At 66.5% G+C, this 57671-nt stretch carries 48 protein-coding genes, 1 other RNA gene, 1 pseudogene and 1 riboswitch (2 of these 51 running past the window's edge); of the genes and pseudogenes, 34 read left to right on the forward strand and 16 right to left on the reverse strand.

Features of this window, described 5'->3' with window-relative positions; translation table 11 throughout:
• Together CLM74_RS21425 and CLM74_RS03165 are read right to left on the reverse strand one after the other, a co-directional pair.
• A protein-coding gene (locus CLM74_RS21425) for a TonB family protein (protein WP_158684098.1) crosses the window boundary here: on the reverse strand, positions 1-37 show its 5' portion. It extends 503 nt beyond the left edge of the window; the window shows 37 of its 540 coding nt (coding positions 1-37); its start codon is at positions 35-37; its stop codon lies beyond the left edge, outside the window.
• Positions 34-906 carry a hypothetical protein gene (locus CLM74_RS03165; protein WP_105163438.1) on the reverse strand — a complete coding sequence of 291 codons (873 nt, stop codon included), beginning with the start codon at positions 904-906 and terminating at the stop codon, positions 34-36. The genes CLM74_RS21425 and CLM74_RS03165 overlap by 4 nt, the downstream gene beginning before the upstream one ends.
• Positions 907-1165: 259 nt before the next feature.
• Between CLM74_RS03165 and CLM74_RS03170 the strand changes: the two genes are divergently transcribed.
• Positions 1166-2194: a hypothetical protein gene (locus CLM74_RS03170; protein WP_234003413.1), complete on the forward strand. Its 1029-nt coding sequence runs from the start codon at positions 1166-1168 to the stop codon at positions 2192-2194.
• Positions 2195-2209: 15 nt separating this feature from the next.
• Here CLM74_RS03170 and CLM74_RS03175 read toward each other — a convergent pair whose 3' ends face one another.
• The 4 genes from CLM74_RS03175 to CLM74_RS03190 all read right to left on the reverse strand — a co-directional run bounded on the left by CLM74_RS03175 (position 2210) and on the right by CLM74_RS03190 (position 5123).
• The gene (locus CLM74_RS03175; RefSeq protein ID WP_059065999.1) at positions 2210-2833 is read right to left on the reverse strand and encodes a hypothetical protein; all 624 of its coding nucleotides are present in this window, start codon (positions 2831-2833) and stop codon (positions 2210-2212) included.
• 1 nt (position 2834) lies between these two features.
• A complete protein-coding gene (locus CLM74_RS03180; RefSeq protein ID WP_105163440.1) occupies positions 2835-3461 on the reverse strand; it encodes a hypothetical protein in 627 nt (208 codons plus the stop codon).
• A gap of 7 nt (positions 3462-3468) precedes the next feature.
• On the reverse strand, positions 3469-4350 hold the full coding sequence (locus CLM74_RS03185; RefSeq protein ID WP_105163441.1) for a hypothetical protein: 882 nt from the start codon (positions 4348-4350) through the stop codon (positions 3469-3471).
• 149 nt (positions 4351-4499) lie between these two features.
• Positions 4500-5123, reverse strand: coding sequence for an outer membrane beta-barrel protein (locus CLM74_RS03190; RefSeq protein ID WP_105163442.1), 624 nt, complete (start codon positions 5121-5123; stop codon positions 4500-4502).
• 241 nt (positions 5124-5364) lie between these two features.
• Positions 5365-5511, forward strand: a riboswitch (FMN riboswitch).
• A gap of 77 nt (positions 5512-5588) precedes the next feature.
• Here CLM74_RS03190 and CLM74_RS03195 point away from each other — a divergent pair.
• From CLM74_RS03195 to thiL, 5 genes are all read left to right on the forward strand, one after another.
• A complete protein-coding gene (locus tag CLM74_RS03195) occupies positions 5589-6215 on the forward strand; it encodes a riboflavin synthase (protein ID WP_105163443.1) in 627 nt (208 codons plus the stop codon).
• Entirely contained in the window at positions 6212-7312 is a 1101-nt protein-coding gene (gene ribB / locus CLM74_RS03200) for a 3,4-dihydroxy-2-butanone-4-phosphate synthase (RefSeq protein ID WP_032978962.1), read from the forward strand. The genes CLM74_RS03195 and ribB overlap by 4 nt, the downstream gene beginning before the upstream one ends.
• Positions 7313-7470: 158 nt before the next feature.
• Complete coding sequence (ribH, locus tag CLM74_RS03205) at positions 7471-7938, forward strand: 6,7-dimethyl-8-ribityllumazine synthase (protein WP_025876639.1); 468 nt, start codon at positions 7471-7473, stop codon at positions 7936-7938.
• Positions 7935-8414, forward strand: a complete 480-nt coding sequence (nusB, locus tag CLM74_RS03210) for a transcription antitermination factor NusB (protein ID WP_025876637.1) — start codon at positions 7935-7937, stop codon at positions 8412-8414. Before ribH ends, nusB begins: the two co-directional genes overlap by 4 nt.
• A 120-nt stretch (positions 8415-8534) precedes the next feature.
• Entirely contained in the window at positions 8535-9497 is a 963-nt protein-coding gene (gene thiL / locus CLM74_RS03215; RefSeq protein WP_051562411.1) for a thiamine-phosphate kinase, read from the forward strand.
• Positions 9498-9654: 157 nt separating this feature from the next.
• On the opposite strand, the gene CLM74_RS03220 is transcribed toward thiL, so the two are convergent.
• Positions 9655-10026, reverse strand: a complete 372-nt coding sequence (locus CLM74_RS03220) for a DUF805 domain-containing protein (protein ID WP_025876633.1) — start codon at positions 10024-10026, stop codon at positions 9655-9657.
• 169 nt (positions 10027-10195) lie between these two features.
• Here CLM74_RS03220 and CLM74_RS03225 point away from each other — a divergent pair, with 169 nt between their 5' ends.
• From CLM74_RS03225 to CLM74_RS03245, 5 genes are all read left to right on the forward strand, one after another.
• Positions 10196-10336 (forward strand): hypothetical protein, encoded by a 141-nt coding sequence (locus tag CLM74_RS03225; protein WP_234003414.1) that lies wholly within the window; start codon positions 10196-10198, stop codon positions 10334-10336.
• A gap of 196 nt (positions 10337-10532) precedes the next feature.
• A complete protein-coding gene (locus tag CLM74_RS03230) occupies positions 10533-11267 on the forward strand; it encodes a CS1 fimbrial subunit B flags: Precursor (RefSeq protein WP_105163444.1) in 735 nt (244 codons plus the stop codon).
• 109 nt (positions 11268-11376) lie between these two features.
• Complete coding sequence (locus CLM74_RS03235; protein WP_234003415.1) at positions 11377-11871, forward strand: CS1 type fimbrial major subunit; 495 nt, start codon at positions 11377-11379, stop codon at positions 11869-11871.
• A 99-nt stretch (positions 11872-11970) separates the two neighbouring features.
• Positions 11971-14439 carry a TcfC E-set like domain-containing protein gene (locus CLM74_RS03240; RefSeq protein ID WP_234003416.1) on the forward strand — a complete coding sequence of 823 codons (2469 nt, stop codon included), beginning with the start codon at positions 11971-11973 and terminating at the stop codon, positions 14437-14439.
• A 34-nt stretch (positions 14440-14473) separates the two neighbouring features.
• Positions 14474-15661 (forward strand): hypothetical protein, encoded by a 1188-nt coding sequence (locus CLM74_RS03245; protein ID WP_059066007.1) that lies wholly within the window; start codon positions 14474-14476, stop codon positions 15659-15661.
• A gap of 44 nt (positions 15662-15705) precedes the next feature.
• On the opposite strand, the gene CLM74_RS03250 is transcribed toward CLM74_RS03245, so the two are convergent.
• A complete protein-coding gene (locus CLM74_RS03250; protein WP_105163446.1) occupies positions 15706-16116 on the reverse strand; it encodes a hypothetical protein in 411 nt (136 codons plus the stop codon).
• 459 nt (positions 16117-16575) lie between these two features.
• Complete coding sequence (locus CLM74_RS03255; RefSeq protein WP_105163447.1) at positions 16576-18978, reverse strand: autotransporter outer membrane beta-barrel domain-containing protein; 2403 nt, start codon at positions 18976-18978, stop codon at positions 16576-16578.
• 327 nt (positions 18979-19305) lie between these two features.
• Here CLM74_RS03255 and CLM74_RS21630 point away from each other — a divergent pair, with 327 nt between their 5' ends.
• Positions 19306-19797 carry a hypothetical protein gene (locus CLM74_RS21630; RefSeq protein ID WP_199776072.1) on the forward strand — a complete coding sequence of 164 codons (492 nt, stop codon included), beginning with the start codon at positions 19306-19308 and terminating at the stop codon, positions 19795-19797.
• Between the two features lie 284 nt (positions 19798-20081).
• Here CLM74_RS21630 and CLM74_RS03260 read toward each other — a convergent pair whose 3' ends face one another.
• Positions 20082-22493, reverse strand: a complete 2412-nt coding sequence (locus CLM74_RS03260) for an autotransporter outer membrane beta-barrel domain-containing protein (RefSeq protein WP_105163448.1) — start codon at positions 22491-22493, stop codon at positions 20082-20084.
• A 330-nt stretch (positions 22494-22823) separates the two neighbouring features.
• Here CLM74_RS03260 and CLM74_RS03265 point away from each other — a divergent pair, with 330 nt between their 5' ends.
• Complete coding sequence (locus CLM74_RS03265; protein ID WP_105163449.1) at positions 22824-26063, forward strand: autotransporter outer membrane beta-barrel domain-containing protein; 3240 nt, start codon at positions 22824-22826, stop codon at positions 26061-26063.
• A 195-nt stretch (positions 26064-26258) separates the two neighbouring features.
• Positions 26259-28280 carry an acyltransferase family protein gene (locus tag CLM74_RS03270; RefSeq protein WP_105163450.1) on the forward strand — a complete coding sequence of 674 codons (2022 nt, stop codon included), beginning with the start codon at positions 26259-26261 and terminating at the stop codon, positions 28278-28280.
• Between the two features lie 96 nt (positions 28281-28376).
• Here CLM74_RS03270 and CLM74_RS03275 read toward each other — a convergent pair whose 3' ends face one another.
• From CLM74_RS03275 to CLM74_RS03290, 4 genes are all read right to left on the reverse strand, one after another.
• Positions 28377-29762 carry an FAD-linked oxidase C-terminal domain-containing protein gene (locus CLM74_RS03275; RefSeq protein ID WP_105163451.1) on the reverse strand — a complete coding sequence of 462 codons (1386 nt, stop codon included), beginning with the start codon at positions 29760-29762 and terminating at the stop codon, positions 28377-28379.
• A complete protein-coding gene (locus tag CLM74_RS03280; RefSeq protein WP_025876613.1) occupies positions 29759-30403 on the reverse strand; it encodes a metal-dependent hydrolase in 645 nt (214 codons plus the stop codon). Before CLM74_RS03280 ends, CLM74_RS03275 begins: the two co-directional genes overlap by 4 nt.
• Positions 30404-30488: 85 nt before the next feature.
• On the reverse strand, positions 30489-30857 hold the full coding sequence (locus tag CLM74_RS03285; RefSeq protein ID WP_025876611.1) for a YraN family protein: 369 nt from the start codon (positions 30855-30857) through the stop codon (positions 30489-30491).
• Positions 30847-32568 (reverse strand): penicillin-binding protein activator, encoded by a 1722-nt coding sequence (locus CLM74_RS03290; RefSeq protein WP_032974902.1) that lies wholly within the window; start codon positions 32566-32568, stop codon positions 30847-30849. Before CLM74_RS03290 ends, CLM74_RS03285 begins: the two co-directional genes overlap by 11 nt.
• A gap of 81 nt (positions 32569-32649) precedes the next feature.
• On the opposite strand from CLM74_RS03290, the gene rsmI reads away from it, so the two are divergent.
• The 3 genes from rsmI to rnpB all read left to right on the forward strand — a co-directional run bounded on the left by rsmI (position 32650) and on the right by rnpB (position 34868).
• Complete coding sequence (rsmI, locus tag CLM74_RS03295) at positions 32650-33468, forward strand: 16S rRNA (cytidine(1402)-2'-O)-methyltransferase (protein ID WP_025876607.1); 819 nt, start codon at positions 32650-32652, stop codon at positions 33466-33468.
• A 168-nt stretch (positions 33469-33636) separates the two neighbouring features.
• On the forward strand, positions 33637-34401 hold the full coding sequence (locus CLM74_RS03300; protein ID WP_158684099.1) for a PDZ domain-containing protein: 765 nt from the start codon (positions 33637-33639) through the stop codon (positions 34399-34401).
• Between the two features lie 115 nt (positions 34402-34516).
• Positions 34517-34868: RNase P RNA component class A (gene rnpB / locus CLM74_RS03305), an RNA gene on the forward strand.
• A gap of 184 nt (positions 34869-35052) precedes the next feature.
• Here rnpB and CLM74_RS03310 read toward each other — a convergent pair.
• Positions 35053-35853: an NRDE family protein gene (locus CLM74_RS03310; RefSeq protein WP_105163453.1), complete on the reverse strand. Its 801-nt coding sequence runs from the start codon at positions 35851-35853 to the stop codon at positions 35053-35055.
• A gap of 369 nt (positions 35854-36222) precedes the next feature.
• Between CLM74_RS03310 and CLM74_RS03315 the strand changes: the two genes are divergently transcribed.
• The 15 genes and pseudogenes from CLM74_RS03315 (at position 36223) to lpxC (ending at position 53022) form a co-directional block, all read left to right on the forward strand.
• Positions 36223-36624 carry a division/cell wall cluster transcriptional repressor MraZ gene (locus CLM74_RS03315; RefSeq protein WP_189914854.1) on the forward strand — a complete coding sequence of 134 codons (402 nt, stop codon included), beginning with the start codon at positions 36223-36225 and terminating at the stop codon, positions 36622-36624.
• A gap of 14 nt (positions 36625-36638) precedes the next feature.
• Positions 36639-37607, forward strand: coding sequence for a 16S rRNA (cytosine(1402)-N(4))-methyltransferase RsmH (rsmH, locus tag CLM74_RS03320; RefSeq protein WP_025876600.1), 969 nt, complete (start codon positions 36639-36641; stop codon positions 37605-37607).
• Entirely contained in the window at positions 37604-37867 is a 264-nt protein-coding gene (gene ftsL / locus CLM74_RS03325) for a cell division protein FtsL (protein ID WP_025876599.1), read from the forward strand. The genes rsmH and ftsL overlap by 4 nt, the downstream gene beginning before the upstream one ends.
• Positions 37864-39708, forward strand: coding sequence for a penicillin-binding protein 2 (locus tag CLM74_RS03330; RefSeq protein ID WP_025876598.1), 1845 nt, complete (start codon positions 37864-37866; stop codon positions 39706-39708). Before ftsL ends, CLM74_RS03330 begins: the two co-directional genes overlap by 4 nt.
• Positions 39705-41213, forward strand: a complete 1509-nt coding sequence (locus tag CLM74_RS03335) for a UDP-N-acetylmuramoyl-L-alanyl-D-glutamate--2,6-diaminopimelate ligase (RefSeq protein ID WP_105163454.1) — start codon at positions 39705-39707, stop codon at positions 41211-41213. The genes CLM74_RS03330 and CLM74_RS03335 overlap by 4 nt, the downstream gene beginning before the upstream one ends.
• Positions 41210-42604: a UDP-N-acetylmuramoyl-tripeptide--D-alanyl-D-alanine ligase gene (gene murF, locus CLM74_RS03340; RefSeq protein WP_032974908.1), complete on the forward strand. Its 1395-nt coding sequence runs from the start codon at positions 41210-41212 to the stop codon at positions 42602-42604. Before CLM74_RS03335 ends, murF begins: the two co-directional genes overlap by 4 nt.
• Positions 42594-43679, forward strand: coding sequence for a phospho-N-acetylmuramoyl-pentapeptide-transferase (gene mraY / locus CLM74_RS03345; RefSeq protein ID WP_025876592.1), 1086 nt, complete (start codon positions 42594-42596; stop codon positions 43677-43679). Before murF ends, mraY begins: the two co-directional genes overlap by 11 nt.
• A complete protein-coding gene (gene ftsW, locus CLM74_RS03350; RefSeq protein ID WP_025876590.1) occupies positions 43679-44998 on the forward strand; it encodes a putative lipid II flippase FtsW in 1320 nt (439 codons plus the stop codon). The genes mraY and ftsW overlap by 1 nt, the downstream gene beginning before the upstream one ends.
• Positions 44995-46083, forward strand: a complete 1089-nt coding sequence (murG, locus tag CLM74_RS03355; RefSeq protein WP_032974909.1) for an undecaprenyldiphospho-muramoylpentapeptide beta-N-acetylglucosaminyltransferase — start codon at positions 44995-44997, stop codon at positions 46081-46083. Before ftsW ends, murG begins: the two co-directional genes overlap by 4 nt.
• A 40-nt stretch (positions 46084-46123) precedes the next feature.
• Positions 46124-47560, forward strand: coding sequence for a UDP-N-acetylmuramate--L-alanine ligase (gene murC / locus CLM74_RS03360; RefSeq protein ID WP_025876586.1), 1437 nt, complete (start codon positions 46124-46126; stop codon positions 47558-47560).
• Positions 47557-48561, forward strand: a complete 1005-nt coding sequence (locus tag CLM74_RS03365) for a D-alanine--D-alanine ligase (protein WP_105163455.1) — start codon at positions 47557-47559, stop codon at positions 48559-48561. Before murC ends, CLM74_RS03365 begins: the two co-directional genes overlap by 4 nt.
• A pseudogene (locus CLM74_RS03370) lies at positions 48558-49235 on the forward strand (cell division protein FtsQ/DivIB); the annotation flags it as partial. The gene CLM74_RS03365 and the pseudogene CLM74_RS03370, both read left to right, overlap by 4 nt.
• A 68-nt stretch (positions 49236-49303) precedes the next feature.
• The gene (ftsA, locus tag CLM74_RS03375) at positions 49304-50539 is read left to right on the forward strand and encodes a cell division protein FtsA (protein ID WP_025876580.1); all 1236 of its coding nucleotides are present in this window, start codon (positions 49304-49306) and stop codon (positions 50537-50539) included.
• Positions 50540-50703: 164 nt separating this feature from the next.
• Positions 50704-51939: a cell division protein FtsZ gene (gene ftsZ, locus CLM74_RS03380; RefSeq protein WP_025876577.1), complete on the forward strand. Its 1236-nt coding sequence runs from the start codon at positions 50704-50706 to the stop codon at positions 51937-51939.
• Between the two features lie 171 nt (positions 51940-52110).
• Positions 52111-53022, forward strand: a complete 912-nt coding sequence (lpxC, locus tag CLM74_RS03385) for a UDP-3-O-acyl-N-acetylglucosamine deacetylase (RefSeq protein WP_025876575.1) — start codon at positions 52111-52113, stop codon at positions 53020-53022.
• Between the two features lie 280 nt (positions 53023-53302).
• On the opposite strand, the gene CLM74_RS03390 is transcribed toward lpxC, so the two are convergent.
• Positions 53303-53752 carry a DUF721 domain-containing protein gene (locus CLM74_RS03390; RefSeq protein ID WP_025876573.1) on the reverse strand — a complete coding sequence of 150 codons (450 nt, stop codon included), beginning with the start codon at positions 53750-53752 and terminating at the stop codon, positions 53303-53305.
• A gap of 12 nt (positions 53753-53764) precedes the next feature.
• On the opposite strand from CLM74_RS03390, the gene CLM74_RS03395 reads away from it, so the two are divergent.
• Both CLM74_RS03395 and secA read left to right on the forward strand, forming a co-directional pair.
• Complete coding sequence (locus CLM74_RS03395; protein WP_025876571.1) at positions 53765-54718, forward strand: M23 family metallopeptidase; 954 nt, start codon at positions 53765-53767, stop codon at positions 54716-54718.
• Positions 54719-54983: 265 nt separating this feature from the next.
• Positions 54984-57671, forward strand: the 5' portion of a protein-coding gene (gene secA, locus CLM74_RS03400; protein WP_025876568.1) for a preprotein translocase subunit SecA. 45 nt of this gene lie beyond the right edge of the window; 2688 of the gene's 2733 nt are visible here — the first part of the coding sequence; it begins with the start codon at positions 54984-54986; its stop codon lies off the right edge, out of view.

Here is a 57671-nt window from a genome sequence, read left to right on the forward strand (position 1 = left end):
CCAGCGCAGACAGAAGAACCGTGCTGCGCAGATTCACTCGGTCACCGACCCCGCAGGCGGCTCACTGCGATAGCCTTCCCACAGCGCACGGTTCCGTTCATGGGTTCCGCGGCAATAGGCAGCGGCCAGCTCCGGCCCCAGCGTTCTCACCTTTTCTTCCACGGCATCCTGCAGGGTGGTGCCACGCTGCAGTGGGCTATCCGGATCATAGCGTTCGGCGAACTTAAGTTGAGCATCCAACATCAGGTCGCATACGGGAATGCCCGAGTACGCGGTGACCGCTTCCGCCTCGATCCGCTCGTCCCATGCCTGGAAGGGCATCAGCTGTTTCAAGAGCTTCAGCCCAAGAAGGTCCATGTCGATACTGGCCCATGGTCCGTTGTCGCCAACGCGCGAGAATTCCGCTCGCGTCTCGTATCTGGTGTCAGGCGCATCGCGCAGAATGGCTGCATACGTTTGCAGGAATGCCTTGGCCCCCTCCAAGCTCTGCTCTCCTGAGCGATGTCGTGCCTTGGCGTCACGGTAGGCCCCAAACGCAGCGGAGACATCGGGAAGCACGCAGTGGTAGTCCACAATGCCGGCGCGGGAAGAAGTGCTCTCTTCAACTTTGTCGGCATGGCACTGAATGGTGTTTCGTCGCTCACCAATCTCGCTCGCGGCAGGCTCCTCGAATCCCGCTGCGAGGTTCTCGAACGCGTACAGCACATCTACGATACTGCTGACATCGGGATAGTCATTCGGATCTGCGGTACGCAGGCTGTTACGCAGAGCTGCTTTGGCGTTCTCATCATTCTGGGTAATGATGCGTGTGTAGGCATCGAAGGAGTCCTGCAGGGAAAGGGCAGCAGGCGCGGCGGTAGCGCAGAGGGGTGCGCAGAGCAGCAGGACAAGCGTCGGCTTGAACATGGTAGGACGTAGGCAGTCGGGACAATGGCGGATGATCTCGGCGATTGACGGCCACGTCCATGCAACTTGTCCGAAATTACTGGCGCGCTGGCATGTCCGTTGCGTCGGAGCAATTTGAAACTATTCGCATATACCAGTAGACGCCGATCAAGCACGGTAGTTGGTCGCATCTTTTCAGGTGACTACTTTGTTGCACTCAAGTCGAACCCTCGCGCTTCTGGGGCTGGCGTCCCTGAGTCTGGCCATCTCACCGGTCTGCATGGCTGATGAAGAAGGTGAAGCCCTCCGGTACGAGTTCACCGCCGAACAGGCCCAGCAAGTGTTGACGGCGGCTATCGAGTGCCGCGCATCCACGCACGCCCAGCTGGCTCTTTCCACGAACGTTTGGCCTGTGGTGCTGGGCGATAGCAGTCGTGCCGGTTCACCGTTTGAAGCGTGGACCGAAGTAAAACAGCCCAATAGCTCGCTGCACGAGATCGAGCTGCCGGTGCCGATTACTGTGTTCGGCCACGAAACGCAACGAATCGCGGTGCTGTCCGAGGCGACGATGGCTATTCTTGAGCGTATTTCTCTCGAAGACATTTCAAGCCAGCTGGACATGAAGCCCTTGAGCGCCACGGATGCCCCGCATATCCACTTGCGCGAGCTGTCGCTACGCAACAGTGGCGATGATGGATTCTACGTGCGCTCGCTTACCGCATCTCGCATTGCCAGCCACCCTGGCGCGGTGCTGGTGGGATGTGAAGAGCGCTACGGCACTCGCACGGAGCAACTGCGCCGGCGGGGCAAGGAACCCGATACCGCATTCGCACCCGGCGTCGACATAAACACGGAGCTGGACGCGGTGCTCACCTGCAAGGCCGACGCGCTGCGAAACTATACTGCGGGCTGGGCAGTGCTCATGGGGCCGCTATCCACTGACCCGCGCTTCAAGGGCTGGAAGAGCGGAGAGGATGATGAAGGCAATCGCTGGTGGACACCCCCAGCGCCGATTGCCATTGCCGGAATGCCGGTGTCGCGCTTTGTAAAGCTTGGCCAGACCCTGTATGCCGAGCTTGATGGTGACATCGCTCCAGCACTGGCAGAACGGTGGGATCTACCGCCCTACGATGGCTGGGACGATGTTGCATTCGTCGGCTTCTACGATACCGATGCCGCCGCCGATGGCTGGCTTGAAGATCGCGCACGCATCGCGCGCGCCTTTCGTCCCGGCAAGACTCTGCATGGCTGCGAGTACCAGCAGAATCGCCAGGAGTTCGGAAAAACCCCGGACGATGACGATGCGTAGCCAGCGAGGATATAGCTAGCTAGCGGCGCCGTCAGGCAGCGTCAGCAGCATCTGTATCCACTCGTGCATGGGCGGCAGGTCCTGCGGGACCCATGCACGCTCATCATTTTCGCGTGCCATGGTCACGCGGGTGTTGTAGGTTCGCTTCGGCGCCCGCTGCAGCAGATCCATCCACACCCGGATCCCGACGAGGTCATCGTGCGCCATCTGCTCGCGAAGTTCGGGCGCGGGTGTGCCGTCCGAAAGTGCTGCGTAATCGGGCATCTGACAGCTGTAATCGACGATCGAAATCTGGACGCCATCGCGATCGCTGCGCTTGCTGTCGGTGCTGCGGCAGCGCGTCTGCCGCAGTGCTTCGGCCATGATCGGCGACAGTTCGCGGCCCAGGTGCGTCTGCGCGTCATCTTCCGGTGCTTCGCCGATCATCATCCGCTCCACCGTCGCCTCCCAGCGCTCGCTGAGCGGTGGCATGTCGATCATGGCCGAGACCTGTGCTGCCGCCTCTTCATCGCCTTCCAGCAGGTAGCGCGCGAACAGATCGAAGCTCTCCTCGGGCGAGGGCATGGGCGTCTGCGCCCCCGCCGAGGTGGCGACGAACATCAAGGCAAGCATTGATGGCAGATGCAGGCGGTTGCGCACGTCAGCGATCCCCGCCGGGCGGGTGCTCGTTCCATTCGAAGAACGGCAGGAAGGCATCGGCCAGTGTCCCCATCAGCGGCGAGGGGTCTGCCCGCCAGCGACCGCCGTGATCGCGTTCGAAGGCCAGCGTGACATTCCGCTCCCGATCCGGCGCATCGGCGAGCAGTTGCGTGTACGCCGCCGCCAGTGTCGGCGCCATCTGTGGCGGGTGCGGGCCATTGAACGGCACCGGGTGTTGCCGGTACACGGGCAGCAGCGCCGCCAGATCCGGCAGGGCGCAACGGTAGTCCACCAGGGCACTGTCACCGTCAGGCCCGTGCGGGTACTGCACGCTGTCGGTCGTGCATCGCACCGAGGCCTGCCGCGCACGCAGCGCGGCCGCCGCCTGCGGCCAATCGGCCATTTCCGGTGCGTCGTCCAGGTGGCTCACACCGGCCAGGGCCGCAGCGATGGCCACACCCTTGTCGCCTTGCATGTACTGCGCCAACGCACGCTGTGCAGGCGCATCGCCGTGCACGATCACCTGTGCAAACAGATCGAATACCTGCGCGTCCGGAAATGCCGCAGAACCTGCCCGCGCACTACTGAAGGCCAGCAGCAGCGCTGCCAGCCCCCATGTCTTCAACACGGCCCTCTCAGGCGCATTCGTCGGTCCACATCATCTCGGCCATCGGACGCAGTGCCTTGCACTCCTGCGTCATTTCCTCGGCCGACATCACCTGCGTCTTGGCCTTCAACTCTTCGGTCATCGCATCCACACCGCTGATCTGGTCCGGTGCGATCTTCGCCACGCAGCTGCGGTGCTGCTGCAGCAGCAGATCGCAGGCCGGCACGCCGGTCACCTTCGGTGCCTTGGCTGCTTCAACGTCCTGCATCCAGCCATCGAACGGCGCCAGCGCATCCAGCACCGGGCCCACCAGATCATCGAAGTTGCTGCTGTACCAGTAGCCCTTGTCCTTGGCGGTGTACAGGGTGAGGGTGCCGGTCACGGCCTTGCGCGGGCCACTCTGCAGGGCCTGGGTATAGGCCTCGGTGAAGCGCGCGCGCGGAGCCTTGTCCTCACCCGTCAGGCTGGCCAGGAACAACGGCTGCACGCTGCCCAGGTCGGCCAGCTGGCAGCTGAAATCAACCTTGGCGATCTTCTGGTCGTCCACGAATTCGTTGTCTTCCACCGTGCTGCGCGTGGCACGGCACTGCGAGGCCTTCAGCGCCTTGGCGTACATCGCTTCCGCCGCTGCCGGATCGCCCTTCACTCCGGCCACGGCCAGCACCGTCTGCCACGGCTCGGCCAGGGCCTGGGCCATCATGCCCGGCACCGGCGTTACCGAATCCTGGCCGTCGAAGGCCGGCTTCAATGCATCGTTGAGCGTACGCGTGGCGGCGGCATCGTCTTCCAGCAATGCGCGTGCGTACAGATCGAAGGTCTGTTCGGGGCTCAGCTGCGCCGGGGCGGCCGCGGCGAACAACGGGGCGCACAGCAGTGCGGTGGCCAGCAGGCCGCGGATCGGGGTCTTCATGACGGTGTTCCTGTTCCAGAGGGCGGCAAGCCTAGCGCAATTGTCATTGCATTCGATGGCGTGCCGCAGCCAAGCGTATTGCGCGCGACGGCCAACAAAAAACGGGCCCCTTGCGGAGCCCGTTCGATCGCACGACGAGGATCGGGCAATCAGAAGCTGGCGCGCACGCCGGCCGAGTACTGGGTGACGTCGCGGTAGCCGGAGATCTCGCCCACCAGGCCCCAGGTCCGGGTGAAGTTGATCTGGCCGCCAACGGTGCCGACCCAGGTGCCCTTGAATTCGTTGCCGCCGTCCATGTAACCGGCCTTGATCCAGGCTTCGGTCATGCGCGAAGGCTTGCCACGCAGGCCCATGGTGGCGCGCACCAGGTTGGTGTGGTCCTTCACGCTGAAGCGGCCGTAATCCACGTCCTTGACGGTGATTTCAGCCTGCTGGCGGACCCAGGCGATGTCGGCCGTGTAGTCGACGCGGTCGCTGAAGGGCATGTGGTAACCGATGCCCAGCTCCGGCTGGTTCAGCTTGAGCTTCATCGAGCCGTAGTCGTAGTCGTACGACTTGCTGGCGTAGTTCCAGCCGCCGAACACGTGCACCTGCTCGGCCAGCGCGATCGAACCGCGCACGTAGCCACCATCAACCTTCGGGTCGTTGAACACGTCGTCGTCGGTCTTGACCTGGGTCCAGCCGCCTTCGACGTAGGTGTAGCTCAGGGCGTCGGCGGAGGCCGAGAACGGGGCAGCGGCCAGCAGGGCGGCCACGATCAGGATCTTGCGCATGGGAATTCCTGTGAATTTCAGTCCATTGGCGGCCCACCTGTGCGGCAGTCCGTGGCGACCTCATGTCGTCCGACCGCCGATTTTAATGAAAGTTTTACGAAATGCGAGCGACGGCCGTCACAGGCTCGGACGCGCCCGGGTGGGTTCAGAGCCCCTTCCTGCGGAAAGGGATCCGACCCCGGGGCATCCGGCCCCGTTCAGCCCTTGCTGTTACACTTGGCGGGCCGGTTCGCCGGTACACAAACGTCTTCAGGGCGGGGTGCAATTCCCCACCGGCGGTAGGTGCGCAAGCACGAGCCCGCGAGCGCCCCGGCCTTACCGTCGGGGGTCAGCAGATCCGGTCCAATGCCGGAGCCGACGGTCATAGTCCGGATGAAAGAAGACGGTGCCACAGGGCCTTTGCGGCCCTGCGCCCGCCTGTTTGCCTTGCGGCGTTTTTCGCTCACTTTTCGCGGAGAACGTTACTTGTTTACTGGAATCATCGAAGGCGTCGGCCGTCTGGCCGCACGCGAATCCATCGGCGGCGATGTCCGCTTCACCTTCAACGTCGGCAACCTGCCGTTCGACAACGTGCAGATGGGCGAGAGCATCGCCATCAACGGCGTCTGTCTCACCGTCATCGCGTTCGACGCCGGCAGCTTCCAGGCCGATGCGTCCACCGAGACCCTGGGCCTGACCACGCTCGGCCAACTGGCCGAAGGTGCGGTCATCAACCTCGAACGTGCCATGCGCCCGACCGACCGCCTTGGCGGCCATCTGGTCAGCGGCCACGTCGACGGCCTCGGCCAGGTCCTGTCCATCCATGAAGATGCGCGTGCCCAGCGCTGGCGTTTCGCCGCGCCGGCCGCCCTGCGCCGCTACATCGCCAAGAAGGGCTCGATCTGCGTGGACGGCGTCAGCCTCACCGTCAACGAAGTGGATGACGAAGGCTTTGAAGTGGCGCTGATCCCGCACACCGTGGCCAATACCGCGTTCTCCGCCACCGGCGTGGGCAGCGCGGTGAACCTGGAAATTGACCTGGTCGCTCGTTATGTCGAGCGGTTGATCGGAGTGCCGACCAACGGTCAGCACCCACAGGGAGATACCCCATGAACTTCGCCCCCATTCCCGACATCCTGGAAGACATCCGCCTCGGTCGCATGGTCGTCATCGTCGATGACGAAGACCGCGAGAACGAAGGCGACCTGATCATGGCCGCCGAGCTGGTCAAGGCCAGCGACATCAACTTCATGGTCACCCATGGCCGCGGCCTGGTGTGCCTGCCGCTCACCCGCACCCGCGCCGCCGACCTCGGCCTGGCGCCGATGGTGCAGGCTAATACCGCGCAGTTCCAGACCAACTTCACCGTCAGCATCGAAGCGGCCGAGGGCGTGACCACCGGCATCTCGGCACACGACCGCGCGCACACCATCCGCACCGCGGTGAAGCCCAATGCCAAGCCGTCGGACCTGCACCAGCCGGGCCACATCTTCCCGCTGATTGCCCAGCCCGGTGGCGTGCTGACCCGCGCCGGCCACACCGAAGCCGGCGTCGACCTGGCCATGCTGGCCGGGCTGGAACCGGCCGGCGTGCTGGTGGAGATCCTCAACCCGGACGGCAGCATGGCGCGCCGCCCGGAGCTGGAAGTGTTCGCCCGCGAGCACGGCCTGAAGATGGGCTCCATCGCCGACCTGATCGCCTATCGCCTGGCCACCGAAAAGACCGTCGAGCGCGTGGACGAGCGTGATATCGACACCGAGTTCGGCCCGTTCAAGCTGGTCACCTACCGCGACCGCATCGCCCACGACCTGCATTTCGCCCTGGTCCGCGGCACCCCGGATGCGGACACGCCCACCCTGGTGCGCGTGCAGGTGGAAAACCCGCTGGCCGACCTGCTGCACTGGCGCCGCGATGACTTCGGCGTGGCGGCCACCGATGCCCTGCGCGCGATCGCCGCCGAAGGCAGTGGCGTGATGGTGGTGCTGTCGGCCCCGCGCGACGGCGAAGCGCTGTTGGCCCGCCTGCGCCAGCAGCCGGCGCCGGTGGTGCCGGGCAAGGACAAGGATGTGGGCCAGTGGCGCCGCAACGGTGCCGGCGCGCAGATCCTGTCCGACCTGGGCCTGGGCAAGCTGCGCGTGCTGGGCACGCCCCGCCGCCAGATCGGACTGGCCGGGTACGGCCTGGAAGTGGTGGAGACGGTCACCCCGTAACCCGCTCGGTGTGCCGACCAACGGTCGGCACCCACAAAGGGGCGGCCCACTGCAGCTGGTGGGTGCCGACCGTTGGTCGGCACGCCCCGGGCCCCCGCCAGCCACGGTCGGGGCCCATCCACGGTAGAATTACCCCTTAATCGAATCCCAAGCCGCATATGAGCCACTACGAAGGCGATCTTCGCACTCCCGAATCGGCGCGCTTCGCCATCCTGGCCAGCCGCTGGAACGCCCGCATCACCGATGTGCTGGTTGCTGGCGCCCGCCAGAGCCTGGCCGGCAACGGCATTGCCGAAGCCAACATCGACGTGATCCGCGTGCCGGGTGCCTGGGAGCTGCCGCTGGTCGCCGCGCGCCTGGCCGCCGCCCACGAACACGCCGCCATCCTCACCCTGGGCTGCGTGATCCGTGGCGACACCCGCCACTACGAACACGTGGCCGACCGCTGTGCCGAAGGCCTGATGCGCGTGCAGCTGGACTTCGGCGTGCCGGTGCTGAACGGCGTGCTGGCCGTGGAACGCGTGGAAGATGCCGAGGCCCGCGCAGGCGGCAGCCACGGCAACAAGGGCGAGGAAGTCGCGCTCGCCGCATTGGAAATGGTCAACCTTCTGGAGCAGCTGCCATGAACAAGAACACCCAGGGCAAGCCCTCCGGTAAACCCGTCCGCCGCGATGGCATCGATCCGGTGCTGCGCTCGCGCGCGCGCCGTCGTGCCGTGCAGGCCATCTATGCCTGGCAGATCTCCGGCGGCAACGGCCAGTCGCTGATCGCCCAGTTCGCCCACGAACAGGCCCGCGAAATCGCCGACCTGGCGTACTTCGAAGCGCTGGTGCATGGCGTGCTCGACAACCGTCGCGACATCGACGAAGCCTTCGGCCCGTACCTGGACCGTGGCATCGACGAAGTGGACGCGATCGAACGCGCCGTGCTGCGCCTGGCCGGTTACGAACTGCGTTACCGCCTGGACGTGCCGTACCGCGTGGTGATCAACGAAGCCATCGAATCGGCCAAGCGCTTCGGTTCCGAACATGGCCACACCTACGTCAACGGCGTGCTGGATCGTGCCGCCGTGGAATGGCGCAAGGTCGAATCGGGTCACTGACCCACCTGTGGTAATGCCGGCCGCTGGCCGGCAACTGCAGGGATTCTGAGGTTGCCGGCCTGCGGCCGGCACTACCGCCCACCGCGCACGGCGCGGCACGTACAAACGCGGGAGCGCCCCATGTCCCTGGCCGAATTCGCCCTCATCGACCGCATCCGCGCCCGCACCGTCGAGCGCGACGACATCGTGCTCGGCATCGGCGATGACGCCGCGCTGCTGCAGCCGCGCCCGAACGAGCAACTGGTGGTCACCGCCGACACGCTCAACAGCGGCGTGCATTTCCCGGCCGAGACCCCGGCGTTCGACATCGGCTGGAAGACGCTGGCCGTCAACCTGTCCGACCTCGCCGCGATGGGCGCGCGCCCGGCCTGGTGCACGCTGGCGCTGTCGCTGCCCGAAGCCAGCGAAGACTGGATCGATGCCTTCGCCGATGGCTTCTTCGCCCTGGCCGACCAGCACGACATCGCCCTGATCGGCGGTGACACCACGCGTGGCCCGCTGTCGCTGTCGGTTACCGCGATGGGCCAGGTGTCACGCGGCCAGGCGCTGCGTCGTGATCGCGCACAGATTGGCGATGACATCTGGGTCAGCGGCACCCTCGGCGATGCTGCCGGTGCGCTGCGCCTGTGGCAGCAGGGCGCATTGAACGTCACCGCCGCCACCCTGCTGGCGGACTACGAAACCCTGCGCCTGCGCCTGCTGCGTCCCACCCCACGCGTCACCCTGGGCCTGCGCCTGCGTGCATTCGCGCATGCCGCCGTGGACATCTCCGATGGCCTGCTGGCCGACCTGGGCCACATCGCCGCACGCAGCGGCGTACGCGCCGAAGTCGACGCCGATGCATTGCCGATGTCGTCGGCACTGCGCGAACTGCTCGGCCGCGATGGCGCCCGTGACTGCGCGCTGCACGGCGGCGACGACTACGAACTGTGCTTCACCGCCGCCGCCGACCAGCGCGACGCGCTGCACTACGTCGCCGAATCGCTGGACGTGCCGATCACCCGCATCGGCCGCATCATGGAAGGGCAGGGCGTGCACACCGAAGGCCACGACGGCCCGAGCGGATACGAGCATTTCGCCTGACACATGAGAACGCCGGGCATGGCCCGGCGCTACCGTGCTGCTCTGGTAGGTGCCAACCTTGGTTGGCACGGATGTGTCAGGCCTTCGTGCCCACACTGCGTCGACCAAGGTCGACGCCCACCAACGCGGGGCACATCGGCGTTGCCCGGCGTAACCTTTAAACGTGCGGAACGGGTGCGCCAAAACGGTTGCCGCCCGGCGTGCTGGGCAGCAGCAGGAACACCAGCAGCACCAAGCCTGCAAACGGGACCATTGCCAACAGCAGCCACCAGCCCGAGCGATCGGTATCGTGCAGGCGACGAACGGTGGCAGCAATGCCGGGCAATGCGAAGGCCAGCCACATCACCAAGCTCAGCCCGCTCGATGCCAGGATGAGGCCCTGAGAACCGCTGTAGCCGGCATAGAAACTCACAATGTATAGCGGGATCGAAACGATCACGATGAACAGCTGGAACCACCAGAACTCGCTGCGGCTGGCACGGCCACTGAACTGTGCATAGCGCTTCAGTGGAGCCATCATCTTGTGCATCGGTACACTCCTTGGAAAGAAGCGCGCACTATCGGCTCCAGGGTGGATATGAGCCATAGAAATCATTGCGAATGAGAGCGGCATTCAATTCAAGCAGGCGCTCCCCCATAGACCTCAACGTGAGGCGCTCACGCCACCCGCAACTGCGTACGCGCCGAAGTCGATGCCGATGCATTGCCGATGTCGTCGGTACTGCGCGCTGCACTACGTCGCCGAATCGCTGGACGTGCCGATCACCCGCACCATGGAAGGGCAGGGCGTGCATACGGGAGTGCACGACGGCCCGAGCGGAGACGAGCACTTCGCCTGAGTGCGGCAGGGATTTGTGTCCTGTCGGTACGCGGCTGCGGGCAGGGGGCCTTGGTGGCCGGCCATGCTGGCAGCACGGGCGATGAGCATTTAGGAATCCTCCGAATTCGCCGCTGCGCGCTTCGGCTTACAACTATTTTCATAGCCGGGCGTTTGACGCGACGACACACTTCACGCTCCTGAAAACGAGCGGTCCCATGTCACGTGTCGTCCATGTCCTGCTGCTGTGTGCGCTGGCTTTTCCCAGCCACGCCAGCGCACCGCAGATCAATGTCGGCGTCCTCTTCGACTACCTGCAGCCCGGCAGCAGCAACCTGCTCAAACGCATCCGCAATACCGGCGCCGGCACCGCCTACGTCCGGGTGGAAGTGGCAGAGATCGTTTTCGATGCCGATGACAAGCCCGTCGAAGTTCCGGTGGATGCGCCATCGCTGGTGCGCAACGCGCCTGGGGCGCATGGGGTCATCGCCAGTCCCAGTCGCCTGATCATCGCAGGCAACGGCCAGCAGGCCACACGTCTGGTGTATCGGGGCCTGCGCGACGAGGAACGCTACTACCGCCTGCGCTTCGTGCCGGTGGCGCCCAGTGCCGAGGAATTCTCGCTCAGCGAGGAACAGGCACAGCAGGCCGCAGAGCTTTCCTCGGCCATCCGCGTGTTCACCGGCTTCGGCACCGTGCTGTTCATCGCGCCACAACACCCGCGCTATGACACCCGCATCGAGTCCGGCCAGATCCACAACCACGGCAACGCCACCATTGTTCTGGAAAACCTGCGCCAGTGCGAGCGGGCCAAGGTCGACGTCTGTACGCCCGGAATCATCGTGCACGTACGCCCCGGCCGCTCTCACGTGCTGGCGTCTGACGATACGCATTTCATCCGTTACGACCTGAAGGAGGGCGAACGCCAGCGCAGCATCGACAGCCGCCGCTGACCGTCCGTCCCCCACCAACGCCATTGTCCCGCCCGGGCCCGCCAGGAGTCCGATGGGACAGCTTTGCCCTTGTCCTGGCTTTTGTACCCACTCACCCAGGAGTATCTGAATGTCCTTCTTGAAACACGCGATGGTGGCTGCGGCAGTCCTGCTCATCACCCCGGCCGTCAGCTTTGCGGCTACCGAAACCAAATCGATCACCGTCAATGTGTCGGCTGACGTGCCCAACGTTGCCGGCCTGCAGGTGTCCACGCCGGACGGCTGGGAAGGCCTGCCGCAGAATCTGCCGTGGGATACCGCACGCCAGGTGCTCGGCGAACTGACCGGTCGCGTGATCAACGTGAAGTCGCCGGCTGCCATCACCGCCTATCTGTCTGCCCCGGCGCAGATGGCATCGGCCGCGGACGTCGTGGATCTGGCGGTGAAACTGGACAACGTGGTCGTGCCGGCAACGGCCGCCGCCAAGATCACCGTTGCCAACGCAGCCCAGGCCGCATCCGGCAAGTCTCTGGCCTTCGCCATCGCGCCTACCGAACCGGGCGGCGGTTACAAGCAGGGTACTTACGGCGGTCAGTTCCACATGATCTTCGAAAGCGACATCTGACGCCTGCCGAGCTCTGTGCCTTCCTGCCCCACCGCGCGTGCGGCAGGAGGGCCAATGTCATCTATGCGCCTCTCACACCTACCTCCGCGACCGATTCCGATGCGACTGGCTGTTGCCATTGCCGCCATGCTTGCTGCTGCCTCGGCGCAGGCGACCGCAGGCGCGCCAGACGCACAGGTCAGCCTGCTGGAGCAGCGCGACCGCATGCCTGCGGAGTTCCGCGAGCATCTGTTCGGCAATCCGCTGACCGTACGCGTGGAACTGGACGGGCAGTACCTGGGCGACGCCGAAGTACTGCTGCATGAAGACAACCGCGTACAGCTGATCGGCTTCGTCGAAAGCAACGACAGCCCGTGGCCGCAGAGCGAGCGCACGCGCTGGGCCGAGCAGCTGGCCGAACCGCTGCCGCTTGGCATATGCGCGCCGCAGTGCCGTGGCCTGGCCGCGCTGCACTACAGTCTGGCCAATTCGCTGCTGAGCCTGTTGACGCCGGCAACTGCCAGTGCGGAACAACGCAACATTGCCCTGCCGGCGTCCGGCAGCCATGGCTTGATCGTACGTAACAGCCTGGCCGTGCATGGCGGCCAGGACCAGCCGGCCAGCGCCCGTTACAGCGCTGAACTGAGTGGCAGCATCGGTCTGTGGAGCACGGTTGGCAGCTACCAGTACTACGCCCAACCCGGCAGCACGGAGCACTATCTCAGTGCGTTGTATGCACAACGCGAGCTCGGCGATCATTTCGTCCGCGCGGGCTATTTCCTGCCCACGTTCGAGGGCATCATCCGCCAGCCACGCGCGCCGGGTACGCAGAATGACACCGCGCTGGGGGTGATGTTCGGTTCGTCGGATGTACTGCTGGCCGATACGCGCAGCGCCAGCGTCTATCCGGTCTATGTCACCGCCAACCGCGAGGGTGTGGTGGAGATTCTGCGCGACGGCAACCTGCTGGCCACACAGGCCGTGAAGCCGGGCGTGCAGGAGATCGACACGCGTCGCCTGCCAGGCGGCATCTACGACGTGGTGCTGCGGGTCATTGAAGACGGCCAGGAGGCCTCGCGCGAAACCGCCTCGATCCACAAACCCAGCCGTTGGCGTGATCCCACCCGGCGCTGGCGCTACAGCGCGTTCGCCGGCCAGCAGCGCAGCCTGCTCGACAGCGATCGTTCAATGCAGGAAGGCGAGATCGCCGCCGGTGCCGTGGTCAACTACCTGCTGCACCCGCGCGCAGTGGCCGGTGCCACCGTGCAGCAGATCGGCACGCGCCGCGCCACCGGCCTGTCGATGGACTGGCAGGCCAGTGATCGCTTCAGCGCCTACACCAATTTCTACACCTCCAGCGATGCCGGGCGCGGCGTGGATCTGCAGGGACTGTATCGCTACCGTGCCGGTTCGGTGGTCGCCAACCACGCGCGCAGCTGGGCAGAGCAGCGTCATCGGCTGCCCGCCAGCGAGGGTGCGCCGCCACGTTGGGAAACCCGGGGAGGCTGGCAGGACACCACGGCCGTATCGATCACCCATCGCTTCAGTCACCGCGACAATGCCAGCCTGCGTGTGGCCCGCAGTTCCGGCTTCACCCGTGGCACCGGCATCGACGTTTCCTACGGTCGCCGCGAGACCCTGTTCGGCAGGCATGACGTCAACTGGCGTGTCTCGGCCTACGACCGTCCGGGCAGCCGCTTCACCCACTATCGCCGCCAGCGCGGCATCGATCTGACCGTCAGCGTGTCACTCGGCAGCGAGCGCCGCAGCTACAGCGGCAGCCTGGGCAGCCGGACCGGCGAAGCCGGCCAGCGCGACGGCTACGTCACCGCGGTCGCCACCCAGCGTGTGGATGGGAAGATCCTGCGCAGCGTCAATGGCATGGTCACAGCTGAACGCAGCGGCATTGGCGCCGGCGCCGGCGCCTATCTGCAGAGCCCACTGCTGGAAGGCGATGTGCAGCTGTATCGCGGTGCCGGTTCCGGCCACGTTGGCGGCAGCGCCAACCTGGACAGCACCTTGGTGATCGGGGGAGGACATGCTGCCGTGCTGGGCCAGGGACGCAGCGGCAGCGTGGACACCGGCATCATCGTCGACGTGCGCAGTGACTTCCCCGATATCACGCTGCGTGCCGACGATAGTCGTGGCGGTGGCGTGCAGCTGCGTCCGGGACGCAACTTCGTTCCGGTCACCGCCTATCGTGCGGGACAGGTGCAGTTCGACTTCGACGGCCGGCACGCACCTGCGGCGGCGCTGCAGCCGTCGACCATCAGCTACCACCTCAACAAGGGCGGCGTGGTGCACGCCACGGTGGATGTACTGCGCACCTTCACCGTGATGGGGCAGGTACTGGATGCCGATGGCAATGGCATGCGCGGGGTGCAGGTGATCAACCACGCCGGCCGCAGCGTCAGCCAGGAAGAAGGCTTCTTCACCCTTGAACTCAGCGCACGCGCGCCGGTGGTGGAGCTGCGCTACCCGAACCTGATCAGCTGTGTGCTGACCATGGAAGAGGGCCGTCATCCGCGCGAAGGCGATGTACTGATGGTGGGCGGCATCGGTTGTCCGCCGTCGGTGGTCGCGCACTAGCCCATTGTTCCGACGAACCAGGCAGGTCTAAAGCATGACTATTGGCATCCGGCTGTTCCCGTTGCTGGCCGTAATGGCGGCGTTGCCTGCCACCGCACAGGTGGTGGACGTCAACGTTACCGGCGAATTCAGGCCCAACGCCCTGGATCCGGGCGATACCGCATTCCGCAACACGACACCCCGGGGCAGCTTCTGCAACTGGAGGCCGGCCGAATGCGATAGAAACGGGGCGTATATCTTCGATCTAGGCAACCGCGAGTACTGGCGCAAGGAAGGGCCGAGCGACGACACGTCAAGGCGTGATACCACCTACATCCGCTTCCCGCCGCCGCGTACGATCACCCTGCAGGAGGTGTCGAGCGGACGCACCTTCGAGGCGACCATCAGCTTTGCGGCGCTGTCCATGCGCATCAACTTCGGTGGTGGCGCCGATCCCTGGTACCACGGCGTCAGTGGAGGTTGCACGGCCATCCGCGGCGCCGGTGGGGTTGGATTTTCGCTGGGTGGTTGGGCGGCGCGGACGCCAGCCAGCCCCACCGAGTGCTACAGCACCAACACGCGGTATGCCCGCACCTACTCCTACAGGAACGTGGGGCTCGGCATCCACGTCAACCTGCCCAATGCAATGACGCTGCAGGACGGCCGTTACGTGGCCCAGGAAACGTGGACCACCGGCGGCGCCGGGGCCGACATCGATCTGGGCGACAACATCACCGGTGTCGAGGCCGTGCGCATGAACTTCGTGTTCGATGTGATCCACGACTTCCAGGTGCGCTTCGCCACCGAGGCGCCGCGCGTACAGTTGGCGCCCGAAGGAGGCTGGTCGCCCTGGATCGATCATGGCACTGCGCCGGCGAGGCTGCGCCAGGAGCTGCCCTTTCATCTGACCACGTCGATGGACTTCAGCATGAAGCTGCGCTGCCAGCACCACGTCGGCGACCAGTGCGGTATTCATGATCCGCAGGCGGACAAGCAGGTGCCGGTGGAGGTGGACGTCACCCTTCCGGGCATGAACAACCTGCGCGATGGCCGCCCGGCGCAGAACACCGTACTGCTGGCCGATGACGGTCAGGCACCGCGCTTCACGCCCGATGGTTACCTGATGCAGCGCCGTTCGACCCTGCGCTTCACCGCCGGGCGTGACGCGGTGCTGGAGATGGTGAAGACACCGGGCTCGCGCTGGGAAGGAGACATGACCGTGTTGTTCGACGCCAATCCCTGAGCCTGGGGCAGGGATTGGCGTGGTCGAGGTGCCGCGGAAGCTGGCTACGCCGCCCGCAACTGCACATCCACATACTCGGCCAGCCCACGGCAGGCCAATAGCAGCCCTTCGCGCACGTCATCGCCCACCTGCTGGTCGGCATCGCCGTCCACGCGCACGCGCTCGATGGCGTGCAGCAGTTCCAGCAGCAAGGTCAGCCCGGCATTGGCGCGGTCGATGCGTGCCATCGCGAAACCAAAGCACTGCTTGCGTCCTTTGTCTGGCCAGGGCTGGCCATCGGCGGCGTCCACGTCGCGGATGCGCTGCAGGCAGCTGAGCAGGGTGATGCCTTCGTCGGCGTGGGCGCGCATCGTGCTGCCCAATGTGGTTTCCAGTGCTTTGGCCAGATCATCCGGCAGGCGTTCGACGGCGTCGCCCAGTGTGGCGAACAGATAGGGATAGAGCGAAGAAGTCATGGCGGCGTCCTTGAGTGTGAAGCAAGGGGCCGCCCTCGCGCTGGGCGAGGGCGGCGGACGGTGCGTGGTTGCAATACCGGAGGTTGATGTAGAAACGCCGGCGGGTACGAGACCCCCACGCACCGCCCGCCATAGGGCACGGACGGATTGCCTGCCGACGCCGCCCAACAAGGAAAGAGCGACGCCGACAGGCAAGCGTAAACAACACATCAACCTAACGGGATTGCAAGCCCGTGCCACCCGTTGTCGGTGGCGCGCCATGATGTGCATGCAGGTGCTGCTATACCAATCAGAAAAGTTTCAATTTCGAAAACATTGCAGACGCATATCGAACGCGCTGCGCAAAGCCGAGCACGCCTGCGCGTGCCAGTTGCGACATTTGTTGTGGAGCCGAGCGCATGCTCGGCGCTACAGAAAGCAGAACGGCGCCGGATCTCTCCGGCGCCGTTCGTGTTTACATCACCACTTGTAGGCGACGCTGAGGTTCGCCGTCGCTTCGCGGTAGCCACTGTCACCACGCATCACCCCGAACCCGCCCCATGCGCTCAGCCCGGAACGGAATTCCAGGCGCGCACCCGCGCTCAGTTCATAGCGGTTGCGCGGGATGCCGGCCTTCAGCACTTCGTCGTCGAAGCCGATGCCATTGCCGACACCATCGCGGTACCAGTTGGCCGCCAGATACGGGCTGACCGAGGCACCCGCCGCCGAGTGGCCTTCACCCTGCAGGCGCAGGCCAGCACGACCGGACAGGCCGCTGTTGCCCGCTGCGCGCACCACGGTGCCGTTGGTTTCGGTATGCACGTCGGTCTTCGCATCGGTGTAGACCAGTTGCAGTTCCGGCTGAAGGCTCAGCGTCGTGCTGCCGATCTGGCCGATGCCGAAGCGGTAACCGGCCTCCAGCGACGACTGCCAGAGATCCGAGTCGTAGCGCTCCTCGGCCAGGCCTTCGCCCTGCACGCGGTTGCGGAACTGGCCGCGCTGCACGCTGGCATCCACGTACATGGCATCGTTGGCCCAGTTGCCATACACGCCCAGCGCGCCGCCTTCCACCTTGCCGCGTGCGCTGAAACCAGTCACGTCCGAGCGCGAGGTGGCGCTGCTACGTGCAGCGGTACCCATCACGCCCACGCGGCCACGGCCGTCATCGAACACCCCCACGTCCGCACCCAGCTGCAGGCGCGAGCGGTCCACGCGCAGGTCGAGCTGGTCATCCACCGCACCCAGCTTGCTATGCGTGGCATCCACCCGGGCCCAGCCGCGGATGCCATCCGCCGCAGCGGCGCCGCCCTGGCGGTCGCGCCAGGTGTGGCGCAGCATCTGGTCCATGGCGAACTGGTTGGCCAGGTAGGCACCGGCTTCCGGGCGCAACACCGGCGGCGGCGGATCAACTGGATCAACTGGATCAACCGGGTCGATCGGCGTGCACTCCGGCAGGGTCGGATCGACCACGCACGGATCAGGGCCGGCGCCCGTCTGCGAGCGCAGATACCAGTTGCCGTTGGCGTCCTTCACCAGGAAGTACTCGTATTGCCCGCCCACGGCGCGGCCGACCAGGTCGAACTGCGCGTTCGACGCACCACCGATATCGATCAGCTCGATGCCGCGGTCGGTCTTGCCGCCAGCGCCGCCGGCATTGAGCACGCGCACGTTGGCCTGGCCGTTGGCATCGCCGTTGATGACCAGCTTGTCGGTCAGCGAGCTGTCATCGCCCAGGTGGGTGTTGAACAGCAGGGTGCCGCCCGTGCCATCGAAGCTGTCGACGGTAAGGGTGTTGAACGTGCTGGCATTGCCCAGTGCCACGGTGCCGGTGTTGCCCAGCGCGAGGTGGCCGACGTTGCTGTCGCCGGTCATCAGCCAGGTGCTGTCGCTGTCGATGCTGGCGCTGGTGACGTTGAGGAAACGGCCGTCGATCTGCGCCTTGTTGCGCAGGGCGACGTCGACCTTGGCGGTGGGGGCGCTGGCAAGGTCCAAGGTGACGTTGCCGGCCAAACGGGCGTCATCCACATTGAAGTTGACGTCGGTACGCGAGGTGACCACGCCGATGTCGCGGCCCACCAGCAGCAGGTTGCCATCGCCGCCGATCAGCTGCGCCCCATTGGCCACGGTGATGTCGTAGGTATTGTCAGCGGCTGCATTGACCCGGATGGCAGCGCCGCGACCAGATTGCAGGGTGGAGTTATCGATGTTCAGACGGAGGCGTTGATCCGGATTGACTTCGCCCCAGAGCACCGCGCCGATATTGGATGCATCCACACGCGAGCCGTTGACGATATCCATCTGCCCGAACTGGATCCGCACGCCAACGCCGTTGGCGACATCGCGGCTGGCGACTGGGGCGTCTTCCACGTAGATGGTGGTGTCGTTGATGGTCGCCTTGGGGCTGGCAACACCGACTCCTGTTGCCGAGCTTGCCAGGTCGACGCCGACCGAAAGGGCCTCGCCAGGGCGCAACGAGGCAGGGGTCACGGAGATCGAGCTCTGCCACAGGACGGCCTCCGTGGTGCCACCATTCAACCCGATGCCCCCAAAGATCCGGCTTCGGGCCAGAGCGAGATACGCCGAGTCGTTCAGCGTAATGGCTCTCTGACTGGTTCCACTACGGGTTACCACGGCCTCCCGGATGTTCAGCTCGGAGGTGTCGTCAGCCACGATCTGCAGCGTCTGCCCACCGTCCACCTGCAGGTACGAGCCATTGACCAGCGTCCAGGCCTCGACCGGGTCGCCTGCAGATACGTCGGCGCGCTGGTTGTCCAGATCACCGGCCAGCGCCATGCCGGCGGGGAAGGTTCCCAGGGCCAGCAGCAGGCCGCGTGCCAGCGGGCGCAGGGGCAGTGAGGTGGCTGCAGAAAGGAAGTGGCTCATGGATAGTGTCCTTTGCGAAGGAAATCGGTGGAGACGGCATCGACCCTTTGCCCCGCCCGTTCAGCCGGGTGACGTATACGCCTTCGATCTGTGAAAGCGGAGTGATCGGAGGGTCTTCTGCGAAGACATCTGTCTCTATTGGCCTCCAGTCTCCACTGCGCGCGTCGTGCCGCCCATGCAAATAGTTGTAAAGCTCGCTTAGCCCTGCGCGCGGTTCATCCGGCAGACACCCCTGTGGCCCAGCGCCGCACTCCATCTGCAACGCATTCGATATCCGTACGTAGGCTGTACGTGGAGCATGGGCCGCCGTTCCCAGGAGATACCCCCATGTCCCCCTCGCTTCCGCCGCGCCGCGCACTGCCGATCGCGCTGGCCATGATTCTCTGCACGTCCCTGCCTGCATTTGCGCAGCAGGTCATTGCCGATGGCGATGATCAGACGCCGGCAGCAGGCGATTATCAGACCAGTGAGCCGGTGGAGCCAGGCAACCCGGCTGGGCATGTATTCCACGCACTCAATGGCGGCACGATCGTGCCCGTTGGCGAAGTGAATCTGCGCACTGGAGGAATGCGTGCCGCCGCTGTACGCGTTGAAGGCGCAGGCAGCCATGTCGCCTTGACGGGTGGCAGCATCGTCACCACCGGCTACGGTGCTGCGGGTATTTCGATTGCCAGTGGAGGTTCTGCCGTGTTGACCGGTACCCGCATCGAGACCGAAGGCCAGGCCAGCGTCGGTGTCGGCCTTGAAGGTGGCGCGCTGGAGGCCAGCAACCTCTATTTCGTTGATCTTGCCCGGGGCGACGCTACGCAGCGCGGGTGACAAGGCCTTGCGTGCGGCCCACAGCTGGTCGCGCGCGGCCTTCCATCGCTACGTCCAGTGCGATCATAACGTTACCCTCGGCGGTGAACGTCAGTGCAGCATCGGCGTGATCAATGCGTGCCACCGCAATGCCAAAGCACTGCTTGCGTTCTTTGTCCGGCCACGGCTGACCATCGGCGGCGCCCACGTGGTGGATGCGCTGCAGGCAGCCGAGCTTGCAGCGGCGCTACAGAAAGCAGAAACCAGAACGGCGCCGGATCTCTCCGGCGCCGTTCGTGTTTACATCACCACTTGTAGGCGACGCTCAGGTTCGCCGTCGCTTCGCGGTAGCCACTGTCACCACGCATCACCCCAAACCCGCCCCATGCGCTCAGCCCGGAACGGAATTCCACGCGCGCACCCGCGCTCAGTTCATAGCGGTTGCGCGGGATGCCGGCCTTCAGCACTTCGTCGTCGAAGGCGATGCCATTGCCGGCACCATCGCGGTACCAGTTGGCCGCCAGATACGGGCTGACCGAGGCACCCGCCGCCGAGTGGCCTTCACCCTGCAGGCGCAGGCCAGCACGACCGGACAGGCCGCTGTCGCCCGCTGCACGCACCACGGTGCCGTTGGTTTCGGTATGCACGTCGGTCTTCGCGTCGGTGTAGACCAACTGCAGTTCCGGCTGCAGGCTCAGCGTCGTGCTGCCGATCTGGCCGATGCCGAAGCGGTAACCGGCTTCCACGGACGACTGCCAGATATCCGAGTCGTAGCGCTCCTCGGCCAGGCCTTCGCCCTGCACGCGGTTGCGGAACTGGCCGCGCTGCACGCTGGCATCCACATACAGCGCATCGGTGCTCCAGTTGCCATACACGCCCAGCGCGCCACCTTCCACCTTGCCGCGTGCGCTGTAGCCGGTCAGGTCCGAGCGCGAGGTGGCGCTGGACTGCGCGACGGTACCCATCACGCCCACGCGGCCACGACCGTTGTCGAACACCCCCACGTCCGCACCCAGCTGCAGGCGCGAGCGATCCACACGCAGGTCGAGCTGGTCATCCACCGCACCCAGCTTGCTCTGCGTGGCATCCACCCGGGCCCAGCCGCGGATGCCATCCGCCGCTGCGGCGCCGCCCTGGCGGTCGCGGTACTGATGGCGCAGCATCTGGTCCAGCGCGAACTGGTTGGCCAGGTAGGCGCCGGTTTCCGGGCGCAGAATCGGCGGCGGCGGCTCGATCGGGTCCACCGGGTCCACCGGGTCGATCGGCTTGCACTCGGGCAGGGTGGGATCGACCACGCACGGATCCGGGCCGGCGCCGGTCTGCGAACGCAGGTACCAGTTGCCGTTGGCGTCCTTCACCAGGAAGTACTCGTACTGCCCGCCCACGGCGCGGCCGACCAGGTCGAACTGCGCATTGGACGCACCGCCGATATCGATCAGCTCGATGCCGCGGTCGGTCTTGGCGCCAGCGCCGCCGGCATTGAGCACGCGCACATTGGCCTGGCCGTTGGCATCGCCGTTGATGACCAGCTTGTCGCTCAGCGAGGTGTCGTCACCCAGCTGGGTGTTGAACAGCAGGGTGCCGCCGTTGCCGGTGAATTCATCCACAGTGAGCGTGTTGAAGCTGCTGCCGCTGCCCAGTGCAACGGTGCCACCGGCACCCAGGGTGAGCGCGCCGACGTTGCTGTCGCCGGTCATCAGCCAGGTGCTGTCGCCACCGATGGTGGCACTGGTGACATTGATGAAACGGCCATCGATCTGCGCCTGGTTGCGCAGCGTGACATCGATGCTGGCCATTCCCACAAGCGCGGGGTCGAGGGAGATATCGCCGGAGAGCTTGGCGTTGTCGACCGCGAAGTTGACTGTGCTGAAGGACGTGGGCGGTCTGCCGGCCTCATCGCGCACCCGCAGCAGATGCCCATCGGCGCTTGACAGCTGCGAGCCATTGGCGATGCTGATGTCATAAGTTGCCTCACCGCCCGGCATCACGTGGATAGCTGCGCCTCGGCCGGACTGCAAGGTCGAGTTGTCGACGTTGAGCACGACGTGTCCGACCGCCGATCCGGCAAACAGGAACGCCGCGACATTGGCGCCAATCACGCGCGAACCATTGACAATGTCCAGACGGCCGTACCGCATGCGGACCCCCAACCCGCTATTGAACGGCTGGCTGAGGTCCGGGGCATCTTCCACCTGCACCAGCGTGCCATCCAGGCGGGCGGAGGCATCGGGCGCGCCACCACCGGCTAGTGGGGCCAGATCGACACCCACCGAGCGTCGGCGCGACGACGGCAGACTGGCCGCGGTCACTACGATGGAACTGTTCACCAGTTCTGCAGAGGCTCCGCCATTGAGGAGCAGCCCGCCGTTGACCAGATGGCTGTCGTTGGCCCGCAGTGTGGCGCCGTCGAAAAGCAGTATGGCATCATGATTGCGTGTTGAATCGCCAACAGGACGGGTTACGGTGGCGCCCGTGAGCACGACCTCCGAGCCGCTGTCGGCCCAGATGCTTGCGGTCTTGGCATTGCGGACCGCCAGCTTCGAGCCATTGACCAAGGTCCAGGCCTCAACCGGGTCGCCCTCAGTGACTTCCGCAGTCTGGTTGTCCAGATCCCCGGCGAATGCGGCAGGCAGCGGCGCGCCCGCCAAGGCGGACATCAGTGCCCACGCCAGCGCCTTGGGTACCGGCCGGCTGCTCTGAATCGGGAGAGTGTTCATCGGGGTGTCCTCTGTGTGGAAACGGTGCTACACGCAGCGTTGCCCGGGGTAAAGCCAGGGTTGGAAAGGCCAAAAGCACGTGATGCGGGGGTGAATGCATTCGTGCTGGTTGCGAAGGTGCGTGTCTCTTTCGGCCGCCAGTGTCGGCCCCGCTGCAGGGCCATCCCATGCAATTAGTTGTAAAGCCGGCCGGCCAGCAGCGCTTGGATACGATCGATTCAGGCACGCGATCGAACCTGCGGCGGAAGGTTGCAGGGCAATTTGCAATGCATTCGATGGTGGCAGTCCTGACCTGCCGCCACGATGGCGCCCTCTCTGTCGAGGTTTGCCATGCAGCGTTTCACCCCCCGCCACCACGCCTTGTCGCTGGCGCTGGCCAGTGTGTTCAGTACCGCATTTTCCGCCGCGTCCCAGCAGATCATCGCCGATGGTGATGACCTGACGCCGCCGGCCGGCGACTACCACACCACCGATCCGGTCGAGCCTGGCAACGCGTCCGGCTATGCGTTCTATGCCATCAACGGCGGAACCCTGGTGCCGGCCGGTGAGGTCAACCTGCGCACCGAAGGCCTGCGCGCGGCAGGTGCACGCGCGGAGGGCGCCGGCTCCCGCATTGAGCTGCAGCAGGGCAGTGTCCTGACCTCCGGTTACGGCGCCGCAGGGCTGTCTGCTGCCAATGGCGGCGTGATACAGGCGATCGGCACCCGTGTGCATACCCAGGGTGACGCGGCCAATGGCGCCGAGTCCATCGATGGAAGGCTGATGCTGGACCGGGTGAACATCACCACCGATGGCGGTGCGTCCCACGGGGTGTCGGTAAGCGGTGGTGCGGCGCAAGTTTCGGACAGCGTGATCGAAATCAACGGTAGAAGTTCCAGTGGTCTGGATCTTCGTGGCGGCACGCTGCAGGCCGAACGCGTACGTATCGACCTGGGCGGTAGCGGCACCGGCGTCTGGGTGCAGGGGGCAGCTGATGCCACCCTGCGGTCGGTGCAGATCAATGGCACGGGCGGAGGCGCCGGTGGGGTGCTGGTGGCGGCGGGTAGCAGGGCGGTGCTGGAGGATGTGGACATCGAGCTGAGCCATGAGCGTTCCGGTATAGGGCTGTATGTCGGTGGCGAAATCCAGATGCGGGGCGGCAGCGTCCATGCTCGCGGCGACGGCGCAAGTGCGGTCAGCTTTGAAACCGGTGGCGGCGGCACGCTGCTGCTGGACGGTGTAGATCTGTCCGGTCATTTCGGCATCAGCATGACCGAAGGTTCTGAGCTGACCCTGCGCAACAGCCAGTTGCTCAGCAACAGCATTGGCATCGACGTCAACCAGCCTGATGGCAAGGCCACGGTGGTTGGATCGGTCATCACCGCGCGTGATGGCAAAGGTGTGCAACTGATGAATGACGGTGAACTGGAGATTGAAAGTTCGCAGATCACTGCCGAAGGTGACCGCTGGCAGGCAGTGGCGTTGTACGGGGGAACGACGCGGATCGCGTCCAGCCGGCTGCGCACCCAAGGCCTCAATGGTCATGGCCTGTATGCCGAAGGTCGCCCTGGTGCTCGCCCGGTTGCGACTGCCAACCTGACCGACATCCTGACCGAAGGCGCCGGCGCCATCGGTGCCATTGCGCGCCTGGGCGGTACCGTGCACCTGGTCAACAGCGTGGTGCGCACTACCGGCGTCAACTCGCACGGCGTCTTGTCCGGTGGAGTCGGCGAGATGACGCTGGACCACACCCAGGTTTACGCAGAAGGCGAAGGCGCGTGGGCAGCGGTGATCAATGACAACGGCCGCATGCGCATCGACGGTAGCTCGCTGGTCAGTGCACAGCATGGCGGTGTGTGGCTGCGCAGCAGCCGTGACCCGGGACTGACCTTGACCAGCGGTGCGCTGGTGTCTGGCGGCAATGGCATTGCACTGGCGCTGGATGCGGCTGTGGCGGGGCGCTTCGATGTGCTGCTGGAAGAGCATGCGCAGATGATTGGCGACATCGTGATTACTCCGGAGGATGAGGATGCCGGCCTGGTGCCACAGTCCGATGTGCACGTAAGACTGACCGATGGCTCGCTGTGGCAGGGTTCTTCCGGCCTGGTGCAAACCATGGTCATTGAAGGCCGCAGCCATTGGACGCTGGTCGGTGACGCCGCGGTCAATGAACTGCAGGTGCTCAACAGCGGGCTGGCGTTGTCCGACGGCATCGGCCGCTTCAACACGCTTACCGTAGACGGCGACCTGCACAGCGAAGGTGCCACCTTCCTGTTCCAGGGCGCACTGGCGAGCGATGACAGTGCGATTGATCGCCTGCATGTGCGGGGGAATACCTCGGGTGATGCCAACATCGCGGTGAAGAACATCGGCGGTGTCGGCGCTCAGACGACCGATGGCATCCCGTTGATCGAAGTGGACGGTGCATCACTGGCGCGCTACGCGCTGGCCGGCCGCGCGGTGGGCGGTTCGTACGAGTACTTCCTGTTCCAGGGCGGTCTTGCCGATCCTTCCGACGGCAACTGGTACCTGCGCTCGGAATGGTTCGATGTGTGCCAGGACGATCCGACGGCGCCGGGCTGTGCGGTTGATCCAGGCCCGGACCCGGGCCCGGACCCGGGTGAGGGCGGGGACGGTGGCGAGGGCGTGGGGCCGGTGGACCCGATCCGGCCGCCGCCGGTGTTGCGCCCCGAGGCAGGTGCCTATCTTGCCAATCAGTCGGCCGCCATCAACATGTTTGCCCACCGCATGCATGAGCGCACCGGCGCCATCGGCAGCGAGCGCACTGCGTGGGCGCGCGTAGGCCGCAGCAATGCAGATTTCACTGCGGTGGGTGGTCAGCTGTCGGTGGACGGCAATACGTCGGTACTGCAGATCGGCAGCGACCTGCTGCGTCGGGGCAGCGCCGCCTTCGGGGTGATGTTGGGCAGTGGCCGCGCCGACAACCGCGTCGTTTCGGATCTGACCGGCTACACCGCTACCGGCCGCGTGCGTGGTAGTGCGCTGGGTGTTTATGGCACCTGGTTGCAGGACGCCGAGGGCGCTCACGGCGCCTATGTGGATGCGAACGTGCAGTACGGTCGTTTCGACAACCGGGTGCAGGGCATCGGCCTGGAGCCGGAGCAGTACGATTCGCGCACGATCAGCACGTCGTTGGAGGCGGGTTACACCTTCAGCGTCTGGCAGGGGGCGTCGAGCCAGCTGTACCTTCAGCCGCAGCTGCAATTGTCGTACGCGGAGTTCCGCGCCGATCGTCATGTGGAGCACAACGGCACGGTGATCGATCGTGCCGATGCCGGTGGCCTGAACGGACGCGTGGGCGTGCGCGTGTTCGGTGGCGGCACCGCGGCGGGCAGTGTGGTGCAGCCCTACCTGGGCGTGAACTGGCTGCGTGGCAGCGGCACCAGCGCGTTGCAGTTCAACGGTGACACGGTGGGCGCGGATGTGCCGCGCAACCGATACGAAGTGCAGGCCGGTGCCGAGCTGAAGCTGGGCCAGCGCTGGGGTGCATGGGGCGGCCTGAGCGTGCAGCGCGGCGACCACGGTTACCGCAACGTGGGCGGCCAGGTGGGCCTGCGCATGGCCTGGTAAGCGGGCGTGCAGCGGGGGGCGGATCCCATTGCCACGGCAATGGGCTCTGACCCCTGGCTGCTGCTGTAGCGCCGAGCCTACGCTCGGCTCATCGCGATCTGAACGAAGAGCAGCCGAGCATGGCTCGGCTCTACCATCGCGCTGAGTTGGGATCGGACATGAACGATGTCCACGTCTGTCGCGATTGTCCATTGAATGACTGCGCCAGCGCTGGCCATGCTGCCGGATCGCTCGCTGACGGTCGCCCGCATGCTTCACCCCGAACGCTCCCACAACGCTGCCATCGATGGCCTGCGTGCACTGGCCGTGCTGGCCGTCATCGTCTTCCATGCGAATGCGGCGTGGCTGCCCGGTGGTTTCACCGGTGTGGACCTGTTCTTCGTGGTCTCCGGCTTCGTGATCAGCCAATCGCTGGCTGCGCGTGCAGGCATGCCACTGGGCGCGCTGCTGCTCGATTTCTACCGGCGTCGCGTGCTGCGCCTGTTGCCGGCGCTGCTGGTGATGCTGATGGCCACCTTCGTGCTGTCGGCGCTGTTCATTCCCCGCGCCTGGCGCAACGAGCAGTTCGACCAGACCGGCTGGGCGGCGCTGGTGGGTTTCAGCAACGTGGTACTGGCCGGCCAGCAGGATGACTACTTCTCTCCCGGCGCGGAACTCAATCCGTTCCTGCACACCTGGACACTGGGCGTGGAGGAGCAGTTCTACCTGGTGTTCCCGCTGCTGTTCTTCGTCTGGTTGCGCGGCCGCGACCGCTGGCCGTGGTCGCGTGTGCTGTTGCCGGCGCTCACGGTGCTGTCGCTGGCGTGGGCGGCCTGGCAGGCGCAGACGGCCCCGGCGGCGGCGTTCTATATGCTGCCGTCGCGGTTCTGGGAACTGGCGGCCGGTGCGCTGTTGTACCAGTGGATGAGCGCGCGCGGTCCCGGCAAGCGCGGGGATGCGCTCGCACTGCCCGGCCTGGCCCTGCTGCTGGCGGGCGTACTTGTCGCGCCGCAACTGGCCATGCCGGTGCCGGGTGTGCTGGCCACGGTGGTCGGCACCCTGTTGCTGTTGGCGGCGGTAGCCGGGCATGGCCAATCGCGGGTCGGCCGCGCCCTGGGCTGGGCACCGCTGTCCTACTTGGGGCGCCTGTCGTATTCCCTGTACCTGTGGCATTGGCCACTGCTGGTGCTGCTGCGCTGGACCTACGGGCTGCAGGGCGCTGCGCTGTGGCTGTATCCGGTGCTGCTGCTGGCAGTGTCGGCCGCTTCCTACCATTACATTGAACGTCCGCTGCGCAGCGCGCTGCCGCTGTTGCGGATGGCGCCGGCGAAGGTGCTGGCGATGGCGCTGCCGGTGGTGGCGCTGTGCGGCGCCGGTGCCTGGGCGACGGTGGAGTATCACGAGCAGATTTCGCTCAGCGTCACCCGTGATGGCTACGCATGGCAGGCGCGTCGCTACCCGGCGTGGCGACCGCTGGAACCGGTGGGCGCACCGGCGCTTGAAGGGCGACGCCTGTTTGTTGTGGGCGACTCGCATGCGGCGGCCTACCGCACGATGACCAGCATGGTCGCGCGACAGACCGGGATGGAGATCCGCCAGGAGGATCGCGGCGGCTGCAGCTTCGTCAATCTGCTGCGGGCCAGCCCGGCCGACTGCCAGGACTTCATCGAGGACAGCCTGTCGGCCATCGAACGCGACGCGCGCCCGGGTGACATCGTGTTGCTGGCGGCGCTGCGCATGCCGGAGCTGCGAGGGTTCGACTGGCAGCAACAGGACGCACAGCAGATTTATCGGCAGTTGCTGGCCGAACGCACGCCCGCGCATGCGCAGGCGGCACATGATGAAGCCGAGCGTGTGCTGGGCCGCCTGCAGCGGTTGGGCGTGCACGTGGTCATCGATGCACCGCTGCCGCTGTTCAAGGCCGGGGCCTACCGCTGCTCGGACTGGTTCAACCGTCGCAATCCGGCGTGCGTCGGTGGCCTGAGCATGTCGCGCGCGGATCTGCAGATGCTGCGTGCACCGCAGATGGCGTTGCTGGCCGAGCTGGCCGCGCGTTACCCGTCATTGACCGTGTGGGATCCGCTGCCGCTGCTGTGCGGGCCGGATACCTGCTCGGCGGTGCAGGACGGTGAACCGCTGTTCTTCGACAACGATCACCTGAGCGGCCATGGCAACCGCGTGCTTTTGCCCAGCTTCCGGCAGACCCTGATCGATATTGCGGGCGACAATCCACTGTAGAGCCGAGCCCGCGCTTGCTGCTCTCCGTTCCGCTCGCGCAAGCCCGCGCGGAACGCGGCGAGCCGCGCATGGCTCAGCTCTGCCGCCCTCCGCGGCCTATGCCGGCGGCAGCACCTTGCCCGGGTTGAGGATGCCATCCGGATCCAGCGCGGCCTTGATCGCGCGCATCGCCGCCAGCGTTTCCGCGGTGAACGCCTTCGCCATGAAATCACGCTTGGCCAGGCCGATGCCGTGTTCGCCCGACAGCGTGCCACCCAGCGCCAGCGTCAGTTCGAAGATCTTCGGCAGCGCGGCATGCGCGCGTGCGTTCTCGTCGGCATCGTCCGGGTGGTACAGGATGTTGACGTGCAGGTTGCCGTTGCCGGCATGGCCGAAGGTGACGATGGTCAGCGAATAGTCGCGGGCCAGTACCTGCACGCCGGCCACCAGATCGGGGATGCGCGATACCGGTACCACTACGTCTTCGTTGATCTTGCCCGGGGCGACGCTGCGCAGCGCCGGTGACAAGGCCTTGCGTGCGGCCCACAGCTGGTCGCGCGCGCGGCCTTCCATTGCCACGTCCAGTGCGATCATGCCGTCACCTTCGGCGGCGGTCGCCAATGCCTGCAGCAGATAGGGCAGGGTGTCGTGGTCGCCATCGGCCTCGACCAGCAGCATCGCGCCTGCGTCGGGTACGTCGGCACCGTTGAGGCGCAGCAGCTCCAGGCTGCGTGCGTCCATGAATTCCAAGCGCGTGGGAACGACCGGCTGCGACATCAGCCGCGAGACGGCAGCGGCGGCCGCGTCGGCATCGCGGTACAGCACACGCAGCCCGGCCTGGCTGACCGGCAGCGGGGTCAGCTTCAGCGTGGCTTCCACGATCAGCGCCAGCGTGCCTTCGCTGCCGACCAGCAGGTGGGTGAGGTCATAGCCGGTGGCGTCCTTGGTGTAGGCACCGCCGCAGCGGATCACCTCGCCGGTACCTGTCACTGCTACCAGGCCCAGCACGTTGTCGCGGCTGGTGCCGTACTTCACCGCGCGCGGACCACCGGCATTGCAGGCGAGGTTGCCGCCGATGCTGCAGATCTCGGCGCTGGACGGGTCCGGTGCCCAGAACAGGCCGTGCGGTGCCAGCGCCTGCTGCAGCGTTCCGTTGAGTACGCCCGGCTGCACCACCGCGCAGCGGTCACCGGCGCGGATCTCGAGGATGCGGTCCATGCGGGTGAACGACAGCACGATGCTGCCGGGCACTGGCACGGCGGCGCCGGTGGTGCCGGTGCCCGCACCGCGCGCGACCAGGGCCACGCCATGCGCGCGGCAGGCACGCACCAGCGCCTGCACCTGTTCGATGTCGGCCGGCAGTGCCACCGCAGCCGGGCGCTGGTGGCGCCACGAGTTGTCCTGCGCGTTCGCCTCCAGTGCGCAGTCATCCATGCGCCAGCCGTCGCTGCCCAGCAGGGCGGACAGTTCGGCAACCAATGCGGAGGGCAGGGCAGTACTCATGACAGATCTCGTGGGGCAGCAGGGGCGGGGTGAATCAGTTTCCAGGCGATGACAGCGCCGGCCAGCGGCAGCCACACCCAGCGCAGTTCCGACAGCAGGGTGGCCAGGCCGCGCGCGCTGAAGAACTGCGGCGCGAACGGCGACACGCGGATCGGCCGCCAGGGTGCGAAGAAGCGGTGTTCGCTCCAGGGCCAGGCCAGCGCAACGCCAAGGCCGCCGGAGGTCAACGCATCCAGCAGCGGATGGCTGGCGGCGCAGACGAACACAAACGCTGCAGCTTGTACGGTAGATGCCAAGGTTGGCTTTGCCGTGGTAGGTGCCAACCTTGGTTGGCACAGCACCGCCAACCAAGGTTGGCGACTACCGGAGCTGAGCGGCGCCGACCCAGGTCGGCGGCTACCAAAGAACGCCAGCACCGCCGCCAACACGGCCAGCACCAGGGCGAACAGCAGCGAGTGGCTGGCGCCGCGATGGCCGAACGCATCGGCGTAGGGAATGTGCAGGGCAAACGCGAGTACATCGGCGTCGGGCAGCATCGCCGCGATCACGCCCGCGCCCAGCAGGCGCGGCGGAATGCGGCCGCGATCAGCAGCGCACCACAACGCCAGTGGCACCGCCGCGTGGGTGATGATCGAAGGCATCAGGCATCGGCTCCGGTAGCACCGGCCGCTGGCCGGCTACAGATCCGATGGGTAGTGCCGGCCGCTGGCCGGCAAAGGGTACCCATCAGCAATCATCCAACCGGAACGCATCGCGCAGCCAGTGCAGCTGCGGTGGTTCGCCCGTGGCTTCAACCACGTCGAAGCGGCAGGGCGCATTGGCCACGGCGGGGTGTTCCTGCAGGTACAGCTGCGCCGCGTGGATCAGGCGCCGGCATTTGCGCGGATCGACCGAGGCCGCGCCGCCACCGAAGTCCTGTCGCGCGCGGTAGCGCACTTCCACGAACACCACGGTGCCGGCGTCATCCATCACCAGGTCCAGTTCACCGCCGCGATAACGCACGTTGCGTGCGCGCGGCCGCAACCCGGCCTGCTGCAGATGCTGCTCGGCGGCGGCTTCCACCGCCGAGCCACGTTGCAGGTGCTCAGCGACCACCGGCGATCGGCATCGGCCGGCCACCGCTGAAGGTCGACCATGCCGGCTGGCGCAGGATGTTGCCGTTGCTGTCCAGGTACAGCGTGCCGGTGGCGCCGTCCAGGCCGCCTTCGGTGGCCAGCTTGTCCAGGTAGGCGCTGATCTTCCACGCATCGGCGCCGAAGGCGAACAGGCGGCTGGCGGCGCCGCGCGCGCTGGGCAGGGTCTGCGCGACCTGGGCAGCGGACGGCACGCCGGACACGCTGCGCACGTTCCAGGCTTCGTTCGGGTAGATGATGCCGTCCAGCGCCACGTCTTCTTCGACCTTGCCACTGCCGGTGGTCAGCTGCGAGGTACCCACGCGGGTGGCGCCACCGGCACCGGCCAGCGCCAGCTGCGGGGCCAGCAGGCGGGCCTGCGGTGCACGTACGGCCAGGAACACGGCATCGACCGCGCCGGCGTTGCGCACCTGCGCGCTGACATCCCCCACGGTTTCGCTGATGGCGATGGTGGCGGCGACGCTGCCGCCGCGCTGGGCGAAGCGCTGGGCGAAGGCGGCAGCGGCGCGGCGGCCGGTGTCGTCGCTGCTGTTGATCACCAGCGCCTTGCTGCGCTCGCGGCCACGCATGTATTCGGCGGCGACGATGCCGTCGTCCTCCGGTGCCAGCGAGAAACCGGCGCTGCCAGCGGGCGGTGCATCCTTGCCGCGGTTCAGGCCGAGCACCGGCACCGGCAGCTGCTGGCGGCCGTACACGGCATCCACCTCGTCGCGGCCGAGCGGGCCGACCACAAAGTCGGCGCCGGACGCCACGGCCTTGTCATACGCGGCCAGCGCACCGGCCGGGGTACCGGCGGTGTCGAAGAAGTTGACCTCCGGACGACGGCGGGTTTCACCGTAGTAGGCGCTGAGCAGGCCATCGCGCACCGGCTGTGCGGCAGTGGCCAGGCGACCACTGAGCGGCAGCAGCACGGCCAGCTTGGCCGGCGGGCGGTAGCCATCGCTCATCGCCGGCGGGCGCTTGCTGGTGTCGAACTGGGCAGCGCCATCGCGATCGAACGGGCGCGGCAGCGGCAGGCCACGGGCGATCAGTGCACGGCCTGCAAAGTTGTACAGCGGGTCATTGGCCGGCAAGGCGGCGGCGCGGCTGCGCAGGGTGGCATCGTCGAGGGTGCCGAGCAGGCCGGAGATGGCGGCCTGGTTTTCGCTGCGCGCGGTGCCGGTCAGGCCGGCATGCGCACGGGCGCGTTCGGTGGCGGCGCCAAAGGCATCGCCGGTGGCCTGCAGGGCACTGGCGCGGGCCAGCGACCAGCGCGTGCGCAGGCTCGGGTGCACGTTGTCGGCATGATCCTTCAGCAGGGCCAGTGCCTGCGCCGGCTGCTTGTCGGCCAGCGCCAGCTCGGCGCTGGCCAGCTGGTAACGCTGCAGGCTGGCGCCGGTCAGCTGGCGGGCGGTCACCTGGCCCAGCAGGCTGCGCGCGCGTGCGCTGTCGCCGGCCAGGTGCCAGGCCCAGGCCGCATCGGCCAGTGCGTTGCTGCGGGCGCCGCCACGCAGGGTCGCGGCCAGCGCTTCCAGTTGCAGGGCGGCGTCGCGCGGCTTGCCTTGTTCAATCAGCGCCAGCGCCTGGCTCTGGGCCGGCGATTCGGGCGTGCTGACGAGGCTGGTGGTGGCACAACCGGCCAGCAGCATCAACGACAGCGACAGGGCAGAGATGCGTGCGGCGGGCTTGTTCATGATCGGGTCCATGCGATGAGGGCAGCGGCCTTGGCCAGGTACACGCTAGGATTCTACCCTTGCCCCGTGAGTACCGCTGAAATGAGTGTCCCAACCCTGTATGTCGTCGCCACGCCGATCGGCAACCTGGCCGATCTGAGCCCGCGCGCGCAGGAGGTATTGCGTTCGGTGGCGGCCATCTGCGCCGAGGACACCCGCCGCAGTGGCCAGCTGCTGTCCCATTTCGGCATCCAGCAGCCGCTGGTGGCCCTGCACGAACACAACGAAGAGGCCCTGGCCCAGCGCCTGGTGGCGCGGCTGCAGGCGGGCGAGTCGCTGGCGCTGGTCAGCGATGCCGGCACCCCGCTGGTCAGCGATCCGGGCTTCCGGCTGGTGCGTGCCGCGCGTGCTGCCGGCATCAAGGTCAGCCCGATTCCCGGCGCCTGCGCGGCCATCGCTGCGCTGAGCGTCGCCGGCCTGCCCAGCGACCGCTTCAGTTTCGAGGGATTCCTGCCGGCCAAGGCCAGCGGCCGCCGCGATCGCCTGCAGGGGCTGGCCGGCGAAGTGCGCACGATGGTCTTCTACGAATCCTCGCACCGCATCACCGAGTCGTTGGCCGACATGGCGGCGATCTTTGGCGGCGAGCGCCCGGCTGTGCTCGCGCGCGAGCTGACCAAGCTGTTCGAGACCGTGCTGGATGGCGACCTGGCCGGGTTGCTGGCGCAGGTGGAAGCCGATGACAACCAGCGCAAGGGCGAGTTCGTGGTGATGGTGCAGGGCGCCGGTGACGATGCCGAGGCGCAGTTGGCTCATGGCCGGCACGTCTACGCCAAGCTGAGCGAGCACCTGCCGCCGTCGACCGCGGCCAAGCTGGCGGCCGAGTTGACCGGCGCACCGCGCAAGGCGTTGTACGGCAGTTGAGTGGGTGAAGGAGATCCACGCCATGCGCGGATGAAAACACCCCGGAGTGCAGTAGATCCACGCCATGCGTGGATGAAAACAGCCCGGAATGCAGTAGATCCACGCCATGCGTGGATGAAGTGGCCCTGGACAAGGATGAGGACGATGTCGGCAAAAGGACTTTCACTGGTGTTGGCTCTGGTCGTTTCCGCCCACGCGTGGGCGGGCGAGGAGATCGACCCATCGGATCTGGGGCGTGGCTTCACCGGCTATGAGCTGTTCGATCCTGGCCTGGTGCAGTTGCGGCAGGGCCCGTATGTGGAAGGCAACCACGCGATCGTCATCTACACCGCCGCACGGGAGGCCGTGGACCTGGCCGAGGGCTGCCCGCAGGTGGACCCCGCTGCGCGCGAAGCGATCGAGCAGGCCTACCAGCAGATGGCGGCCAGCCAGCACCGGTATGTAAGTGCGCGCCAGTGGACGCGGCTGCGCGAGGCGCTGCACGGCAGCTACAAGCAGCCGCCGCTGCGTGGCGTGCTGGAATGTGGCGCGTTCGCCATGCAGGCCCCGCATTTCGATGAACGTATGGAGGGGCGCCTGCTCGCCCACACCGAGATGTCGCGCTCGGCCAAAGGTGCCGTCGATGAGCGCGCCGACGCGTTGCGGCCCGTGCTGGGGTTGGGGATGGCGGGAGGGACGCTGGTCAATCACGTGCTCAACGGCAGCAACGCCGAGCGGGCCGGCCTGAAGGCAAATGACGAGGTGCTGTCGGTGCAGGGCACCGCCGTGGCGACGACCTACGGCATCGAACAGGTCCTTCGCGCGTACGCGCCCGGTGATCGCATCCAGCTGAAGGTGCGCCGCACGGTGCTGGATCTGGCAACCGGGGCCTCGTCGCAGGAGCTGGATATCGGGCTGGTGCTCCAATCGCGGGCAGCGCTGCTGGCGCGTTGAGCCTGCAGGTGCGGTGCGCAGCCACGCGTGGCGTGGCTCTACTGCTGGGGCAGATGAACCGCACGCCGCAATCAAACCGGCAGGGCGGGCCCGCGTACGCTAGAATGCGCGCGGCGGAGTCGGCCAGACAGTCGCGTCATCCCTTCGGGGGTGCCGAGGAAAGTCCGGGCTCCATAGGGCAAGGTGCCAGGTAACGCCTGGGCGGCGCAAGCCGACGGAAAGTGCAACAGAAAGATACCGCCTACGTCTTCTTCGGAAGGCCGGTAAGGGTGAAATGGTGCGGTAAGAGCGCACCGCGAGTCTGGCAACAGACCGGTACGGCAAACCCCACCTGGAGCAAGACCAAATAGGGATCCATTGGCGCGGCCCGCGTTGGATCCGGGTAGGTTGCTTGAGCGTTGCGGCGACGTAACGCCTAGAGGAATGACTGTCCACGACAGAACCCGGCTTATCGGCCGGCTCCGCCCCTTCATTCCATCCACATCCATGCACGCAGGGTGTGGATCTACCCCATCCACGCATGGCGTGGATCTACCTATCGCCCTCCACGCAGGGTGTGTGGATCTGGTAGTGCCGGCCGCTGGCCGGCAACCGCGTGACATGCCCGAAGATGCAGAAGTTGCCGGCCAGCGGCCGGCACTACCGTTCCAGTCAGAAAATGACGTGACCCTGTCCGCTGGGTACGCCCTGCGGACCAAAGCGGCGCTCGTGGATTTCGCCGTGGCCGTTGCCATCAATCAGCAGCACGGTACTGGCGCGGGTGCCGTAATCGTCACCACGGATGAAGGCGGGGCTGAGCCAGCGTTCGCGTTCCAAGCCGATGCCGGTATCGGGCAGGTCGCTGTCGACCGGGCGATGTTCATCGGCCAGGGCATCCCACAGTGGGGTCAGGTCTGGGCTCAGGTCCGGGGTCAGATCCTTTTCCCGTTGGGAAAGGAATCTGACCCCGTCTTGCTCCAGCCACGCCGACAGCGCATCCATCAGCCGCCGGGTCTTCGGCCAGGGCGCATCAAGCGCGCCGTTGGACATGCCATGCACGCCCGGGCCAAGCGTCTGCCGTTCGGCCGGGTGGTTGCCCAGATACTCCAGGCTGTGGCCATCGGCCAGCAGCAGGTTGAACGGGGCATAGGCAGTGGAGATCCCGGCCAGGCGTTCTATATGTATGCCCGCCGGATCGCGGCCACGCAGGTAGTCGGCCACCAGGGCGCCACGCGATGGCCCGGTCTGGGAAGCCTGCGGATCGCGGACGTTGGTCACCACCGCCATCCGGCCGCCGGCACCCACCCCGGCCCAGCCGCCGCCCGAGCGCAGGTCGCGTCCGCCGATGACCGACGTCTCATCCTGCCAGGGGGCCAGGGCCGCGGTCGGGCGGGCGTGGAACTCATCACGGTTGCCGGCCATCACCAGCCGCCAGCGCGGGTGGTGCAACCAGCCAATAGCAAGCAGGCACATGGCGCCATTGTGCCCGGTTTGCGCAGTCCGACGTCGCTTTCGGCCCGTTCCGGATGAATGCGCAGCCCATGTTTCACGCGCCCTCCACACCCCTGAACTTCCGTTCAATCTCAAAAATTGAGACGGATCAGCAACTTGTGGATAAACCTTGAACAACTCTCTAAACATCGGCGCAAACCATTGATGCGGCTGGCGATTTCCCTGCTGAAAAGTTGTTGACAACCCTTGGGCCGCTGCTAAGGTGGGCATCAGAGGGAAATCCGGGTGTTTTGTGGATTTTCGTGGTTCAATGTTTCACCGGGCGAAGGATAAGGTGCAGGCGTCGTGTTCCAGGGCGAGACGGCCATCACAGTTGACGACAAAGGACGCATGGCGGTTCCCACCGCTCACCGCGACCTGGTTGCGCGCGTCAGCAACAACCGTCTCGTGTTGACCTACAACCCCTTCGAATCCGGCTGCCTGTGGCTGTACGCCGAGTCGGAATGGGAGCGGGTACGCGACGACGTCATGTCCAAACCCAACACACAGCGCGTCGTACGTCTGCTGCAGCAGAAGCTGGTCGGTTCAGCCGCCCACCTGGAGCTGGACGGCAACGGTCGCATCAGCATTCCCGCCAGCCACCGCGGTGCGGTGGGCATTGAGAAGAAGGCGGTATTGCTCGGTATGGGCGACAAATTCGAATTGTGGAGCGAGCAGGCGCATCGGGCCCTGATCCAGCAGACGTTGTCTGATGAGGATCTGGGTGATGGGTTGCTCGACCTGAAGTTGTGAGCCGGGGTGCCCGGATGCGCCCAGAAGCGCAGACCGGTCACCTTCCGGTGTCGCAGTCGCCGGCGGTGCATCTGCCGGTCCTGTACACCCAGGTCCTGGAAGGCCTGAGGGTGATCGAAAACGGACGTTATCTGGATGGCACGTTCGGTCGTGGCGGTCATGCACGTGGCGTGCTCACCCAGCTCGGTCCCGAGGGACGCCTGCTGGTCATGGACAAGGATCCGGAAGCCATTGCCGTTGCCGAGCGCGATTTCGCGCCGGACCCGCGCGTGTCGATCTTCCGTGGCAGCTTCGCCCAGCTGCTGCAGTGGAACGAGACCGCCGAAGGCCTGGATGGCGTGCTGTTCGACCTTGGCGTGTCCTCGCCGCAGCTGGATGTGGCCGAGCGTGGCTTCAGCTTCGGCAAGGACGGCCCGCTGGACATGCGCATGGACCCGGACAGTGGCGAAAGCGCTGCGCAGTGGATCAACCGCGTGGAAGATCGCGAGATCGCCGACGTGCTGTGGACCTACGGCGAAGAGCGGCAGAGCCGGCGCATCGCCCGCGCCATCGTGGCCCGCCGCGAAAAGCAGCCGTTCACCCGTACCGCCGAGCTGGCCGAACTGATCGCCTCGGTGATGCCGCGCGGCAAGGACAAGATCCATCCGGCCACGCGCAGCTTCCAGGCCATCCGCATCCACATCAACCGTGAACTGGCCGACCTCGAAGCCGGCCTGGACGCGGCGGTGGAGCGCCTGAAGCCCGGTGGCCGGCTGGCGGTGATCAGCTTCCACTCGCTGGAAGACCGCATCGTCAAGCAGTACATGAACCGCCTGGCCAAGGCACCGCCGGCCAACCGCCGGCTGCCCGAGGCGCAGGCCTTCGTGCCGACCCTGGACCTGATCGGCGGTGCCATCAAGGCCACCGACGAAGAGCTGGCGATGAACCCGCGCGCCCGCAGCGCCGTGCTGCGTGTGGCCCAGAAGCGGGAGGCCGATGCATGAGCCGGCTGCTGCTGATCATCCTGTTGGCCTGCACCGTGGCCTCGGCGATCGGCGTCGTGTTCGTGCGTCACCGTCACCGGCAGACGTTCATCGAGCTGTCGCGCGCCGAGCGTGCACGCGATGACCTGAACATCGAATTCGGCCGCCTGCAGCTGGAGCAGGCGACCCTGGCCGAAGCCAACCGCGTGGACAGCATCGCCCGCGAAAAGCTCGGCATGAAGTTCCCCGAAGCCGCCGACGTGGTGGTGGTGCGCCCATGAGCAAGACCGGCCGCAACCGTCCACGCAACGCCTTCAACCTGCGCCAGCGCCTGCGCTGGGTGGCCCTGGCGCTCGGCCTGTGCTCGGTATCGCTGGTGGGTCGTGCCGCCTACGTGCAGATCATCAACAGCGACTTCTACCAGCGCCAGGGCGAAGCGCGTTACCTGCGCGAACTGCCGATCAAGACTTCGCGCGGCATGATCACCGACCGCAACGGCGAGCCGTTGGCGGTGTCCACCCCGGTCGCCTCGATCTGGGTGAACCCGCAGGACCTGCTGCGTTCGCCCGAGCGCATCCCCGAGCTGGCACAGGCGGTGGGTATGTCGGTGGACGAGCTGAGCAGCCGCCTGTCGCAGAAGTCGGACAAGGAATTCATGTACCTGCGTCGCCGGATCAATCCGGACGAGGCAGAGCGCGTGGTCGCGCTGAAGATTCCGGGCGTGGCCGCGCAGCGCGAGTTCCGACGCTTCTACCCGCAGGGTGAAGCGATGGCACACGTGCTGGGCTTCACCAACATCGACGACCGCGGCCAGGAAGGCCTGGAGCTGGCATTCGACGAATGGCTGCGTGGCAAGCCCGGCGGCAAGCGGGTGATCCGCAACCGCAAGGGCGAGACGGTCGAAAGCGATCTGTTGCGTGCGGCCGAGCCGGGCAAGGATCTGACCCTCAGCATCGACCGCCGCATCCAGTACCTGGCCTTCAAGGAACTGCGCAACGCGCTGGTGGCCAACAAGGCGGCCGGCGGCTCGATGGTGATCATGGACGTGACCACCGGCGAGATCCTGGCCATGGTCAACCTGCCGACCTACAACCCGAACTCGCTCAACGGCGCGGTGCCGGACACGCGTCGCAACCGCGCGGTGACCGATCTGGTCGAGCCGGGTTCGACGATGAAGCCGCTGACCATCGCCACCGCGCTGCAGTCCGGGGTGGTGACCAAGGACACCATCATCGATACCAACCCGGGCTACATGCAGGTTGCCCGTTTCACCATCCGCGATGTGCCGCGCAACAACGGCGTGCTGAACGTCACCGGTGTGATCACCCGCAGCTCCAACATCGGCGCGGCCAAGATCGCCGCGAAGATGCCCGACCAGGTGTTCTACGACGGCGTGCGCCGTTTCGGCTACGGCTCGGTGCCGCACAGTGGCTTCCCCGGCGAGTCCGGCGGTGTCGTGCGGCGCCCCGCCAACTGGGACGGCGCGACCAAGACGACCATGTCCTACGGCTATGGCCTGAATGTCACGCCGCTGCAGATCGCCACCGCGTACTCGGCGCTGGCCAACGGCGGCAAGCTGATCGCGCCGACCTTCGTCAAGGGCCAGCGCAACGAAGGCCAGCAGATCATCGACGAGAACGTCGCCAAGCAGGTGGTGGCGATGATGGAAACGGTGGTCACCCAGGGCGGCGCCAAGCAGGCGGCGGTGCTGGGCTACCGCGTGGCCGGCAAGACCGGTACCGCGCGCAAGACCGGCCCCGGTGGCTACGAGCGCGGTCACTACAACGCGCTGTTCGCCGGCGTGGTGCCGGCCACCAATCCGCGTTTTGCCACCGTCATCGTCATCAACGATCCGCAGGGCGGCAAGTTCTACGGCGGCCTGGTGTCGGCGCCGGTCTATCACAACGTGATGGAAGGCACCCTGCGCCTGATGGACGTGCCGCTGGATGACCTGCAGTCGTGGCTGGCTGCCCAGCAGTCCGGAAAGATCGGGCATTCGGCCTCGGTGCTGCCGGTGCCGCCGGCCGAAGCCGCACTGCCGGTGGATGCCGCCGCTGAATTCGATGCCGCGCTGCCCAGCGCGCACCCCCATGTGCCGCCCGCCACGGGAGGCACGCAATGAGCCCTTCGATGTTGCTTTCGCAGTTGCTTCCGGACGTGGCCCTGGCGGGCCATGATCCCGTTCTGACCGGCCTGGTGCTGGACAGCCGTGCCGTGCGCCCCGGCAATGCCTTCGTTGCCATCGCCGGTTTCGGCGCGCATGGCCTGGGTTTTGTCGAGCAGGCGCGTGCTGCCGGTGCCGGCGCCATCCTGTTCGAAGCGCCGGCGCCTGCCGAGCTGCCTGCACCGGCCGATGCCATCGCCGTGCCGGACCTGCGCGCGCGTCTGGGGGCAATGGCCGACCAGTTCCATGGCGCGCCTTCGCGGGCGATGACCATGGTTGGCGTGACCGGCACCAACGGCAAGACCTCCACCGTGCAGCTGCTGGCCCAGGCCTGGCATCTGCTCGGTACGCCCAGTGGCAGTATCGGCACGTTGGGCGCCGGACTTTATGGTGCGGTCGAGCCGACCGGTTTCACCACCCCGCTGGTGCTGCAGATGCATGCGCTGCTGGCGCAGCTACGCGACGATGGCGCGCGCGCGGTGGCGATGGAAGTCAGCTCGCATGCGCTGGACCAGGGCCGCGTGGATGCGGTGCACTACGACGTGGCGGTGTTCACCAATCTCACCCGCGATCACCTTGACTACCACGGTGACATGGCCAGCTACGGCGCGGCCAAGGCGCGGCTGTTCCATCGCCCGGGCCTGAAGGCGGCGGTCATCAATCTTGACGATGCGTTCGGTCGCCAGCTGTTCGCCGGTCTGCCGGCGGGCGTGCAGGCCATTGGCCTGAGCTCGCGTGGTGCCGACGGTGCCAGCGTGCGCGCTGAAGCGCTGCAGCTGGACGGCCGCGGCATCGGTTTCGAACTGGTCATCGACGGCCAGCGCGCTGCAGTGCAGTCGCCGCTGCTGGGCCGCTTCAACGTGGACAACCTGTTGGCCGTGGCCGGCAGCCTGCATGCGCTGGGGCATCCGCTGCCGCGCATCGCCGAGGTGCTGTCGGCACTGCAGCCGATCCGTGGCCGCATGAACCGCCTGGGCGGCGAAGATGGCCTGCCGACCGTGGTGGTTGATTACGCACACACCCCCGACGCGCTGGAACAGGCGCTGGACAGCCTGCACGGCCACCTGCAGGGCACGCTGTTCTGCGTGTTCGGCTGCGGTGGCGAGCGCGATACCGGCAAGCGCCCGCAGATGGCTGCCATTGCCGAGCGCCTGGCCAACCAGGTCATCGTCACCGACGACAACCCGCGTGGCGAAGACGGCGACGTGATCGTGGCCGACATCCTGGCTGGCTTCACCGATGCCTCGGCCGTGACCGTGCAGCGCAACCGCGCGCGTGCGATCGGCCTGGCGGTGAAGCGCGCTGGTGCCGGCGACATCATCCTGATCGCCGGCAAGGGCCACGAGCCCTACCAGGAAGTGAATGGCGTGCGGCATGACTTCGACGACACCGAAGTGTCGGCTGCCGCGCTGGCTGCGAAGGCCGGTGTTCTAGCAGCCGAGACCGGGGAGGGCGCCGCATGAAGCGCACCCTGCTTTCGCTGATCGCGCACTGGGCCGGTGGCGAGATCCACGGCGACGACGTGGCCATCGACGCGGTCAGCAACGATACCCGCAGCCTTGGCCCGGGCAGCCTGTACGTGGCGCTGCGTGGCGAACGCTTCGACGGCCATGATTTTGCTGCCGACGCACAGGCACGTGGCGCCAGTGCATTGCTGGTCGAACGCCTGCTGCCGCTGGACCTGCCGCAGGTGCTGGTGGCCGACAGCGAGCGCGCGCTGGCGAAGATCGCCGCCGGCATGCAGCGCGACCGCGCGACCGAACTGTTCGCCATCACCGGCAGCAACGGCAAGACCAGCGTCAAGAGCCTGCTGCTGGCGATCCTGCAGCAGGTGGCCCAGCACGCGCACAAGGTGGTCTACGCCAACCCGGGCAACCGCAACAACGAGATCGGCCTGCCGCTGGCGGTGATCGACGCACCGGAAGATGCCGACTACGCCGTCTACGAGATGGGCGCCGGCAAGCCGGGCGACATCGCCTACCTGACCGACATCGCGCGCCCGCGCTATGCCCTGGTCAACAACATCGCCCCGGCCCACCTGGAGCGGATGGGCAGCCTGCTCGGCGTGGCGGTGACCAAGGGCGCGATCTACGCCGCGCTGCCTGCCGATGGCGTGGCCGTGATCAACGCCGACGATGCCTACGGGCGCTGGTTCGAACAGCATTTCATCGGTACCCCGGCACGTTGCCGGGTGCTGCGCTATGGCCTGGAACACACCGCCGACGTCACCGCGCGCGACATCCGCGCCGGTGCGCAGGGCAGCCGCTTCACCCTGGTCACGCCGATGGGCGAGGCGGGCGTGGTGCTGGGCCTGCCGGGCCGCCACAACATCAGCAATGCGCTGGCCGCCGCCAGCCTGGCGCTTGCCGCCGGCATCGAGCTGTCACTGGTGGCCACCGGCCTGGCGGAAGCGCAGCCAGTGCCGGGCCGCCAGATCGCCCATCAGCTGCACAACGGCGCGGTGCTGGTGGACGACAGCTACAACGCCAACCCTGGTTCGCTGGCCGCCGCCATCGACGCACTGGCCGCCGCCCCGGAAGAGGGCTGGCTGGTGCTGGGCGACATGCGCGAGCTGGGCGCCGACGCCGAGGCGCTGCATGCACAGGCGGGCATCCGCGCGCGTGCCGCCGGCCTCAAGCGCCTGTATGCGCTGGGCCCGCTCAGCGCCGCTGCCGCCGCTGCGTTTGGCGAGGGCGGACATCATTTCACCACCCATGACGCGCTGTCGCAGGCGCTGAAGGAAGCGCTGCACGCCGGCGTGCGCTGCCTGGTCAAGGGTTCCCGTGGCAGCGCCATGGACACGATTGTCAAAGCGCTGCTGGCGCAAGGAGAGGAATCCCCGCATGTTGTATGAACTGGCTCGATGGTTGCAGCAGTTGGAGAGCCTGTTCGGGCTGTTCAACTACCAGACGTTCCGCGCCATCCTTGCCGCGTTGACGGCGCTGTTCCTGTCGCTGTGGCTCGGCCCGGCGATGATCCGCAAGCTTGCCCAGTTCAAGGGCGGCCAGCCGATCCGGACCGATGGTCCGCAGACCCATTTCTCCAAGGCCGGCACGCCGACCATGGGTGGTTCGCTGATCCTGCTCACCGTCACCCTGTCGGTGCTGATGTGGGCCGACCTGCGCAACCGCTACGTGTGGCTGGTGCTGGCGGTGATGCTGTGCTTCGGCGCCATCGGCTGGTACGACGACTGGATCAAGATCGTCCGTCGCGACCCGAACGGCCTGAAGTCGCGCTGGAAGTACCTGCTGCAGTCGATCTTCGGCCTGGCTGCGGGCATCTTCCTGTTCCAGACCGCCGACGTACCGGCGGCGCTGACCTTCTACATCCCGATGTTCAAATCGGTGGCGCTGCCGCTGGCCGGCATCGGCTTCGTGGCCATTGCCTATTTCTGGATCGTCGGCTTCTCCAACGCGGTCAACCTGACCGACGGTCTGGACGGGCTGGCGATCATGCCGACGGTGCTGGTGGCCTGCGCGCTGGGCGTGTTCGCCTATGCCTCGGGCAACGCAGTGTTCGCCAACTACCTGCAGATCCCGCAGATTCCGGGCGCCGGTGAGCTGGTCATCATCTGTGCGGCGATCGCCGGCGCGGGGCTGGGCTTCCTGTGGTTCAACACCTATCCGGCCATGGTGTTCATGGGCGATATCGGCGCGCTGTCGCTGGGCGCGGTGCTGGGCACCATCGCGGTGATCACCCGCCAGGAACTGGTGCTGGTGATCATGGGCGGCGTGTTCGTCATCGAGACGCTGTCGGTGATGATCCAGGTCGCCTCGTTCAAGCTGACCGGCAAGCGCGTGTTCCGCATGGCGCCGATCCACCACCACTTCGAACTGAAGGGCTGGCCGGAGCCGCGCGTGATCGTGCGCTTCTGGATCATCTCCGTCGTGCTGGTGCTGATCGGCCTGGCCACGTTGAAGGTACGCTGATGAATGACCTGTCGCACCAGGCAACACGCCTTGAGGCCATCGGTGGCAGCTACGACAAGTGGCTGCTCGGCGCGATGATCGCGCTCACCGGGCTGGGCGTGGTGATGGTGGCGTCCAGCTCGATCGCGTTGATGAGCAGCCCGTTCTATTACCTCAACCGCCACCTGATCTTCCTGGCGGTCGGCATCGTGTTGGCCATCTTCGCCGCGCGTACCGAGCTGAAGACCATCGAGCAGTACAACCAGATGCTGCTGCTGGGCTGCTTCGCGCTGCTGGTGGTGGTGTTCGTGCCCGGCCTGGGCAGCAGCGTCAACGGTGCCCGCCGCTGGATCAACCTGGGCATCTCCAAGTTCCAGACGGTCGAAGCGGTGAAGGTGCTCTACATCGTCTGGCTGTCCAGCTACCTGGTGCGCTTCCGCGACGAGGTCAACGCGACCTGGCCGGCGATGCTCAAGCCGCTGGGCGTGGCCGGTGCGCTGGTGGTGCTGCTGCTGCTGCAGCCCGACTTCGGCTCGTCCACCCTGCTGCTGGCGATCACCGCCGGCATGCTGGTGCTGGGCGGGGTGAACATGCCGCGCATGTCGATGCCGGTGGTGATCGGCCTGGTCGGCATGAGCGCGCTGGCGATCATCGAGCCGTACCGCATGCGCCGCATCACCTCCTTCCTTGACCCGTGGGCCGACCAGCAGGGCGACGGCTACCAGCTGTCCAACGCGCTGATGGCGGTGGGCCGCGGCGAGTGGACCGGCGTTGGCCTGGGCAATTCGGTGCAGAAGCTGTACTACCTGCCCGAGGCGCACACCGACTTCATCTTCTCGGTCACCGCCGAGGAATTCGGCTTCCTGGGCACCTGCGTGATCGTGGCCCTGTACGCACTGCTGGTCGGCCGCACCTTCTGGCTGGGCATGCGCTGCGTGGAAATGAAGCGCCACTTCTCCGGCTACATCGCCTTCGGCATCGGCCTGTGGATCAGCATGCAGACCTTCGTTTCGATCGGCGTGAACCTGGGCATCCTGCCGACCAAGGGGCTGACCCTGCCGCTGATTTCGTCGGGTGGTTCGTCGGTGCTGATGACCTGCGTGGCGATGGGCCTGCTGCTGCGCGTGTCCTATGAACTGAAGCGCGCCGAGCGCCGCCAGGCCGTGCGCATGGGCGCCGCCGACGATGTTGCCGGGCCTGCCGCCGCCGAGCCTTCTGCTGCACCGGTGGCGAAGAACGTGCCGATGGCTGCCGAACCGGCCGCGGCCGAGCCGGCCGCCGTGCGTGGCACCAGCCGCCTGCAGTCGCGCGTCGAACCCACCTTCGGGAGGCTCGGATGAGCGCGGCCCAGAACAACAACCGGCCGGTGATGATCCTGGCCGGTGGTACCGGCGGGCACATCTTCCCGGGCCTGGCCGTGGCCCGCGTGCTGCGCGCGCGTGGCGTGCCGGTCACCTGGATGGGTGCCGATGGCGCCATGGAAACCCGCCTGGTGCCGCAGCACGACATCGCCATCGATACGCTGGCCATCACTGGCCTGCGTGGCAAGGGCAAGCTGGCTCTGCTGGCCGCGCCATGGCGCCTGATGCGCGCGCTGCGTGCGGCCGGCCTGATCATCCGTGATCGCCAGCCGCGTGCGGTGGTCGCCTTCGGTGGCTTCGCTTCCGGCCCCGGTGGCATGGCCGCGCGCCTGCACGGCCTGCCGCTGATCGTGCACGAACAGAACCGCGCGCCGGGCCTGACCAACCGCATCCTGTCGCGCTACGCGCGCCGCCTGCTGACCGGTTTCCCGGGCACCTTCGCTGCACGCGAAGAGTTCGTGGGCAATCCGGTGCGCGCCGAAATCGCCGCCGTCGCGCCGCCGCAGCAGCGGCTGGCCGATCGCAGCGGTCCGCTGCGCCTGCTGGTGCTGGGCGGCAGCCAGGGTGCCCGCGCGCTCAACAGTGGCGTGCCGCAGGCACTGGCCAGCCTGGGTGCGCAGGTGCCGGTGGTGGTGCGTCACCAGAGCGGCGAGAAGCTGCATGCCGAAGCGGTCGAGGCCTATGCCAAGGCCGGCGTGCAGGGCGAGGTCACACCGTTCATCGCCGACATGGCCGAAGCCTTCGCCTGGGCCGACCTGGTGGTGTGCCGTTCCGGCGCGTCCACGCTGGCCGAACTCTGCGCGGTCGGCATCGGCAGCGTGCTGGTGCCATTCCCCGCTGCTGTCGACGATCACCAGACCCGCAACGCGGAGTACCTGGTCGAGCGCGATGCAGCCGTATTGCTGAAGCAGGACGAAACGCTGGCAGACGGCATTGCCGCGCTGCTGCGTGATCTGTCCGAAAATCCCGCCCGCCGCATGCAGATGGCGCAAGCCGCGCGTGCCCTGGCCAAGGTCGATGCCGCCGAGCGCATCGCCGATATCATTCTCGAGGAAGCTGTATGAAGAAGGCACGCTCCAGCGCCTGCCCTGCGCGAGGCCGCGCATGATCCGCCGCCTGCATGACACCAACGATCTGGTGCGCGCGTTCCCGCGCGTGCATTTCGTCGGCATCGGCGGCACCGGCATGAGCGGCATCGCCGAAGTGATGCTGACGCTGGGCTACGAAGTGTCCGGTTCGGACAACGCCGACAACGTCGCGACCCGCCGCTTGGCCGGCCTGGGCGCGCGCATCATGCGCGGCCATTCCGCCGCCAACGTGCTGGGCACCGACTGCGTGGTGGTCTCCAGCGCGATCCGCGAAGACAACCCGGAGCTGATGGAAGCGCGCAGCCAGCGCATTCCGATCATGCCGCGCGCGGCGATGCTGGCCGAACTGATGCGCTTCCGTCGCGGCATCGCCGTGGCCGGCACCCACGGCAAGACCACCACCACCAGCCTGACCGCTGCGGTGCTGAGCGAGGGTGGGCTGGACCCGACCTTCGTGATCGGTGGCCAGCTGCTGGCGGCCGGTGCCAACGCCAAGCTCGGTGGTGGCCAGTGGCTGGTGGCCGAGGCCGACGAGAGCGACGGCAGCTTCCTGCGCCTGAATCCGTTGATGTCGATCATCACCAACATCGATTCCGATCATCTGGAGAACTACGGCAACGATTTCGCCCGCGTGCAGGCGGCGTTCGCCGAGTTCCTGCAGCGCCTGCCGTTCTACGGCCTGGCAGTGCTGTGCATCGACGATCCGGAAGTGGCCGCACTGGCCGCCAAGACCCCGCGCCACGTGATGAGCTACGGCATGAGCCCGCAGGCCGACGTGCGCGCCGAGAACGTGGTGCAGGAAGGTTCGCGCATGCGCTTCACCCTGCGCCTGCCGCAGGGCACCAGCCAGGAAGTGGTGCTGGCGCTGCCGGGCAAGCACAACGTGCTCAACGCGCTGGCCGCTGCGGCGGTCGGCTGGCAGCTGGGCGTGGCCCCGGACACGATCGCGCGTGCACTGGCCAGCTTCGCTGGCGTCGGTCGCCGCTTCAATGACCTGGGCGAAGTGACCACCGCCAGCGGTGCCAAGGTCCGCATCATCGACGACTACGGCCACCATCCGAGCGAGCTGGAAGCGGTGTTCGCCGCCGCGCGTGGCGGCTGGGCCGACAAGCGCCTGGTGGTCGCCTTCCAGCCGCACCGTTACAGCCGTACCCGCGATCAGTTCGACAAGTTCGCCGCAGTGCTGTCCAGTGTCGATGCACTGGTGCTGAGCGAGGTCTACCCGGCCGGTGAAGAGCCGATCGCCGGCGCCGATTCGCATGCGCTGGCCCGCGCCATCCGTGCGCGCGGCCGCAGCGAGCCGGTGGTGGTTGGCAAGGCATCCGAGCTGGCCACCGTGCTGCCGGACGTGCTGCAGGACGGTGACCTGCTGCTGATGATGGGTGCCGGCGACATCGGCGCCGTCGCCAGCCACATTGCCGTGGAAGGCTTCAAGGCGGAGGGCGAGGCGTGAGTACGCTGACCTTCCCGCCGCTGCGCAGCACCGACCCGGCCGTGTTCGGCCGCGTCGCCGTGCTGCTCGGTGGCAGCTCCAGCGAACGCGAAGTGTCGCTGGATTCGGGCCGCAACGTGCACGAAGCCCTGCAGTCGCGCGGCGTCGATGCCATCGCCATCGACGGCATTCCGGCGCTGGCCAAGGCGCTGGCGGCCGGCGGCATCGATCGCGTGTTCAACATCCTGCACGGCCACAACGGTGGCGGTGAGGACGGCATCGTACAGGGCCTGATGGAGGCCTTCGGCGTGCCGTACACCGGCTCCAACGTGCTGGGCTCGGCGTTGAGCATGGACAAGATCCGCACCAAGCAGGTGTGGCTGTCACTGGGCCTGCCGACCCCGCAGTACCGCGAAGTACACGGAGGTACGAGTGCCGCGGGAGGCAGGATGCCGGGAGCGGCCGAAAAGAATGTCCACGCGCTGGCGGCCGAGCTCGGCCTGCCGGTGGTGGTCAAGCCGGCCAACGAAGGTTCCAGCGTGGGCATCAGCCGGGTCACCGACGACGCCGGCCTGGACGAAGCCGTGGCCTTGGCCGCGCGCTACGACGGCCAGCTGCTGATGGAACAGATGGTGGTGGGCGACGAACTGACCGTGGCCATCCTCGGCGATGTCGCGCTGCCGTCGATCCGCATCGTGCCCAAGGGCCAGTGGTACGACTACAACGCCAAGTACATCGCCGAAGACACCCAGTACCTGTGCCCGGGCCTGGACGGTGATGACGAAGACGAGATCCGCCGCATCGCGCTGGCTGCCTTCCGCGCGGCCGGTTGCCGCGGCTGGGGTCGCGTCGACGTGATGCGTGACCGCACCAGCGGCCGCTTCTTCCTGCTGGAAGTGAACACCGCGCCGGGCATGACCAGCCACTCGCTGGTGCCCAAGGCGGCCGGGCAGGCCGGCATCAGCTTCGAAGAGCTGGTGTGGCGCGTGCTGGAACAGACCCTGGAGGCATCGCACGCATGAACGCGGTGCTGCGCATCTTCGTCTGGCTGTTGGCACTGTCGGTGGTTGCACTGCCGGTGGTGGCCGTGGTCAATGGCTGGGTCGGCGCTGAGCGCTGGCCGCTGGCGAAGCTGCGCGTGCACGGTGAGTTCAAGCGGGTGCCGCCGGAACAGCTGCAGCAGGTGCTGCTGCCGTATGCGCATGCCGGCTTCTTCGCGGTCAAGCTGCAGGACGCGCAGGACGCACTGGAAAAGCTGCCGTGGGTGGAAAGCGCGCAGGTGCGCAAGCAGTGGCCGGACGTGCTGGAAGTGACGCTGGTCGAGCACAAGCCGTTCGCGCGCTGGGGCGAAGATCGCCTGCTGTCCGAGCAGGGCAAGCTGTTCCCCACGCCTAAGAAGCTGGCCGACCTGCAGCTGCCCGAGCTGGATGGCCCGGACAGCCAGACCGAGGAAGTGGTCAAGCTGTACAACGATTCGCGCGCGCTGTTCGCGCCGGCAGGCGTCGACGTGCGCCGGCTGACGATGGACGCGCGCGGCAGCTGGTCGCTGCTGCTGAGCAACGGCACTGAAGTGGTGGTCGGCCGCGACGATGCCCGCTCGCGCCTGCAGCGCTTCGTGCGCGTGCTGCCGCAGCTGGCCAACCAGGCCGCGCCGATCGAGCGCGCCGACCTCCGATATACCAATGGTTTCACGCTGAGCTGGGGCACTCCGGCCGCCCCCGCCAATGCACCGGGCACCCCGGCAAGAAGGACGCAGGAAAGAACATGAATCGCAAGGGTGACAAATCGCTGATCGTCGGCCTGGATATCGGCACCTCCAAGGTGGTGGCGCTGGTGGGCGAGTATTCGCCGGGCAACCCGATCGAAGTGATCGGCATCGGCTCCCATGAGTCGCGCGGCCTCAAGCGCGGCGTGGTGGTGGATATCGAATCGACCGTGCAGTCGATCCAGCGTGCGGTCGAAGAAGCCGAGCTGATGGCCGGCTGCGAGATCCGCTCGGTGTACGCCTCCATTTCCGGCAACCACGTGCAGTGCAAGAACTCGCCCGGCATCGTGCCGATCCGCGACGGCGAAGTGACCTGGGGCGACCTGGATCGCGTGCTCGATGCGGCCAAGGCAGTGGCGATTCCGGCCGACCAGAAGATCCTGCATGCGATCCCGCGCGAGTACGTGCTGGATGATTCGCAGGAAGGCATCCGCAACCCCGTCGGCATGACCGGCGTGCGCCTGGAGGTGCATGCGCACCTGGTGGTGTGCGCGCAGTCGGCTGCGGCCAACATCAGCAAGTGCGTGCAGCGCTGCGGCCTGCAGGTGGACGACCTGGTGCTGTCCTCGCTGGCGTCCAGCGTGGCGGTGCTGACCGCCGACGAGCGCGAGCTGGGCGTGGTGCTGGTCGACATGGGCGCCGGCACCACCGACATCGCAGTGTTCGTGCAGGGCGCGATCTGCCACACCGCCTCGCTGCCGATTGCCGGCGACCACGTGACCAATGACATCGCGCACATGCTGCGCACGCCGACCCCGGAAGCCGAGCAGATCAAGGTGCGCTATGCATGCGCCCTGGCCCAGCTGGCCACCGCCGAGGAAAGCATCCAGGTGCCGTCGGTCGGCGATCGTCCGCCGCGCCGCATGCCGCGCCACGCGCTGGCGCAGGCCGTGCAGGGCCGCTACGAAGAGATCTTCGAAATGGTGCAGGCCGAACTGCGCCGCTCCGGCTTCGAGGAACTGGTGCGCGCCGGCATGGTGCTGACCGGTGGTGCCTCGAAGATGGAAGGCGTGGTCGAACTGGCCGAGGAAATGCTGCAGATGCCGGTACGCGTGGGCATCCCGCAGCACGTTACCGGCCTGGGCGAAGTGGTGGGCAACCCGGTGCATGCCACCGGCGTGGGCCTGCTGCTGATGGGCAGCCAGATCGAGCATCCGCGCCGGCCGTCGCTGCCGACCGGCCGCGCCGGAAGCATGTTCAAGAAACTCAAGACCTGGTTCCGCGGCGAATTCTGACGCGGCACCTGTACCACCCGGGCGCAGCCCGGCTGCAACACCGGCAACACGACGCTACACCGGCAACACACATAACCCACACAGCCGCAACGACGGCATGCAGCACGAAGGCAGGACGCCCGAACGCCCATGCAATCGAAAGCGGATACAACGAGGACACGGACATGGCGCATTTTGAACTGATCGAAAAGATGGCACCCAATGCGGTGATCAAGGTGGTTGGCGTGGGCGGCGGCGGCGGCAATGCCGTGGCGCACATGGTCAACTCGGCAGTGGATGGCGTGGAATTCATCACCGCCAACACCGACTCGCAGGCCATCAAGAATTGTGGTGCCAAGCTGCAGCTGCAGCTGGGTACCAATGTCACCAAGGGCCTGGGCGCAGGCGCGAATCCGGAAGTCGGCCGCCAAGCCGCGCTGGAAGACCGTGAGCGCATCATGGACGCGCTGCAGGGTGCAGACATGGTGTTCATCACCGCTGGCATGGGCGGTGGCACCGGTACCGGCGCTGCGCCGGTGGTGGCACAGCTGGCCAAGGAAATGGGCATCCTGACCGTGGCCGTGGTCACCAAGCCGTTCCCGTTCGAAGGCCGCCGCCGCATGCAGGTCGCGCTGAAGGGCATCGAAGAGCTGAGCCAGCACTGCGACTCGCTGATCACCATCCCCAACGAGAAGCTGATCACCGTGCTGGGTCGCAACGCGACCATGATCCAGGCCTTCCGTGCCGCCAACGACGTGCTGCAGGGCGCCGTGCAGGGCATCGCCGACCTGATCGTGCGTCCGGGCCTGATCAACGTCGACTTCGCCGACGTGCGCACCGTCATGTCCGAAATGGGCCTGGCGATGATGGGTACCGGTACCGCCCGCGGCGATGACCGCGCGCAGGCCGCGGCCGAGTCGGCCATCCAGAACCCGCTGCTGGACGATGTGAACCTGGCTGGCGCCAACGGCATCCTGGTCAACATCACCGCCGGTGCCGACTTCACCATGGCCGAGTTCGACGAGATCGGCCGCACCATCGACGGCTTCGCTTCGGAAGACGCGACCGTGGTGGTGGGTACCGTGCTCGATCCGGACATGCAGGACGAAGTGCGCGTGACCGTGGTCGCCACGGGCCTGAACCGCGTCTCGGCCAGCAAGACCCAGCGTCCGGGTGAGCGTGCACCGATCAAGCTGGTCCGCAACGCCACCACCGGCCAGCCGGAGTTCGGCGAGTTCGACAACGGCGGCGATGCGGTGTCCAAGGCCGTCGGCGGCATGGGCCTGGGCCTGCGTCGTGCCAGCAGCGACAGCGTGGCAGCTTCCACCCCGTCGGCTCCGGCCTCTTCGGCCCCGGCCGCGGCGGAACTGCCGAACGATTACCTGGACATCCCGGCGTTCCTGCGCCGCCAGGCGGACTGATCGACGCTGCCCGGGGCTTGTCCCCCCCGGGTTGCGCCACCATGTCCTGAAAACGCGGGCGCCGGGCCAGGATGGGCCCGGCCGCCCTGCTTCACGCGCGTCCCACCGGTGTTTCAGCCGGGGTAGGGGACCCTGCGTGTTAATCTACTGTGTCACTTCCGGTCGTCCCCCATGATCCAGCAACGCACCCTCAAGAACACGATCCGCGCCACCGGTGTAGGCCTGCACAGCGGCGACAAGGTCTACATGACCCTGCGCCCGGCGCCGGTCAACCATGGCATCGTGTTCCGGCGCGTGGACCTGGACCCGGTCGTGGAAGTGCCTGCGAAGGCGGAACTGGTCACCGAAGTGACCCTGTGCACCGGCCTGACCTGCAACGACGCCAAGATCCAGACCGTCGAGCACCTGATGTCGGCCCTGGCCGGCCTGGGTGTGGACAACATCATCGTCGAACTGTCCTCGGCCGAGCTGCCGATCATGGACGGTTCGTCCGGCCCGTTCGTGTTCCTGCTGCAGTCGGCAGGCATCGTCGAACAGGATGCGCCCAAGCGCTTCATCCGCGTGCTGAAGACCGTGGAAGTGACCGAGGGCGACAAGATGGCCCGCTTTACCCCGTACGAGGGGTACAAGCTGGGCTTCACCATTCAGTTCGACCACCCGATGATCCCGGCCAAGCAGTCGCGCCAGGAAATCGAGTTCTCGACGATGGCCTACACCAAGGAAATCTCCCGCGCGCGCACCTTCGGCTTCATGCGCGACCTGGAATACATGCGCGAGCGCAATCTCGGCCTCGGCGGTTCGATGGACAACGCCATCGTTCTCGACGAGTTCCGCGTGCTCAACGAAGACGGCCTGCGCTACGCCGACGAATTCGTGCGCCACAAGATTCTTGACGCGATCGGCGACCTCTATCTGGCCGGCGGCCAGGTGCTGGGTGCCTACGAGGGCTTCAAGTCCGGCCACGCGCTCAACAACAAGCTGGTGCGGGCGCTGATGGCCGATGCCACCGCCTGGGAATGGGTCACTTACGACTCGCCGGCCGTGCCGGACCCGGTGGTGTACGCCACACCGGCCTATGCCTGATCTCACAAGTTGTTGAATTTCAATGCAAAAACGCCGCCTTCCAGGGCGGCGTCTGCGTTTCCGGCGTTGTTTGACGCACTGGCGCAGTTGGTGACGCGACGGCCGGGCCGAGGTCACGGTTTTGTGAACCTGTTGGATCCGAAGCCTGAATTTAACGTTGTTTTAACAACAATCTAACGACTGGCCCACCGGGGCCAGCTAGGATGCGACCCGGCCCCCGAAATGTTTCACGCTGCGGTGACACGCGCGACGGGGAGTGGAGCAGGACGCTCCGCTGCTTTCAGGTTTCCCGCTTCGGTTTCGAAGGAAGGTCCTGCAGAGCTGCCAAGGCGTCGCGTAGCCCTTTGTGCGTGGCGGCTGAAACTGCGTGGGGTCCATTCCGGTTGTCGAGTGCTGGGGAGCGCGTGGGAGTGGGAGACGCAGTCTTGACGGTCACCTTGGTGGCCTTCAGCCCGATGGACCGGGCCGCGTCGAGCAACTGGGCTTCGGCAAGCCGCAACTTGGCATGCCAGACCGGGGACTCGACGAGAAAAACGAGGTGTTCCCCGTCCACATTGGCCAGCCGGCAACGGCTGCGCAGAGGTGGCGGCAACTGGGGGCGCAACTGACGGTCCAGCGCGTCGAGCCATAGGGCACGCCGCAGCGGGTTCCCGCTTTTGTCCGCCATCACTGCATCCAGGGCCGGTTTCGGTCGGGATGCGGGACGAACGCTGGATTTCGGCTCAGACATGAAAACTCACTGATGGCATTCAAAAAGATCGTAATCAAAACGCGTGAAGGACAGGCCAAATCGGCGCTCACGCGTTTGCGGTTCTACTTCGAGGACCGCCCCCGAGCCCTGCTGGGCAGCGTGCTCGGCGCAGGTTGCATTATCGGCCTTGCCGGTGGAATTGGCGTCAGCGCGCTCAATGACTCGCGCCTGCAGGCCAAGGTCGACCGCCAGGAGGCCGAACTGGCCAAGGTCCAGCGTGATGCGCAGACCCAGGTCAACGCGCTGGCTGCCCGCCTCGGCGAGCTGCAGGCACAGGCCACCCGCCTGAACGCCCTGGGCGAGCGACTGACCCAGATGGGCAAGCTGGAAGACGGCGAATTCGACTTCAACGAGACCCCCGGCCTCGGTGACGGCGATGCCGGCGGCCCGACCGCCGACATCCCGGTGAAGGACGTCAACGCCGACTTACAGGTGCTGGAGCAGCGCTTCGCTGCTTCAGGCCGCCAGTTGTCGGTGATGGAATCGCTGATGTTCGACCACCAGCTGCAGCAGAACGCCGTGCCTTCGCGCATGCCGATCCGCAACAGCTACGTCACCTCCGGCTTCGGTACCCGTGCCGACCCGTTCGGTCGCGGTGCCGCCACCCACAAGGGCATGGACTTCCACGCCCGCGTCGGTGACCCGGTGATGTCGGTGGCCGACGGCGTGGTCAGCTTCTCCGGGGTCAAGGGCGGCTACGGCAACGTGGTCGATGTGGACCACGGCAATGGCTACGTCACCCGCTACGCGCACAATTCGCGCCTGGTGGTGAAGGTCGGCGACCTCGTCCGTGCCGGCCAGGAAGTGGCCAAGGCCGGTTCCACCGGTCGTTCGACCGGCGCCCACGTGCACTTCGAGGTGTGGGAGAACGGCAACGTGGTCAACCCGCGCAAGTTCCTCGGCGATGGCGGCAATACCCCGGTCGGGCGCATCACCCGCGGCTGAATCGGGCCCCCGTACTCCGGGGGCGGTAGTGCCGGCCGCTGGCCGGCAACCTCATGATCTTCGGCAACATCGCGGATTGCCGGCCAGCGGCCGGCACTACCGGAATGTTCGGATGCCAATGCCGCCACAGGGTTGAAACCCCAGCGGCCCATCCCAAGCTACAATGGGTGTTGCCATCGACAGGGCGCCAGGCGCCCTGATTCGTTTGCGGCGGACGGATCCTTCCCGGAGCCGTGCGGCATTTCCATCCAACCCGGTTCCCTCAATGATCAACAGCCTGCTTACCCGCGTATTTGGCAGTCGTAATGAACGACAGCTGCGCCAGCTCAACCGCATCGTCGCCAAGATCAATGCGCTGGAGCCGGAGATCGAGAAGCTTTCCGACGAGCAGCTGCAGGCCAAGACGCCGGAATTCAAGCAGCGCATCGCCGGTGGTGAAGCCCTGGACAAGGTGTTGCCGGAAGCGTTCGCGGTCTGCCGCGAGGCCGGTCGCCGCGTGCTGGGCATGCGCCACTACGACGTGCAGCTGATCGGCGGCATGGTGCTTCACCTGGGCAAGATCGCAGAAATGCGCACCGGTGAAGGCAAGACCCTGGTGGCGACCCTGCCGGTGTACCTCAACGCGCTGGAAGGCAAGGGCGTGCACGTGGTCACCGTGAACGACTACCTGGCCCGCCGCGATGCCGCGCAGATGGGCAAGCTGTACAACTGGCTGGGCCTGAGCGTGGGCGTGGTCTACCCCGGCATGCCGCACAGCGACAAGCGCGAAGCCTATGGTTCGGACATCACCTACGGCACCAACAACGAATTCGGTTTCGACTACCTGCGCGACAACATGGCGCTGTCCAAGGCTGACCGCTACCAGCGCGGCCTGCACTACGCCATCGTCGACGAAGTCGACTCCATCCTGATCGACGAAGCGCGTACCCCGCTGATCATCTCCGGCCCGGCCGACGATTCCCCGGAGCTGTACATCCGCGTCAACCGCATCGTGCCGAACCTGGTCAAGCAGGAAGCGGAAGACGGCGAAGGCGACTTCTGGGTCGATGAGAAGGGCAAGCAGGTGCACCTGTCCGAAGCGGGCATGGAGCACGCCGAACAGCTGCTGGTGGAAGCGGGCATCCTCGATGCCGAGACCGAAGGCCTGTACGCGGCGCAGAACCTGACCGTGGTCCACCACCTCAACGCCGCCCTGCGCGCGCACGCCATCTACCAGCGCGATGTGGACTACATCGTGCGCGATGGCGAAGTGGTCATCGTCGACGAATTCACCGGCCGTACCCTGGCCGGCCGTCGCTGGTCCGATGGCCTGCACCAGGCGGTGGAAGCGAAGGAAGGCGTGCCGGTCCAGCGCGAGAACCAGACGCTGGCCAGCATCACCTTCCAGAACCTGTTCCGCATGTACAAGAAGCTGTCCGGCATGACCGGTACGGCCGATACCGAAGCGTTCGAATTCCAGAGCATCTATGGCCTGGAAGTGGTGGTGATCCCGACCAACCGCCCGACCATCCGCAAGGACAGCCCGGACCAGGTGTTCCTCAACCGCAAGGGCAAGTTCAATGCGGTGCTGGCCGACATCGAAGAGTGCGCCAAGCGCGGCCAGCCGGTGCTGGTGGGTACCACCTCGATCGAAACCTCGGAAATGCTGTCCGAGCACCTGCGCAAGGCGGGTGTGAAGCACGAAGTGCTCAACGCCAAGCAGCACGACCGCGAAGCGACCATCGTCGCCAACGCTGGTCGTCCGGCCGCCGTGACCATCGCCACCAACATGGCCGGTCGTGGTACCGACATCGTGCTGGGTGGTTCGCTGGAAGCGGAAATCCACGAGCTGGGCGAAGGCGCGACCGACGAGCAGAAGGCCGCGATCAAGGCCGAGTGGCAGAAGCGCCATGACGCGGTCAAGGCGGCCGGCGGCCTGCACATCGTCGGCACCGAACGCCACGAATCGCGTCGTATCGACAACCAGCTGCGTGGCCGTTCGGGCCGCCAGGGTGACCCGGGCTCGTCCCGTTTCTACCTGTCGCTGGAAGACAACCTGATGCGCATCTTCGCCTCCGACTGGGTGCAGAAGGCCATGCGCATGATGGGCATGAAGGAAGACGACGTCATCGAAGACCGCCTGGTCAGCCGCCAGATTGAAAAGGCGCAGCGCAAGGTCGAGGCCCACAACTTCGACATCCGCAAGAACCTGCTGGATTTCGACGACGTCAACAACGACCAGCGCAAGGTGATCTACGCCCAGCGCGACGAACTGCTGGACGCCGAGTCGGTGAAGGACAACGTCGATGGCATCCGCGACGACGTGATCTTCGACATCGTTGCCCGCTTCGTGCCGCCGAACTCGGTGGACGAGCAGTGGGACCTGCGTGGCCTGGAAGCCACCCTGCAGTCGGACTTCGGTGTGGACATGTCGCTGACCGATCTGGTCAAGTCGCACGAGGAGCTGGACGCCGAAGGCATCACCGCCAAGGTGCAGGAGCGCATCAACCAGCACTTCGCCGAGAAGGAAGCGGGTGTGGGCGAAGAGACCATGCGCGCGCTGGAGAAGCACGTGATGCTGACCGTGCTCGACCAGAGCTGGAAGGAGCACCTGGCGCGCATGGATTACCTGCGCCAGGGCATCTACCTGCGCGGTTATGCGCAGAAGCAGCCGAAGCAGGAATACAAGAAGGAAGCCTTCGAGCTGTTCTCGGACATGCTGGAAAACGTCAAGCGCGAAGTGGTGACCCTGCTGGCCCGCGTGCGCATCCGCAGCGACGAGGAAGTGCAGGCACTGGAAGCGGCCGAGCGCCAGCAGGTGGAAGCCCGCCTGAGCCAGTCGCAGTTCCAGCACCAGGACGCTGGCGGCTACGGCGCCGACGAAGAGGCGGCGCAGGTGGAGGCCGCCCAGCAGGGCGTGGCGCAGCTGCAGCGTGACGAGCCCAAGATCGGTCGCAACGATCCGTGCCCGTGC

Source organism: Stenotrophomonas sp. MYb57, assembly GCF_002966815.1.
GTDB lineage: Bacteria > Pseudomonadota > Gammaproteobacteria > Xanthomonadales > Xanthomonadaceae > Stenotrophomonas > Stenotrophomonas indicatrix.

Coding starts and splice junctions, on each gene's coding strand:
- CLM74_RS03310 (WP_105163453.1), bottom strand. CDS start 35,853: ATGTGCCTGCTTGCTATTGGCTGGTTGCACCACCCGCGCTGGCGGCTG.
- CLM74_RS03315 (WP_189914854.1), top strand. CDS start 36,223: ATGGCGGTTCCCACCGCTCACCGCGACCTGGTTGCGCGCGTCAGCAAC.
- CLM74_RS03170 (WP_234003413.1), top strand. CDS start 1,166: ATGGCTGATGAAGAAGGTGAAGCCCTCCGGTACGAGTTCACCGCCGAA.
- ftsZ (WP_025876577.1), top strand. CDS start 50,704: ATGGCGCATTTTGAACTGATCGAAAAGATGGCACCCAATGCGGTGATC.
- ftsA (WP_025876580.1), top strand. CDS start 49,304: ATGAATCGCAAGGGTGACAAATCGCTGATCGTCGGCCTGGATATCGGC.
- CLM74_RS03240 (WP_234003416.1), top strand. CDS start 11,971: ATGCGACTGGCTGTTGCCATTGCCGCCATGCTTGCTGCTGCCTCGGCG.
- ftsW (WP_025876590.1), top strand. CDS start 43,679: ATGAATGACCTGTCGCACCAGGCAACACGCCTTGAGGCCATCGGTGGC.
- thiL (WP_051562411.1), top strand. CDS start 8,535: ATGTCCCTGGCCGAATTCGCCCTCATCGACCGCATCCGCGCCCGCACC.
- CLM74_RS03165 (WP_105163438.1), bottom strand. CDS start 906: ATGTTCAAGCCGACGCTTGTCCTGCTGCTCTGCGCACCCCTCTGCGCT.
- rsmH (WP_025876600.1), top strand. CDS start 36,639: ATGCGCCCAGAAGCGCAGACCGGTCACCTTCCGGTGTCGCAGTCGCCG.
- ribB (WP_032978962.1), top strand. CDS start 6,212: ATGAACTTCGCCCCCATTCCCGACATCCTGGAAGACATCCGCCTCGGT.
- murC (WP_025876586.1), top strand. CDS start 46,124: ATGATCCGCCGCCTGCATGACACCAACGATCTGGTGCGCGCGTTCCCG.
- CLM74_RS03245 (WP_059066007.1), top strand. CDS start 14,474: ATGACTATTGGCATCCGGCTGTTCCCGTTGCTGGCCGTAATGGCGGCG.
- CLM74_RS03275 (WP_105163451.1), bottom strand. CDS start 29,762: ATGAGTACTGCCCTGCCCTCCGCATTGGTTGCCGAACTGTCCGCCCTG.
- CLM74_RS03265 (WP_105163449.1), top strand. CDS start 22,824: ATGCAGCGTTTCACCCCCCGCCACCACGCCTTGTCGCTGGCGCTGGCC.
- mraY (WP_025876592.1), top strand. CDS start 42,594: ATGTTGTATGAACTGGCTCGATGGTTGCAGCAGTTGGAGAGCCTGTTC.
- nusB (WP_025876637.1), top strand. CDS start 7,935: ATGAACAAGAACACCCAGGGCAAGCCCTCCGGTAAACCCGTCCGCCGC.
- CLM74_RS03255 (WP_105163447.1), bottom strand. CDS start 18,978: ATGAGCCACTTCCTTTCTGCAGCCACCTCACTGCCCCTGCGCCCGCTG.
- CLM74_RS03225 (WP_234003414.1), top strand. CDS start 10,196: ATGCATTGCCGATGTCGTCGGTACTGCGCGCTGCACTACGTCGCCGAA.
- rsmI (WP_025876607.1), top strand. CDS start 32,650: ATGAGTGTCCCAACCCTGTATGTCGTCGCCACGCCGATCGGCAACCTG.
- CLM74_RS03235 (WP_234003415.1), top strand. CDS start 11,377: ATGTCCTTCTTGAAACACGCGATGGTGGCTGCGGCAGTCCTGCTCATC.
- CLM74_RS03185 (WP_105163441.1), bottom strand. CDS start 4,350: ATGAAGACCCCGATCCGCGGCCTGCTGGCCACCGCACTGCTGTGCGCC.
- CLM74_RS21630 (WP_199776072.1), top strand. CDS start 19,306: ATGTCCCCCTCGCTTCCGCCGCGCCGCGCACTGCCGATCGCGCTGGCC.
- CLM74_RS03260 (WP_105163448.1), bottom strand. CDS start 22,493: ATGAACACTCTCCCGATTCAGAGCAGCCGGCCGGTACCCAAGGCGCTG.
- CLM74_RS03190 (WP_105163442.1), bottom strand. CDS start 5,123: ATGCGCAAGATCCTGATCGTGGCCGCCCTGCTGGCCGCTGCCCCGTTC.
- CLM74_RS03280 (WP_025876613.1), bottom strand. CDS start 30,403: ATGCCTTCGATCATCACCCACGCGGCGGTGCCACTGGCGTTGTGGTGC.
- CLM74_RS03395 (WP_025876571.1), top strand. CDS start 53,765: ATGGCATTCAAAAAGATCGTAATCAAAACGCGTGAAGGACAGGCCAAA.
- murG (WP_032974909.1), top strand. CDS start 44,995: ATGAGCGCGGCCCAGAACAACAACCGGCCGGTGATGATCCTGGCCGGT.
- CLM74_RS03250 (WP_105163446.1), bottom strand. CDS start 16,116: ATGACTTCTTCGCTCTATCCCTATCTGTTCGCCACACTGGGCGACGCC.
- ftsL (WP_025876599.1), top strand. CDS start 37,604: ATGAGCCGGCTGCTGCTGATCATCCTGTTGGCCTGCACCGTGGCCTCG.
- murF (WP_032974908.1), top strand. CDS start 41,210: ATGAAGCGCACCCTGCTTTCGCTGATCGCGCACTGGGCCGGTGGCGAG.
- CLM74_RS03290 (WP_032974902.1), bottom strand. CDS start 32,568: ATGAACAAGCCCGCCGCACGCATCTCTGCCCTGTCGCTGTCGTTGATG.
- CLM74_RS03335 (WP_105163454.1), top strand. CDS start 39,705: ATGAGCCCTTCGATGTTGCTTTCGCAGTTGCTTCCGGACGTGGCCCTG.
- CLM74_RS03220 (WP_025876633.1), bottom strand. CDS start 10,026: ATGCACAAGATGATGGCTCCACTGAAGCGCTATGCACAGTTCAGTGGC.
- lpxC (WP_025876575.1), top strand. CDS start 52,111: ATGATCCAGCAACGCACCCTCAAGAACACGATCCGCGCCACCGGTGTA.
- ribH (WP_025876639.1), top strand. CDS start 7,471: ATGAGCCACTACGAAGGCGATCTTCGCACTCCCGAATCGGCGCGCTTC.
- CLM74_RS03390 (WP_025876573.1), bottom strand. CDS start 53,752: ATGTCTGAGCCGAAATCCAGCGTTCGTCCCGCATCCCGACCGAAACCG.
- CLM74_RS03270 (WP_105163450.1), top strand. CDS start 26,259: ATGACTGCGCCAGCGCTGGCCATGCTGCCGGATCGCTCGCTGACGGTC.
- CLM74_RS03330 (WP_025876598.1), top strand. CDS start 37,864: ATGAGCAAGACCGGCCGCAACCGTCCACGCAACGCCTTCAACCTGCGC.
- CLM74_RS03230 (WP_105163444.1), top strand. CDS start 10,533: ATGTCACGTGTCGTCCATGTCCTGCTGCTGTGTGCGCTGGCTTTTCCC.